Raw genomic sequence first — 57,671 nt, forward strand, 5'->3', positions numbered from 1 at the left:
CCAAATAAAGATGATCATCACCAACAACCAAGCATTTGAATGAAGCTCGTTGGTGACTGCCGTCCAGCCCAGTAGAGGTGGCATTGCGCCTGCAATCCCTGCGATCACAATGTTTTGTGGCGTCGCTCGTTTTAAGTACATGGTATAAATCACCGCGTAACCCAACAAGCTTGCAAAGGTTAACCAAGCCGTGAGTTGATTGACCCACACCATTAACGTGGCAAACCCAAGTAAGCCGATACCTGCTGCAAAGCTAAACACACGCACACTACTCAGCTCACCGGATGGTAAAGGGCGTCGATTTGTTCGAGTCATCTGGCCGTCGATCTTTTTATCGATCAAATGGTTAAACGCAGCCGCTGAACCTGCCATTAACCCTATCCCAATCATTCCGAACAGAGTTTGTTGCAAAGGCAATCCATTCGGCACGGCCAAACACATCCCAACCAATGCTGTCAGCAACATCAAAGCCACCACTTTAGGCTTAGTCAGCGTTAAATAAACTTTCCAAGTGGCTTTGTTTTTTTCAGCCTTTTCGTTACTTAAAGTTATGTCATTATTGGCTGTTATCTTATGAGTTAAGGCTGCGTCTTGAGCCACCACTTCATACTGTGTTGACGTTCTACTGACCATGATTACCTCCTTGTAATACACTGTTCTTCACCAAGCTCTCACTCGGTTTGCGTTGCCACACCACAAAATTGGTTACAACCATGCTGATGAGCAACATTGCTGCGACTAGGTTATGCAAAACCGCAACTGAGATTGGCAGGTGAAACCATACATTACTGATCCCAAGGCTGATTTGAGTAAACAACACTATTGCGACAATCATGCTCAGCTTTTGGTGAGGCACTTGGCCAAACTTCCATAACTGGTACACGACCATCAGCACCGTTAATGTCGCCACAATAGCCCCGAGCCTGTGCATGACATGTATGGTAAGCCTCGCGGGATACTCCAACACACCAAACTCATAGTTATCGTGTCCGTGTTGAGCAAAATCGAACGCATTTTTGAAATCGAGGTAGCTCATCCAGTTACCTTCACAAATAGGCAATTGGGTACACACCAAAGCGGCATAGTTTGACGATGTCCAACCACCAAGCAGTATCTGCCCAACCACAATGAGTAACCCAAACAACGCCCAAAATTTAAGTGTTGGAGAATAAGAAGCCTCGCCAAAACGGCTTTGGAATTGAGACAAACGGCAGTAGAGCAGACACAACAGTGACAGCAACGTGAACCCCCCCATCAAATGCGCCATAACCACAACGGGCATCAACTTAAGAGTCACCGTCCACATTCCAAGCAAAGCCTGAAAAATCACAGTGGCAGAGATAAGTAATGGAAGACCAACTGGTGTGATGTTCTTTTTAATACACCAAGCTACAACGACAAAGATAAGCAACCCTAATGTTCCTGCAAAGTAGCGATGGATCATCTCTATCCACGCTTTGTCTGCTTCAAGAGCTCGCTCTGGAAATTGCAGATTGGCTTGACTCACCGCTTGGGCATCAGACGGAACGGTGATCTTACCGTAACAACCCGGCCAGTCAGGACAGCCAAGGCCAGCATCAGACAGGCGTGTATAAGCTCCGAGAACAATCACGGTAAGGGTTAACAAGATAGTTAATCTCATCACAAGCATCAGTAAATCAGGGGCTTTATTCTGCATCACTTATCTCCCTATACTTATTCCCTTTCGCTGCTTAAGCTCAAGCATTTGCGCCATCAACTACCCAACTCGTGACAGCTTAAGTAGCTTTCTTAAATCATGAATCATACCTTTGGATTGCCCGACTAACTGCGACGGTTCCGACACGCTTTTGTACTCCATAACCAACTGTCCTAGCGGGTCAATAATGACAATGGAAGCCGGCGAAAACTCGGTGCTTAACTGATCACCACCAGCTAACAAAGATAAATCAGGCTTGTTGAGCGAACCCGACAACGAGTTACCTTCTGAGACGAAAACAACGGCGGTCACTCGCTCTTTGTTTTTCCCTAACGCTAAGTAGCTTTGATTCAAATAATGAAGCTGTTGTTCACACAAGCTTTCGCACTCCATCGGTGCGATATACCCCACAACCCAACCCTCTCCTGCCATGGGTACCGTTACGCCAAAATCCGCTAGTGTAATTCTTGGTTCTACCAATTCGCCTGAGTTAGTGACACCTGATGTATACCAATTCTGATCCAACACTGTTTTGGCGATAATCGCAGGCAAAGCGAAAATTAAAACGAGTCCGATTAATACCAAGCGTCCTTTAGTACGACGGCTTCTGAGCTCAGCCATGTTTGCCTCGGTAATTTCCCTGTTCACTTGTGCTTGAGATTTATCCATCCTTATTCCTCGTGATAGGTGTTGCTTTTAGGTACCGATAGCCAATCAACAACATCAAAAACAAAAGTACCGCAGCCATAACAAACCATTGAAATGAGTAACCAAAATGCTTCTCAGACCTCATCGCCGTTGGACGCCATAACATTTCATAGGGCCATGAATCTAAACTCTGAGGTTGGAAGACAAAGGGCAGCACTTCTTGTCCTGTATACTGTGATAACGCTGCTATGTTTAGGTTTTGGATTCTATTCGGTGTCGTATTTTCTAAACCCAACTCATGACTTAAAGGATTAATTGAGCGTGTATACAAGCGCCCTGACATTTTGGTTGGTACAGTGATACTTCCTAATTGCGGTAGTTCTCTTCTGTCATTACTTGCCGGAACAAACCCAAGATCGATCAATAACTGCTTTTCGTGTAAAAGCTGGTTGCCTTGCTCTTTAGATTGAACCTCACCCAACATGTAAATCACATACCCCACCGTTCCTTGGTTAATCTGATTGTCTAACAAGACCACCAAACCACTTGGTGTTTCCAATTCAACATCAACCTTCAAACCATTTAAAAACTGCTGTTCAGATGTACCTTGGGCTTGTGTACGCGAGCCCTTCCATTCAGAGATAACCGTGTCCAATGACCTAAACGATTGCTGCGCTCTTTCTGATAGTTGCTGTTCATAACGTAATTTCTCGTTACCACGATCGAGTTGCCATAAACCTAACTTGATTAAAGCGCCGACTGAAACCACAGTTAAAACAACCGCTATCCAAAAACCTTTACTGCGGAACTTGTGTTCATCATCAATCAATCGGTTTGGAGTTATCACTATGGCGTCATCTACCTTTGTTCTGTTATTTAAACTCGTATTGGTCGCTTTGCTGTTTTTTATCGCTTTCAATTTGATGAAAGGTCTAATCCAAATCGCCTCAGGTAAACACAATGGAAAAAGACTCAGTTACTTCTTGGGTCGTCGTGTCATGTGGTCAGCCGTTGTCGTGCTACTTTTATTACTTGCTTTGGGATCAGGAGTGATAACTCCTAACCCTCGCCCCTATTAATCCCCGATAGGCTCAGCAGTTAAAGCACATAGACAAATACAAACAGGCCTAACCAAACCACATCAACAAAGTGCCAATACCAACTGCCCGCTTGGAACGCAAAGTGGTCTTTCGGAGTGAAGTGGTCTTTCGCAACCCTTGCCAGCAACACAATCAAAAAGATCGTCCCTAAACAGACATGTAAGCCATGAAACCCAGTAAGCAAAAAGAAGGTATTACCGTAGATGCCAGACTGAAGTGTCAGCCCCATCTCTTGATAAGCGTGAAGATACTCTTCAACTTGGAAGAACAGGAAGAAGCCAGCCAGAACAATGGTTATCTCCAACCACACGATCAAAGCCATACGCTTATTTTGTTCAAGACTGATATGTGCCATGTGCAGCGTCACAGAGGAAAGCAGCAGAATAATGGTGTTCTTAAGCGGGATACCTTGCCAAGGCATGGCTTGTGTCGTTACGCCATCAGGGGTCGTCGTTAGTGGCCAAATTGATTGGAACATCGGCCACAATACTTCATGGGTCATTTCATTATTGCCCGCACCACCAATCCAAGGCACAGAAATCATTCGAGCATAGAAAAGCGCGCCAAAGAAAGCGCCAAAGAACATGATTTCGGAAAAGATGAACCAACTCATTCCTTGTCTAAAAGAACGAGAAATCTGCTCAGAATAGAGACCACTCAATGATTCTGTGATCACATTGCTAAACCAACCTGCGAGCATGTAAAGCAGCACAGCAAACCCGACTAACAACACCGCTTTGCCAAACACACCACCTGCGGCGTCGGTACCCATGTTTTGCACCGTCAAGCCAGCGCCAACCGCGACCAAAAACAGTGCTACAGCACCCACCAATGGCCAGTGACTTTGATGTGGAACGAAATACACTTCCTTTTTAGAACTCATCGCTCAACTCCTTATGTTGATACTGGTTCTGTAAATTCCTAGTTACTTGCGAGTACGTTAGGCTCAGATTTATTGGCCGCAGCACCCACCTCATTCGTGATATTGAATAATGTGTAAGAGAGCGTCAGCGTATGTATCGATTCTGGAATATCTGGCTCAATGTAAAATATCAAACCCATTTCTGCGCTCTTGTGCCCGTCCAATGGCTGCTGATTAAAGCAAAAGCATTCCATCTTATTGAAGTAGGTTGCCCCCATACCTGGAGAAACCGACGGTACGGCTTGGCCAACCAATGAGGCTCCAGAAAGGTTTTTGGCAATGTAGTTAGTTTGAACCACCTCACCAGGATGAACCTCTAACACTCGAACTTCAGGCGAAAACTGCCATGGCATATCTGGCTTGATGTGGGACATGAATTCGACTCGAACCGTACGAGAGTAGTCTGGCTGCATTCCCTGAGGTTGCACCGCTGAAACAGTATTAGTTTTGCCATTGATGCCTAAGGCCTCACACATGACATCGTAGAGCGGCACCAAAGCGAAACCGAAGCAAAACATCGCAACCACGCTCAACACCAAGTAGCCCGTCAGCTTTTTGGTCGATCGCTTATTAGACAGGCGCTTAGGCTGTTTTTTATCTTGATTGGGATCGCTTTGCTTATCACTCATGGTTCTGCCCTCTAATCCACTTTCGGCGGATGGGTAAAGGTGTGGTGAGGCGCAGGGCTTGGTACTGTCCATTCAAGACCTTCAGCTCTATCCCAAGGCTTACTTGGCGCAGGCTCTCCCCCTCTTACGCACTTAATCGCTAGCCATAAGAAAATTAGCTGAGACAACCCAAACGCAAAACCACCAATCGACACGACTTGGTTAACGTCAGCAAACTGAATCGCATAATCAGGAATACGACGCGGCATACCCGCTAACCCTAAAAAGTGCATCGGGAAAAACAGTACATTAACTGAAATCACCGACGTCCAGAAATGCCACAGGCTGAGCTTGTGGTCGTACATATGTCCGGTCCACTTAGGCAGCCAATAATAGGCAGCAGCCATAATCGAGAACACGGCACCGGTTACCAGAACATAATGGAAGTGAGCCACAACAAAATAAGTATCGTGGTATTGGAAATCAGCTGGCACGATAGCGAGCATCAATCCAGATAACCCGCCAATCGTAAACAAAACAATGAAGGCAATCGCAAACAGCATTGGTGTTTCAAAGGTCAAAGCACCCCGCCACATGGTCGCTACCCAGTTGAAGACTTTCACACCGGTCGGCACCGCTATCAACATGGTGCAATACATGAAGAACAGTTCGGCAAATACTGGCATACCCGTGGTGAACATGTGGTGTGCCCAAACCAAGAATGACAACAGTGCGATACTACAGGTCGCATAAACCATCGAGTGATAACCAAACAGGCGCTTACCACTGAATGCAGGGATGATGGCTGAGACAATACCAAAAGATGGCAAGATCATGATGTACACTTCGGGGTGCCCAAAGAACCAGAATATGTGCTGGAACATCACCGGGTCCCCACCACCAGCGGCATCAAAGAAGCTAGTCCCAAAATACTTGTCAGTCAGTACCATAGTCACAGCCCCCGCGAGAACGGGCATCACGGCTATCAGCAAGAAAGCGGTAATTAACCATGTCCATACGAACATCGGTAGCTTGAACCAAGTCATACCCGGAGCGCGCATGTTCACTATGGTTACGATGACGTTAATCGCCCCCATGATCGAACTGATCCCCATAATATGAACTGAGAACACAAACAATGCCGTACTGTCTGGGCCATAAGTTGTCGAGAGTGGCGCATAAAATGTCCAACCAAAACTCGGCCCACCTCCCTCAGTAAACAAAGATCCGATTAAGATTAGAAACGCAAAAGGCAAGATCCAGAAACTGAGGTTGTTCATTCTCGGCAGCGCCATATCTGGTGCACCGATCATCATCGGAATCATCCAGTTAGCCAAACCCGTAAATGCAGGCATTACGGCACCGAATACCATGATTAAACCATGGACTGTAGTCATCTGATTGAAGAAATCTGGCTCAACGAGTTGCAAACCCGGTTGGAACAGCTCCGCACGGATCACCATCGCCATTGCGCCGCCCGTTAAGAACATTGCAAAGCTGAACCACAAATAAAGTGTACCAATGTCTTTATGATTGGTTGAATACAGCCAACGAGCCCAGCCTTTAGGTGCCGCATGTGAATCGTGATCATCAACAGGCAAATCATTATTGCCCAAGGTGCCTTCCGCAGAATGGCTCAGTACTTGATCTTCTGCTGGAGCCGATTTCACCGGCTTATTGATTGGTGAACTCATAACTGATCCTTAGCATCATTTTGTGCATCATCCGTTGAGCTTTCAGAACTGCCTTCTTGCTTCGCCTTATAAGCGTTGATATCTGAGGCCTGAACAATATCGCCGGTATCATTACCCCAAGCGTTTCGTTGATAAGTTACTACCGCTGCGATCTCTTTCTCGGTTAACTGATTATCGAATGCTTGCATCGCCGTACCGCCACGACCATAAACAATTGTGTCGATATGAACATCCACATCACCAAGGGCAATAGGACTTCCTTTGATGGCAGGGAATGCTCCAGGAATGCCCTCACCGTTTGCTTGGTGACAAACCGCACATCGAGTTTTGTAAACCTCTTCACCGATGGTATTCAACTCCGCCAAGGAAAGTGACGCACCTAATGCATCTTTTGCGGCTTGTTGTTCGGCTATCGCTAACTCTTTCTGCTCCGCTAGCCATGCGTCAAACTCATCTTCTTCCATGGCATGCACCACGATCGGCATGAAACCATGGGCACGACCACACAACTCTGCACACTGCCCTCGGTAAACACCAGGCTCATCTATCTTAGTCCAAGCCTCATTAATAAAGCCCGGAATGGTATCTTTCTTAACGGCGAATGCTGGCACCCACCATGAGTGAATCACATCATCGGAAGTCATCAAGAAACGGACTTTACGGTCAACAGGCAGTACCAGCGGCTTATCAACTTCTAGCAGGTAATGCGCGCCTTTCACTTCGAGGCCTTCAATCTCTTTGTCACTGGTCGCTAGAAGGCTGAAAAATTCGACGTCTTCACCAAAATAGCTGTAATGCCATTTCCATTGTGACCCGGTGATTTTAACGGTCAGATCTGATTGGGAGGTATCTTCCATCGCTATTAAGGTTTTGGTGGCGGGTATCGCCATAGCGATGAGAATGATGATAGGGATGATGGTCCAAAGAATTTCGACTTTCGTGCTTTCGTGAAAATGGGCAGCAACTGCGCCCTTCGATTTCCTGTGCCTCAAAATCGAATAAAACATCACACCAAAAACAACAAAGGCAATCGCACAACAGATGTAGAAGATCAGCATATGAAGTTCATACACCTTACCACTGATCTCAGTGACGCCTTGAGTCATGTTGTAATCACTGCTAGCGTGCACTAAAGGCGATACTAAAAGCACAACAAAACTCTTCAAAAGCCACGCTAGCCTAACCAGTAATCTTTTCAAAAGATCTCTCCTTGTCCTTCCTAATTGGATACTTGCGACCTAAATGTCGTTGCGAACTGGACAACATTCATTGTTATTCCGGCTACACATGAAAAGGCTGAATCTCAATCTACAACTCACATGGAACTAGCCTGTGAGCAGGCTACTGACCTCATATAAACCCAAGAACTAATACGGTTCAAAAGCGTTGGAGGTTTCCATGAAAGATTCAAAAACGGCGAATTTGTTAAATTTTGTTATATTTATGTAAAAGGCTAGTTAGTGATATCCAATTATTCAAGGTAAGTTTACTTACTAAACAGTCAATTATTTGAAGTGGCTTAATCTACGTGCCCTCTTGCCGTTGGAATTTATTTTATATCGAGTTTTACGATTGCTTTCATGGAAATGAGAATTAATATCACTTAAATTAAATCAACGGTAAGTCATACAGACATTAATAGGTTTAGTGATTATGCAAGATGCAATGAATTGGTTAGCGAGAGACCCAGATCCAAGAACTCGTGAAGAACTTCAACACCTCATCGATGAGGGAATGCACGACGAACTTGAAGACCGCTTTACTCAACGATTAGAGTTCGGAACGGCAGGACTTAGAGGCAAAGTTGGATGCGGCCCAAATCGAATGAACCGTTTAGTCATACAGGAAACAGCAACCGGGCTCGGCCACTACTTAATCGAACATGTCGCTAATGCGACCATTCGCGGTGTGGTCGTCGGTTATGACGGCCGTTTAGATTCAAAGCAGTTCGCGATTGATACCGCTTCCGTACTCACGGCTTTAGGCATTAAGGTTTATCTAACCTCGAACGTCGCGGCGACCCCTATCGTTGCCTTTGGTATTGAGCACTTCAACGCCGCAGCTGCCGTTGTGGTGACGGCCAGCCACAACCCACCGGAATACAATGGTTTCAAAGTGTACTGGGAGAATGGCGCTCAAATCATTCCTCCTCACGATGCGGGTATTGCCGCTGAAATCGATATCGCATCGACCAAGCCGCTCCCTTTAATGAGCCTAAGTGACGCTGAGACGCAAGGTAAGTTGGTGTGGTTAACTGAAGGCTATTATCAAACGTACCGCGCTGCGATCAATCAGAGCCCATACGTGAGTGACGAGATCGAATCGGCGAACACCACCATCACCTATACCGCAATGCATGGTGTCGGCGCACAAATGGCCGAGGATCTACTTCACGATTCTGGTTTCCATAAGGTGTTCAGCGTCGCCGAGCAAAGAGAGCCCGATGGTAACTTCCCAACCGTCAACTTCCCGAATCCGGAAGAAAAAGGCGCGATGGATCTGGTGGTTAACTTAGCAAAAAGTGTCGATGCCGACATTGCTTGTGCCAACGATCCAGATGCAGACCGATTTGCGGTTGCAGTGAGAACAGATGATGGCTCATACAAAATGCTAACAGGTGACCAAGTCGGCGTGCTATTCGCTCATTATCTACTCTCAAAGCCACATACCAAAAACCAATTAGTTGGTAACAGTATCGTATCTTCAACATTGCTTGAAAAAGTAGCTCAATCCCACGGGGCGACTTATTTCCAAACGCTGACAGGTTTTAAATGGTTAGCGAATATTGGCATGCAATTGGAAAATGATCAGAACGACTTCTTGTTCGCCTATGAAGAAGCATTAGGCTACACAATTGGTACTCAAGTACGAGACAAAGATGGGCTGTCTGCTATTGTCGTGTTTGCTCAATTGGTTGAGGAGTTAAAATCTCAAGGTCGAACAGTTTGGGATCTTCTCGCTCAAATTTCATTTGAACATGGGGTTCATACCAACGCTCAGCGAAGTATTGCACTAGACCCAGATTCACCATCGATTGGTTCTAAGCTCCGCTCGGCACAGCCTAAAGCAATCAACGGTGTCGCTATCTCTGTAATTGAAGATTTGCAGTCTTCTTTACGCTTCGTCATTGGAGGCAATACTGAAGCCATTAACCTGCCTGCAAGTGACGTACTCATCTATCATCTCGAAGATGGTTCACGCATTATCGTAAGACCTTCCGGTACTGAGCCAAAAGTTAAGATCTACTATGAGACGGTGACAAAATTTGAAGGGACAGAAACCTACGAAGACACTCGCCTGCGCGGTGAGAAGTACATGGAGAAACTGATTGAACAACACCAACAAGAGTTGAATTCATAGCGATTTAGCGCGTTCAACATGTAACGGTTAAATATAAAAAATGGACGCTCGTAGCGTCCATTTTTGTCTCAGCGGCTAACCACGAGAAGATGTCTGATTTGATTCGTCTACGAAGTAAAGAAAGAAGACAACATCCAGATAGCTAACACGATGAAAACTCCGCCCATGACTTTCTGTTGATAGGTACGAAACTTCGCGTTTTCTACGAGAGATTTACCAATCGTACCCACTAACGCCACCAGCAAAAAGTTAAACGTTAAGCCGAGAACATTCAGTAATAAACCCAGAACAAGCATCTGCTGACCGGAAGTCGCTTCAATATTCGTCGACACAAACTGAGGCAGAAACATCACAAAGAAAACCAAGGCTTTAGGATTAAGCAGGTTACTGATTAGCGCTCTTTGATAGTAGGCTTTTGCTGCAAAGTTATCGCTTAACTCAGGCGCGTTACCCTGCTCTGTTCGCAGGCAGTCCCATCCCATCTTCAACAAGTACGCGCCGCCTAACAAATGTAGAGCTTTAAGCGCTATTGGGCTCATTGCGATCAACGCTGATACACCCATAGCCGCTAATACTGTCAGAATGATTCCAGAAGTCGCATTACCTAGGCTTGCAAACACGCCGACCTTACGGCCATAGCTCATGCTTGAACTCGCAATCAGTAACATATCAGGGCCAGGTAAAAGAAGAAGTGCAACAACGGCAGTCAGGTAGACAGGTAAAATGGTTAAGTCGATCATGAGGGTCAGCATTGATAAAAACGGAGGCGGATTTTATATCAATTACCAACACCCTTCCAGATGCAATCAGTTGTTCGACGTTTATTTAATCGAATTAAAAACCAACATTAAGCGACAAAGCCAATTTATTAACTAAATAGAAAAGACTAATTAACTTGCTACCCATTCGATCTCAATCAATGTCGTATCGCCACACTTTAGGCGACCAAGGAAGATATCGCCTCGATGTACGGCCCCAACACCTTTTGGCGTACCTGTCATCACAACATCGCCGTCTAGTAAGGTGGTATAAGAAGACAGCTCTTCTAGGATAGTTTTTGGAGAGTAAAGCATCTGCTCAACATGTCCTTTCTGAACACGAACACAGTTAATAAACAACTCTAGGTTTAAGTCTGCAAGGTCTAAGTTATCAATTGGAACAAAGCGACTAAATACGGCTGAGCCATCAAAAGCTTTGGCGCGTTCCCAAGGTAAGCCTTTCGCTTTTAAGCTACTTTGCAACTCACGCTTGGTGAGGTCTAACCCTAAGCCCACGGCTGAGTATTGGCCATTTTCAACGATAAAGCAGATTTCAGCTTCATAGTGCAGTGCTTCTTGATGAAACGAAGAAAGAGAGGAAGTCACGCTGGTGCTTGGTTTATTAAACACCACCATAGAGTCAGGAATCGCATTGTTAAGTTCTTCAATGTGATCGACATAGTTACGCCCAACACACAGTACTTTTGTTGGGGTTGCTGTTCGTTTCGACTTCATCAATTGTTTCTGATCTACAACGCTGCTCATAGTTTATCCCTGAACTATTTTTAGAGAGCAGAGTTTAGCGCATCATAAAATGAGAGTCTTCGACAAGATGATTACCGATCTCTAAATTCTGATCTTGAGCTCAATTCATTGATTTGAATACTTTTAGGTAAATATCGGTGTATATCTCGACCTACCCTCCAGAAATAGAGTCATCGGCTTACATCAATTAGAGAAAATGAAACTAAAGTAGGCAGTTAAATTTGAAGAGCATTAAAACGAAAGAAGCCCTCTCAAACCAAAAGGCTTGAGAGGGCTTAGCATGGTGTCTAGGACAGTATCCTAAAAGGTAAACTTAAGAAGTAAACACTATGCTAAATAAGTCTGCGACTTATAGGTAGTAACGAGCACCAAGAGTCCACTTGTCGTCAGACTTGTAACCAGTTTCGTCGTTTAGATCGAATTGGTAACCAGTGTAGCCAACAAAGTTGCTAGTGAAGTTGTATTCAGCTTGTAGAGCTAACTCTTCACGAGCTGTAGTAGTTGTTCCACCTTTAAGAACTTCGCCTTCAACAACTTCGTAGTTCACACTTAGGTTCAAGCTGTTCGCAAGTGCGTAAGCTGCTAGTAGTTCGTAAGCATTGCTCTCTTCAAGAGTTGTACCACTTACAAGACCAGCGTTCATATTCTCATTAAAGCCGTAGATACCAGCTAGGTATAAACCAGAACCGTATGAACCGTATGCTGCAGATACTAGGTGAGATTCAGCAGTCTTAGAGACACCGCCTTCAGTGAAGTCGCCAGTGTTAAATGCATAGCCTAGTTTAACACCTGCAATAGAGTAACCAAGCGTTGCTTGAACACGATCACCGTAAGATGCAGTTGAACGCGTTGTAATAACTAAACCGTTGTTACCAACCGTTTCTGTTTCAGTAGTAACATCGTTATCACCCTGCCAACCTAGACCAAAACTAAATTCACCAGCTTCACCAAAATCAAAAGCATTGCGGTAGCTTACCATTTTGTCTGCACGACCAGTACCAAGTGCACCGTGGTTGTCGTATAGGAAGTCATTCGCAAAAGCAATGGGCATATCTGTTGCTGCAGCTACATCGTAGTATGGAGACCACTGTGTACCAGCAACTACACGACCAAGCTCTTCATGAGTCAAACCAACGTAACCAAGACGTGTTGTAAATGTGTCATCACCACCATCTAGGTAGTTAAGTGCCCATTCGCCTTTAGCGTCAGCAGTAAAGCCGTTACCCAGATCTTGAGTAGCGTTAAAGTTGATACGTGGAGAGTTTGTACCTACTGATGCATCGTCTTTTTCAGAACCGTTCACGTTTACTGAAACGTGGCCGCCTACAGAAAACGCTGTGCCGTCTTCGTTGTAAAGTTCTACAGCAACTGCCTGTGTACCAAATACTGCACCAGAAATTGCTAGCGCTAAAAGTTTCTTATTCATTGTCATATCCATTATGTAACTGGGTGAGTTATTCACTAACAACCTCGTGCTTACGGAGAAGTTGTTACCTGCATTTAACAAGTAGGCAAACACTAATATACGAATGACAAAAAAGTTGCATTAAAATATATAAAATAAAAAAAATCGCACTATAAAAAACAAAAATACCTTTTAAAACAGTTGATTAACACGACAATTACTGGGATTTCCTTTCATTCTTTGAGATAAATACTTTGATTATTTTTGATTTTATAATCACTAAAAAAGCATTAAAAATCTAAACCCAAGGTAACTCATCAGACCATCGAGAGGCTCGCCTTTGCCTTTGAAACATTTTGTAACACGTAGAGCTCAGCTGAAATATTTAGCTTTGTGAAACAAATCCCAATATGAGCTAGGAAAAATCGTTCAATAGAAAGTTCATTAGAGAAAAACAAAAAAAGGGCAACCAATCAGCGACTGGTTGCCCTTCATAACTCATCATTGAACTCTTATTTGAAGCAAACCTCAGCCCAACGAGCTAAACCTGCAGTTACTGAACCGAAGTAATTACCACTCACAATCGGTACATTCGGCACAGCTTGTTGTACGGCTTCACGAAGTATCGGTGAACGAGCGGAACCACCCGTCATGTAGATTACGTCTGGCTTTTTCTGGCCTTGTTGAATCGCTTCTTTAACCAACTCAATCATCTTAGACTTTGGTGTTTCAATCGCTTCAACCATCTGTTCGACTGAGATATCTACCTCGACCAGTTCAGAGGCAACATTAATCGCAGCACGATATTGAGGGGATTCTGCCAGCGCAATCTTGGCCTCTTCCGCTCTACGCACAATACCGTAACCCAAAGTGTCGTGATAAACCTTCATCAAACGTTCTAGCTTTTGAGGCTCTGACGCTTCTTTACGAAGTAATTTTAATGCCGCTAGGTTTTCTCTTGAATAGAAGTTCTTTTGAGCTTCAACATTATTAATCGCAATTGGGTTCCAGAATTGAGTCAGTGGCATATCAATACCCGAAATGCCTTTGCTGCCCATACCAAAAGGTGACATCAGTTGTTTGAATGCAAGATAGATATCGAGGTCATTCCCCCCTACCCTTTGCCCACTGTGTGCCAACAAGCTCTGGGTACGATCCGCTTTACCAGACCACGTTGGTCCCATTTCTAATAATGAGCAATCGGTGGTACCACCGCCAATATCAACAACCAATACTGTTTGGTTTTCAGTTAATGTGCTTTCGTAATCAAGGCCTGCGGCTACGGGCTCAAATTGAAAAGCGATATCAAGGAAACCGGCACGCTTAGCTGCGCGAGACAGTATGTCTTCAGCTTGTCTGTTCGCCTCTTCACCACCTCGACCGTGGAAGTTAATTGGTCGGCCGATAACAGCTTGCTTGATCTGCTCTTTAGTCGTGAGTTCGGCTTGATTCTTGATATTTGCCATCATGGCGCACACTAAATCTTCGAAAAAGCTCACCTGCACATCATGCAGTCCACTCGCGCCAAGGAAAGATTTAGGGGACTTAACATAATAAACATCGCGAGGGTCTTCTAAATATAAGTCCAACGCAGCCTGACCAAATGCCATGTCTTCTGGCACTAAGTCGATACTCTCTTCTCTGTTCAGCGCAATCGCACGTCGTAGTACTTGCTCACCGATCGCATCACTCGGCTTGATATTCAAGTGGCGGAATAGATGTTCAGAAACACTCTCACGAGTAGGCGCAAACACGGTTGAGGGAATATAGTGGTTGTTACCTTCTAGCGGTAACAGGCTTGGCTCTCCATTAACCATCGCCGCGACAGAACAGTTCGCTGTTCCATAATCAAATCCAATAAACATAATATCCCCCCACTCAACAAAAGGGGCGAGATGCTACATGAAAAGCCTAAAAATTACGAGGTCATTTCTAAATTTAACTGAGTAATTTCTTAGCTTAACGGCTCTTCAAGAAGAAACAAATATGCTACATTTCAGCCCAAATGAATCACAGGTTAGAGAAATGAAAACACCTTGCCGAGCGGCTTGTAAAAATAATGGCGGAATTTGTAGTGGCTGCTTTCGAACAATGGATGAAATTATAGGTTGGAAAGGCTTATCTGAAGAAGAGCAAACGTCGGTTATGGATAATCTTAGTGGCGCGAGTTCGACTCACCAATGTCCACAGTGTAATGAGCCAGCTCAATGCGATATCAGTGCGGGCAAAGAGACGTGTTGGTGTTTTGAGTTAGAAAAACGAGATACTAGCGATATTCCAAAGGCTGGAGTTTGTATGTGTCGTAAGTGCTTGTCTGCCCTGCCCGTTCAGTAGTTTAGAGCCCATTTAGTAAGTTACTGGATAGCAAGTTACTAGCCAGTTCAACATAGACAAAAAAAGCGAGAGGTTGTTTTCTCGCTTCAAAATACTGAGATTAAATTTCGACCTAATCGTTACCTGGTTAGTGTCTACTTCACTTTTGCAACCAGCGCAGGCTGAGAAAACTGGATACCATTCCAGCCATGAACCATAAAGTTACGAATATTTTGATGGTCGCTGTTCTCAGGAAAACCTAGCACGTCGTTACGATAAAATTGACCAAAACAAGCAAGTGTTTGCTCTGCTGATAGGCCTTGCTCTAAACCAAAAGCAAAAATCTTACACGAACCATTATTCTGCCCTGCAGCGTTCACTACCTCACCATTGCGAAATTCGCGCTCAGAAAAATCATAGTGAGCTTCGATCACTTGCATTGTATCTTCAAATTGCACGGCCTCTGGGGTTTCAGCCAGAGTATTCAATAAGGTTTCCAGTTCCATTTACTATTTCTCCATCAAGTATATATCTGTCAGCAGTGTATCTTGTTTTACGACAAGAGTAAGCCGTTGTTTACTTGAGATAGCGATTCACTTTTTTGTTGTACGCTGCTAATTACTTCAATGAAACTAATGACATAGTTTTATCAGGGCGTTATATTATTTTATCAAACGATTAACATTGTTCAGTAACGAATATGCATAAAGATAAAAACTTAGAACTGTTCAGATACCTAAAGCCAGGTACAAAAACAGCAGGTGTATTGGAATTTGGCCCAGACGACTCAATCCAGATCAGTACACTTTATATCGGACACAAAGAAGATCAGTACCTCATCCTAGAGCTTACGCAAAAAGCGACAGAAGCACTGACGCTGAGAAAGCTCACAAACGTTGATATTATTGTTCGTGCGATTACCGACACCGAACTTGGGCACATTGTCGCGTTCAAAACCAATGTACTGGCTCATATCACCTCTCCAGCACATCTAATCTTCCTTCGCCCACCCTCAAACTTTGCAACCAAGCCTATTCGTGAACACGAAAGGTATAAAGTACGTCTCAGCTGTGAAGTCACTTTTGATACCTTGTCGCTGGATGCCACACTAGTCGACTTTTCAGCGTCAGGGTGCGGTATCTATCTTACCCAGCAATCAGATATTGATGTCGGCTGGAAGATAAAAGTCAATTCTGACTTAAATGAGTACTTAGATGACGATCTTGTCTACAAGGTGGTAAGTAAGAAAAGGCAAAGACAAGGCCGGTTGCTAGGTATCCAATTCCCTGAACACCTAGATATGAGTGATGAGTTGAAAACGCTGCTATTGGAACAAGCCTTTGTCACTGGCTCGATATAAAGGCAGAAAATTAGTTACTTCTCTTCAACAGACTCCATTAAAGAGCACTAAGTTAAAGCCTAGTGCTCTGTGTCATTCCAGTATGAGTTTTTGAAATGAACAAACGCTTGGTGGAGCGACTCTTCTTTAATCGGCTTTACAATCACGTAATTCGCCCCTGCGGCCATAAAGCTGTCTCTAGTTGACTCTTGAGCATCAGCGGTACACGCATAAATAGGGGCTGACACACCAATCTCACCTCTTAGCTGCTGAGTGGTTTCAACACCACCGAGATTAGGGAGTTGGTTATCCATCAAGATCAAGTCATAGGTAATCGTCTTAGCCATCTCAATCGCTTCTAAGCCATCTTTTGCCCAGGTGACGACCATGCCATATTTCTTACAGAAAGCCTGAGCAATAAAGGCGTTGGTGTGATTGTCTTCCACCAGCAACACATTCAAAGGTCGACTAAACAACGCCTCTGGCTCAACCTCAGCTTGTTGCTTAGCATCGACTAATAGCGGCTTGGCGTGTACGACTACAGGAATTTCTATCGTGAACTCTGAGCCTTGACCTATCACGCTGCGGACTTGAATGTCCCCTTCCAGCATATCGACCAGATTTTTTACAATTGTAAGTCCTAAACCAGTGCCACCATATTCACGAGTGGTGGTCTCTTCGGCTTGAACAAAGGGTTCAAAAACAGCATCTATTTTGCTTTCATCAATACCAATGCCAGAATCTTTCACTCGAACGATCAAGCTGGCGTGATCGGAGTTAAAGATACTCTCGAGCTCAAAGCTGACGGAGATACCGCCTTGATGAGTGAATTTAAAAGCATTACTCAACAGATTAAACATGATCTGATTGAGGCGTACTTGGTCGGTATTGATTTCAATGTCATCAACCAAGTGATTCACAATGGTAAATTCGACGGATTTATCTTCACACAGCGGTCGATAGATGCTGTCTAAGGTATTAACTAACTCCCCTAAACGGAAGTCTTTCTTTTGAATATTAAACTGCCCTTGCTCAATCTTTGAGAAGTCCAAGATATCGTTAAGTACCGCCAGTAAATGTTCCGCACTATTACACAGTACATCCACCTGCTCGCGATTATCTTCATTGTGCATAGAGCGCTTGAGCAGCTGAGACACACCGAGAATACCGTTGAGCGGCGTGCGAATCTCATGACTCATCTTAGCTAAGAAGTCTGCTCGCACATTCGCAAGATGCTCAGCTTCTTCTCTTGCTCGATCAGCCTGTCTTTCCGCCTCGATAAGCTTAGTAATATCTTGCCCTTGTACCACCACTCCTGTGATGCCGTGTTCCACGCGAATAGCAGACATGTTCCAACGAAACACCTTTTCACCAATGGGTACGTTAATACCCGTCAGTTTAGAACCCTGAACCACCATTTGAATATTAGGCAGCATTCGCTGCTCAAACTCTTGGGCAATTGGACCATAATTGTCATCAGCATCGAACAACGCCATGCGAGCGGCGGGGTTCATCTGAATCAAATCGCCTTTTTCAGACCAAACTAAGATAGGCGAATGAGCAAAGTTAAAGAGATCTTGGAATTTTTGATTCTGTTCAGATAAGCGCTCAAAGGTGTCTTCAAGAGTACAACCAATATGATGAAATTCGAAAATGTTAGAGCCATCGAACTTGTTGTACTCTTCGCTAGCACTTGCCGAACGAGTAAAGTCCATTAGCTTATCAAGCTCGGCTGAGACTCTCTTTTGAATCCAAGTTCGAGCAAAAAAAGACATCAATATGATCACCACAATCACCACGATGATCGCACGCTGATAATTCTCTTCTAACGCAACGAAATTATTATTTTTTTGAACAGCTCGAATGATTAAAGGAGTTTCAACAGCATTAATCTTAATGGTTGCGATGGTAACGAAATGACGCGGCAACTGTTCGTACATTTGGTAATTGAGGATGTCAGTAATGGTGTAGCTTTCATCACCACTGAATGTCGATGTCACCGGTGTACCGTGCGCTTCAATCACGATATTTTCGCTATTACTGCCCTGTTGGATTGACTCAGCCAAAGAGAAGTTGTTGTCAAGCACAATGGCGATATAGAGTTGACCAAGGACTTCCCCAGTAGCGTTATCAACAATAGGGGTACGGCGAGCCAACAAGTGACGCTTACCTATATCTGTCCTCAGTTTAATAAAATGCCAATTACTGCTGAACGAAACCTCATCAGAAATATGCTTTAAGTTGGACTCATCCAAACCATAAAATTGACTGTTGCCGTCTTCCCAAGCCAAACCATCGTGGGTTGAGACAAAGCGTAAATCTGGTGCATGATCCGGTTCACGTTGGTCAACACCAAAGAAAAAGTAGCTCAGAGTCTCGTCATTACCCGTATCAATGTACTCTCTGAGAGTTTCACTGTGTGAGCTACTGTCTTGATGGATTTGCAGCACCGACAAACGATAATCAAACATGTTTTGGATCAGGCTTGAGGTTTGCTGTACCGTTCGATTCGTCTCTTGCTGTACGATATTACTGCTGGTTTCATAATTATGAATAAGCACGCCAAGTGCCATCACGCCTATCACCAAAATAACGATACGCGTAATGAGTCTAGCTAAAGTGTTTCTAGGTGTACTGGCGTAACTTTTCTTCATTAGTGACCTGAGTACCTAAATGCTCGCTGTTTAAGTTCTGAAATACGTTCTGGGGAATCTTCCTTGGTGACAATTTCAAATTCACCAGAGTAAACGGTAGGCACTTCCAAACCAGCTAGATCCCACTTGATCGCCTCTGCCATTGCAATACCTGTATCGTCGTTCATACGCATGACAGTAACATCTAGGTCGCCCCTTGCAATGGCTTCAAGTTCAGCAGAGCCGCCTCCCCAACCATTCACTAAGATGTCTTGGCCCGATTCACGAATCGCTTCCATTGCACCGAGAGCGACATCCGTTGAACATGCATAGATAAAGTCTAGATCCTTATCGTTCTCTATGCTGATTTTAGCCGCTTGGTAGCCACTGTCTTTGTTTGATTTTGTGTAAAACGAAGACTTAAGGGTAAAGTTGGTAACCGTATTCACTTCATGGATAAAAGTATCTCCACGCGCATCACTGATATAGCCTTGTGAGTAATACAAAACAGAATACTTACTGTCTGGCGGACTTACTTGTTTAAAATAGTCCGCCAGTTTTAAGCTGCCTGTCGCATGGTCAAAACCCACATACATAAATGGCTGTCTATCTGCCCAAGCTCGCACTGGCGTCGTGATATTTTGAAGAATCAGTTTGGTGTCTGTAGAGGTCAACACGTACTCGATAAACTTGCGGTGGCGCGTGGTATCTAGCGTGAAAATCAAATAATCCGTCTTGTTTTCAATCGCTTCTTGCAACGAAATACTCTGCTGCGCGAGATCGGCATTAATACGGGTAAACACTTGATTTATTTGATAGCGGATCTTCAGCCTATCGAGACGCTTCTCAAAAGCTTGAATATTGCGAACCCAGTAATCCGAGATCTGTTGACCCGGATACACCACGGAAATCGTAATTGGTTCGTCTTGGATTCTTCTCAGTGGCACAGGGTGATTTTGTACAGCCTCGACCATTTTATCGGTCAATGCTCTTTGTTCTGGAAAAGTGGAAAGATAATCTTGGTATTCCCAGTACCTATTGAGGACATGAGTACCATGGGAAAGAGCGGACGCAGAAAATACGGCAAGTCCAAACAACATCAGTAAACGTTTCATATTTTTCTCGTTTTATATGAGCTACTTTGGCTCATTTTTTAACCTAGCATGACACCATCTCTTTGTATGGCTAATGGATATTATGTAGGACAACGATGATAAATGATAGCGTCTAACACTAATTAGAACGACATTCTAAATGAGCAATATGTTAATTTGGAATGGAGATTAAGAACATCGAGTTAAATTATGATTTCAGCCCATTCACGGTAAGAGTAATTACCATTTAAATTCATAAGCTTAGCTAGAGCCGATATAGCTCCTTACACTATTAAGATTTAATCAATAACAAACATTTTAGCTATGAATTATGAGACTTCGATATATTGAATTTTGTCTTTTTGCCACTCAATAATCAGTTTGAGTGATACCAGTTTTTCTTTGCGGGATTTGGGCAACTGCTTGATCGCGTATTCGGTTTTCAACGCCTCACTTTTTGAGCCAACACCAAAGCTCCAAACCAGCTTAAGTGGGCCTTTACCTTTTAAAGCTTTGGCGCCTTTACCGGTTTGATGTTGTTCAAATCGACGTTCTAGATTGTTCGTCACGCCACAATAAAGGGCATTGTGACGATTGCGGATCAAGTACACGACCCAATCCGCATTTTTATCAGCATCTGACATTTAAAGCAGTGATTCAACCAGAGCCTTAAGCTCTGCCACTTCTGCTCGTAGGCTTGCAACTTCAGACTCAAGCTCTTCAAACTTTTCACTCGTTGCAGAGGGGGCAGCCGCGCTTACTGATGCCATCGCAAACGCTTCAACGTCCACTTCACCGCTCAACAAATGCTGGTAGCGTGATTCACGTTTACCCGCTTCGCGTGGCAGCTTCACAACCAAGGCACCTGCTTCTCTTGCAGCGAGTTTGTCTAATGTTGCTTCTACTTCTTTCACATCACTAAAGTTTGCAAGGCGACCCGTTCGAGTACGAAGTTCACCGGGTGTTTGCGCACCGCGCAGTAACATACAGCAGATGATTGCACGCTCTTGCTCTGTAAATTGCAGATCGCCGAACTCAGTGTTGCAGAAACGATGCTGATACTTATTAACACGGCTATTGAAGCTGCTCTCATCACTCACCATGCGACGTCCGATTAAACCATCAACTGCATCTAAAACATCTGACTCAGAAAGAGAGAGAACAGGTTCACGGTTACTCTTTTGATTGCATGCCGTGGTTAAACTGTTCAGTGTCAGTGGGTAATGATCGGGAGTAGTGACTTCTTTCTCGATCAAACAACCGATAATTCTCGCTTCAATTGGGGAAAGTACTGTGTTCATCGTTTTTCCTTTTTATTATTTTGATAATTCCATCTCAACACCTAACAATGCAGTAACTAGTGTTCAGACAAAATTGGTACTCGTTTCTTTCTGCCCTGTTCATCAATCATTATGATCTTAGAACGGTTTAGCTCTATTTCCACGACTTCCAAATAAGTACGCTCTTGTACATACGCATCACGAAGCTTGTTTTGTTCTGCTGAAGATTCAGTGACATTCTCGTCCAATTCTTCGTTTTCCAATTGTTGTTGATTCATTTCACATTTCGTATCAATGCAGTATCTACATGGGATACTAACTTGAACGGTAAGATAAAAACAATCACACATCAGCGAGAGTGACGAATAATTAAACAACCTTACTTTTGCTTTGATCTAAAGACTGTTACATCATCAATTGATGTGCTTTAATCAGAAGCAGACAACGTATTTGACGAATAGGAAAAGGAATCTATGAGCAGCGTATTTGAAATTGTTAACCAAGCACGACGTAAGAACAAACTTAAGCGTGAACTTTTAGACAACGAAAAGAAAGTTCGTGACAACCGTAAGCGTGTCGACCTTCTTGATAACCTACTTGATTACATCAAGCCAGAGATGACCCACGACGAGATCCTAGGCATTATCAAAAATATGAAAGCTGACTACGAAGACCGTGTTGATGACCACATCATCAAGAGCGCTGAGATTTCTAAAGCTCGCCGTGACATCAGCCGTCGCATTCGTGAACTGACAGAAGAAGACAAGCAAATCCAAGGTAAGAAGTAATCTAACCTCGCTAATTTACTTGTAACAATGTTAGTAACCCACTCTTAGTAGTGGGTTTTTTTTACCTAAACTCCAGCGTCTATACTTAAGCATCTAAACCTAACCGTCTAGGCTTAAGCGTACCTAAGCAAAATGAATGAAACTCAACAGCAGTATCAAACTAAATAACGAGTGTACACTAGCGATGGAGAGACTTTATGTACGGAAGTATTCTGATTACCTTGGCGTTATCAACGACACAACCTTACCCTGAAAAATTTGAGAAACTTTATACCGAAGAAACCGAAATCACTTATGACGATCTCGTGGTCGATGTTCATGGCTACAAGGTTCCGACCCGATCAGCATTTCGAGGTTGGATGCTCCTCAATCACGCTCAAGACCAAGTGAGAGCAATCGGACAACAACTCAAGGACAATGGCGTTACTCAGAGCATGCCTCTGCATCTCGTTCTATTGCAAGGGACGGATTGGGCAATGAGTAATACAACCTTGTTTACCCTCCCAAATAAGAAACATGTGCCAAACATGATCAATACCCTGAAGTACATACAACAATATATTGAGCCTGAAATCGGTGTTGTTATACCAGTATCTGGAGAGCGAACCGATATCTACAATCAACAAGCTGGTGGTGCACTGCGAAGTAAGCACTTAGAGTTTTGTGCCTTAGACCTAGTGCCTGCAAATGACATTACTCGCGAAGATCTACACGTGAAACTTAAAAAGATTCATTCGGAATTCGGGCAAAAAAATAATGTCGGGCTTGGTTTATATTCAGGTGTTCGATTCCACATCGATACTTGTGGGTTTAGACAATGGTAAAGAAACACGATCAAGTCATAAAGACCTGCAATTCGCACGTGTCACTTAGACTCTAAAAACAAGCAAAATTACATAAGATTATGATTTTAAATGTAAATTAAAACTGGAACGCTAATTGATATTAATAACAAGTATCATAATTATTAATAGCAATTAGGAATTCAATATGAAGACGATGACTCAACGCTTTCAAACTCTGCTTTCTGTTTCAAACTTCAGTCTAGCTATCACAACCTTGCTTATGCTTCTCAGTATTATTGTTGCTTATCCGATGGCCGATTACTTCTCACTACCCATTCAAATTTTCGCACACATCAGCACCATATTAGTGGCCGGGTTACTAAAAATCAGCTACGTAGGCCGCTGTGTTGCACAATACAGCCTTGGGCGAGAAGTACGCTAAATCACACAGCGCTAGCCTTGATACTGGGACCATTAGACAATATCAAGGCTACTGAAAAGATCATACAGTTGGTGGGATTTATAAGGTTTTGGCAAGTAGGCGTTCATGCCTGCTTCAAAGCAATTTTTGATGTCCTCTTCTAAGACACTAGCGGTTAAAGCAATAATGGGTAGTGGTGGGGCTTGTTGATCTGTCTCCCACTCTCGAATCACACGAGTCGCCGTTATACCATCCATAACTGGCATCATGCAGTCCATTAGAATGGCATCAAACTGAGCGCCCTGGGTGATGACATCCACCGCTTCTTGGCCATTGCTTGCAATCAAATATTCATAGCCCGCTTGCTCAAGGAAGAAGCTCGCTATCTTCTGATTCATCAGGTTGTCTTCAACAATCAGAATACGTCGATTCAGAGAACGAACTTCTTCATCTTTTACTTCCACCGTCGGTGATTGTACTTCACCGGCATCAAGCGATCGTAGGCTGTTTAAGAAGCGTCTACCCAAAAATGGTAATGTGTGAGTCGAGTGAACCGTTTCTGTGATTAGATTGGTTTTAAATAGGTGATGCTGGCACACAATAACGCGAGTCAGCGGATACAACGCCTTTAACGCCTCAAGATCTTTCCTCATAGAGTGATGCAGCGTGTGACAATAAAGCACCAAGTCACTTTCTTTCAGGCTCTCACCAAGATCCGAAATGGATGATACAACATTAGGTCGAACATTTAAGCGCTCGCACTCTTTGACCAATTGATCGAGGTAATTGAAAGAATTAGAAATAATTGTCGCACGGCTTAGGTTATCGAAAGTTTGAACAGGCGCTTCTACAACATCGACATACAAACAAAAAGTGAATGTAGAGCCCTCTCCTTTCACTGAACGCGCGGTAATGTAACCACCCATCAAATCAACAAGCTGTCGACAAATCGCAAGCCCTAACCCCGTACCGCCAAATTGACGGGTAATGCTGCCATCTTCTTGAGTGAAAGGTTCAAATATGGACTCTAACTTCTCGGGCTCAATCCCAATCCCGGTATCAGACACGCTGCATTCAAGCTTGCCCCTGCCCATAGACATAGGTGTATAAGAAATGTCAGTTGTAATTGTGCCCTTAGACGTAAATTTGATGGCATTAGAAAGCAGATTGGTCAGCACCTGTCTCACGCGGTACTCATCGAAAAACAGTTGTGACGGCGTTTGATAATCGATATTGATGTCGAGCTCAATATCCTTACTTATCGCTTTCGACTGAATCACACTCACAGAGTCATAAACCGCTTCTCGCAAATCAGCATTGTGTGGTGACAACATCAAGTTACCCGACTCGATTTTAGACAGGTCGAGTATGTCATTCAGCAGCACCAGTAAAGAGTGAGAAGACGATTCGATATCCCCCAGTACTTCTTGTTGATTTGGGCTCAGTTGGCTTTGAGATAAGATCTCAGCCATGCCAATGATCCCGTTAAGTGGCGTGCGTATTTCATGTGACATATTTGCTAAGAATGCGCTTTTGGCTTTGTTAGCCGAAATCGCGTCTTCTTTTGCTGTTATCAACTCTTTGTTGTGCAGATAGTTGCGTTCCATCACTCGATTTAGGGTTTCAGTGAACTCGGCAAGCTCATCGTTCCCTTGGATACGAATCACCTTTGGCTGGCCGTAGCTATCAGCGCATTCCGACACACCTTTCAAGATAATCGACAGGTTTCTGTTTAAGCGCAGAGATGTCGCAACCCCAAGCCACATCAAAACACCAGAAGCGATGAGTATAAGCAACGTCATGACCAAGATTTGCCTTTTCTGCAACGCGATATTCTTGGTCAGTTCAAACTGTATTTGATTGGTGTAAGCGCCAATCGCGTTTGAAATAGCCCGTTTTTTAACCTCTAAGCTTTTCAAGTGTTGATATATTTCGGGTGATGAAAAGTCCCCTTTGAGGATTCGAGATGTAAATTTGTCTTGGAATTCATCTTTGGCGACAGCGTTTAGCAACTGTCTAATGTTTGGAGAACGCGTATCCGAACGGAAAAATGTATCTAATAGCTGTTGCTGCCTCTCTAGAGCAGCGACATAGCTAAGCAAGTATTGGTTTTTAAACTCTGGGGAGCGATTCAAACTGAAGCTTAACCACGCTTCTCTCTGAGTCCAAAACACATAATGCGTAAGATTGATAAACATCGCTTCAGCTTGACCGATATTTTCATCGACTAAGGCCATACGATATTCAGACAGCTCCATCAGCACGTCTTTTAACAAGTCGAAAGCGCGCTCTGTCAATTTTCTGCTGTCTGTCGTTTCAGGTGTACTAGCTAGGATCATCAACAACTTTTTCAATTCAGCTAACTGAGGGTCAATACTCCAATTGCTGTCGAACCGTTGAAGTCGCATTCCATACTGAGTCAGTCTATCCAGTTCTGATTGCAGTGTTAAAAGCAACTGACCTTTCTCAGGGGAATCATTAGACAGAACCAACCATCGATAAGCATCGCTGGAAACGGTATTAAAAGATTGAAGCGCTTCAACCTTAATACGAGTTGTTTCAAGGTGATTCATCTTCTTATCGTTCTTGAGCACTTCATTGACTGTAAAACCAAACATGATGAATACAGAAACCGTGGAAAGAAATATAAGACGCCATCTAATTGACATGTTTATCATTTTTATAACGACTCCCTTCCCGAAAGTAATTTTACCTAGCCCAAGTTAAGAATAGGACATTAACAGGACTTATTGATCAAATTGGATATGAACAAACGATACTCTGAGCCCAGAACGGTAAATTATGATCAACTTACCTCCATGTTTAGGCTTTAAAGGGGGGCTGTTACTTAAACAGATAGAGTTAAAACAGTTATGCTTTAAACAGTTATGCTTTAAACAAGTGTGCTCTAAACAAGTGTGCTTTAAACACGCGAGCTCTAGACACAAGATGTTTAAACAGGAGGAGTATAGATGAGAGAGCTGTATACAAACGAGGTATGAACAAGTGAAATTTAACGAAGCAAGCTTTATCCAGTTATTATCACTCGCATAATAAGCAAACGGCCACGCTTCTCGGCTCCACAAGGTTGGGAGTAATGACTCTATAAACCAACAAACACCGAAGTTAAGTGAAATTTGTGAGATCCAATCGTTTGCGTCATGCACTTTTCGCACTCGAATTCGGCACATTCAAAGGTCGAACAAGAAAACGCATTGATCACCTTATTTGTCGTTTACTGTTTGCGTGTAACTTGAGCTAACGATCACATCTTTAATGATCACTATGACTTTTATTACATATAATATTTTGATTTGAGTATTTTTTGGCGAAAAATAAGTACTACAGATTGTTAAAGTCAATAGTCTTTATCGACACTAAAAACTTGATTTATGGCTAATATAAAGCCAACTTACAGATAATTTGTCTGCATTTATTTTTCCTAGCAGAATAACCCGTCGTACCTTACAATCCTGCCACATAAAAATTACAAGTTGCACACAAGGCATATCAAGCACATTTAAGTGGCAATAAAGACCACAGCCTGATGCCTCAAATCCCCTATGCTGATTGGCTTCCCTACAACCGCCATGAATGCAGAAACTTAACGTGAAAGGTCCCGAGTAAAGATGAGTCCCGAAAAGCACCTCCTAGACTGGCAAACTAGTCAAACTATTGCTGAATCCATCGCTCCAACTTTAGGTCAGTTATACCGTCAAAAAGGCGTAGAAGTTATCCTCTTCGGTAAGACCCTGGTTAACGCGACAACTATCGACATCATCAAAGCTCACCGTATCGCAAAACGTTACACTGGTTCTCCTCTTACAGCAGAACAGACTCAACCAATCATTCAACACCTTCTCTCTATGGACTTGTCTCCATGTCGTATTGATGTTGGTCGCCTTGCCCATGCATTCTGGCAAGATCGCGAAGACACTCACGGGTTGGATGATTTTCTACAAACTGCACTTGTAGAATCGCTTCAAGGCGATGCAATGACAGAACCTCGTGACGTTGTATTGTACGGTTTTGGTCGTATTGGCCGACTGCTAACTCGTCTATTGATCGAGAAAAGTGGCCCAGGTTACCCACTTCGTTTACGTGCAATCGTTGTACGTGGTGGCAAAGACGGCGACCTAGAAAAGCGTGCTAGCCTACTTCGTCGTGACTCTGTTCACGGCCAGTTCAACGGCAGCATCGTAGTTGACCAAGAACGTAAAGCAATCATCGTAAACGGCAACTTCATTCAAGTTATCTACGCAAACAAACCAGAAGAAGTGGATTACACGACTTACGGTATTGAAAATGCACTTGTGGTTGATAACACAGGCGTATGGCGTGACGCGGAAGGCCTAAGCCAACACGTTGCATGTAACGGTGCAAAGAAAGTACTACTGACAGCGCCAGGCAAAGGCGACATCAAGAACGTAGTATTTGGTGTGAACGAGAATGTCATTCAACCAGAAGACACGATCATCTCTGCTGCAAGCTGTACGACAAACGCAATCACGCCAGTATTGAAAGCGGTTCACGACAAATTCGGCGTACTGTCTGGTCACATTGAAACGGTTCACTCATTTACCAATGACCAAAACCTAATCGATAACTTCCACTCAGGCGATCGTCGTGGTCGTGCTGCATCATTGAACATGGTTCTGACATCGACTGGTGCTGCTAAAGCGGTCTCAAAAGCGATGCCAGAAATGGAAGGTAAGCTAACAGGTAATGCGATTCGCGTACCTACGCCAAATGTTTCAATGGCAGTAGCAAACCTAAACCTTGAGAAAGGCACAAACAAAGAAGAATTGAACGAGTACCTGCGTGAAATGGCGCTGTCTTCTTCTCTGTCTGCACAAATTGATTACACAGACTCGACTGAGATTGTATCGACGGACTTGGTTGGTTCTCGCCACCCAGGTGTGGTTGACGGTGTTGCAACTATCGCGCAAGACAACCGCGCTGTTCTGTACATTTGGTACGACAACGAGTTTGGCTACAGCTGCCAAGTTGTTCACTGTATGGAACAGATGATGGGTGTTCGTTACAAGACATACCCTGAAGTTTAAACGACTTCGATCTTGTAACTAACTCAGCGCAAACGGCTCCACAACATAATAATTATATCTGCGAGGTCTGTAATGGGCTTTGCAACCCTTCTTGTTTTACTCCCCCGTATAAACAGGAAGGTTGCCACTTAGATCTGCTCTCTCTATCTGATCTAAGTGGCCTTTTTACATCTGGCAAGCTAACTTTTATCGCTATGATAAGAACTTTATCCTCGTCACTCTTGGAAAGCTTCACTTCACGTCTGTTACAGCTCAACCTCAACATCTGACTGAATCGCACTCGAACACGCGAGTACATAACCTTGCTCAATCTGTTCTGGCGTCAAAGTCTCTTGGCTGCTTGATTCCACCGAACCTTTGGTTACTTTACACTTACACGAACCACAAATCCCACTGCGACAAGCAATAATAATCGGAACACCAGCTTTCTCTAATGAATCAGCGAGTGGTGTGCCCGCCTCCGCTTCTACCTCTGCGCCAAATGCAGGAACAAACACCTTAACGGCACCATTTGAATCTGCAGATGCTTCTGCTTGTGATTCTTCTGAAGCTGTATTGCTATTGGCTAGTGAATTATTACTTTGAGTCGCTGGAGTAAAACTTTCTTGGTAGAAGTTATCCATGTTGAACTCAAGTTCTTTCAGGTAGTTCTCTATGTCTTGCATAAAGCTAACCGGCCCACACAAGTAAACGGTTCTGTCTAAGATATCTGGGCTGAGTGTTACCAACCAGTTCTTGTCTAGACGACCTTGGGGAGCAGTTGTTCCTTCACTGTCTTTCAGAAGCAACTTAAGGTTAAAGTTAGCGTGTGTCTCATCAAGTTGGTTAAGCTCTTCAAAGTAGATGGTCTCGCGTCGATTACGTGCCATGTGAACAAAATCGATTTCAATATCACTGCCTTGAGCCAACCAATACTTTGCCATCGCCATCACAGGAGTGATACCGCAACCCGCACTCACTAACGTTACTTTTTTTGTCGTCGTTGGCATGCAATCAATACAGTTAAACGCACCAGCAGGCTTCAATACAGAAACCTCATCACCTTCATCAAGTTCATCAACAATAAAGTTCGAAACCAAACCACCTTCCACACGCTTTACCGTCAGCTTCAGGCGGTTATCTTCAGGACAAGACGCTACAGAATAAGCACGGTAATCCGTTTTCGCCGGCATATCCAAACCCAGAGTAATAAATTGCCCCGGCTTAAAGTTGAAATGTAAGTCTTGTGGAACGCTGCCAAGCTCAAAGCTGACCGTATCTGGCGTCTCGTGCCATTTCTTTAAACACACTAAATTGATTGAATCGCTATCCGACCATGCATACATAGTTCGTGTACCTTGCTAATGACTAGATGATTAAATGACTAAAGATTTAAATCGAAAAAGCCCCGCCGTCGTCTGTTTTAGAAAAACGTCACAACAACGGGGCTTAGAGCTGGCTTAAATTAAGCCGCTAAGATTGTTTTAAGATCTTGCTCTGGCGTTGAGATAGAACGCATATCGAACTCGTCTTGCATAATCTTTAATAGGTTTTCTGTTAGGAAAGCTGGCGCTGTTGGGCCCGTGTAAATACCTTTCACACCAAGAGCGAACAGGGTAAGCAGGATAACGATCGCTTTTTGCTCGAACCAAGATAGAACCAGCGTTAACGGAAGTTCGTTGATACCACAATCAAACTCTTGAGACAGTGCGATAGCAAGCTGAATCGCAGAGTAAGCATCGTTACATTGGCCAACATCTAACAGACGTGGGATACCGTTAATGTCGCCGAATTGGTTTTTGTTGAAACGGAATTTACCACATGCAAGTGTCAGAATTACTGAATCTTCTGGCGCTTGAGCTGTGAAGTCTGTGTAGTAGCTACGTTCAGATTTGTCACCGTCACAACCACCGACTAGGAAGAAGTGTTTGATGTTGCCTTCTTTTACTTGCTCGATAACCGCCGGAGCCGCTTCCATCAGTGCGTTACGACCAAAACCGACAGTGATCATTTGCTCGATCTCGTCGTGTTTGAAGCCTTCTTGCGCAAGAGCACAGTCGATTACTGCGCTGAAATCGTCGCCTTCAAGGTGATCAACACCCGGCCAGCCTACGATGCTACGTGTAAATAGACGGTCTGCGTAAGAACCTACATCAGGGTTAAGCAGGCAGTTAGATGTCATTACGATGGCACCAGGGAAGTTAGCGAATTCTTTTTGCTGGTTCTGCCAAGCGCTGCCGTAGTTACCCGCAAGGTGTGGGTACTTGTTCAGTTCAGGGTAACCGTGTGCAGGTAGCATCTCACCGTTAGTGTAAACGTTGATGCCCTTGCCTTCAGTTTGTTGAAGGATCTTTTCTAGATCATGTAAGTCGTGACCAGAAACAAGAATACAGTGGCCTTTCTTAGTCTTCACGTTCACAGTTGTTGGTTGAGGGTGACCAAATGTATCTGTCTCACCTTTATCCAGCATTTCCATGACTTTGTAGTTCATCAAGCCAATCTGCATAGACGTATCTAGCAGTTGTTTTAGGTCAGATGGGTCTGTACCAAGGAATGCCATGATTTCATGGTATTCAGCAAAGATAGCATTGTCAGTTTGACCAAGAACACGAGCATGCTCCATGTAGGCTGCCGCACCTTTTAGACCGTATAGGCAAAGAAGGCGAAGACCAATCACGTCTTCATGTTGAGAGTCGTGACCACGGTTTACCGCAGCTTGAGGGGCAAGCGCCAATAGCTCTGAAGAATCTGTAGGAAGAGCGAATTGCGCAGCAGCCGAAAGTGCTGGGATTTCAAAACCGATCAACGTAGCAGCCGCACGTACCTGTTGCTCTAAACGCTGCTTAAACTCGTGAGATTGTTGTGCGAACTCGATAATACGAGCAGGGTCGAAGTTAACGTTAGTCAGTGTTGCGAAGAACGCTTTTGGTGCCCATTCGTCAATTTCAGTATCAATAACATCGCAAGCGCGGCCTAAATTGGCCCAGAAAGAAACACCTTGAAGAGAATGCACCAACACGTCTTGAAGGTCGGATACTTCCGATGTTTTACCACACATACCTTGTGCGAAAGAACAGCCTTTTACAGTTGGGGTTTGAATTGTTTGTTCACATTGAATACAGAACATAAGGGCTCCAGTAATATTTTAGTTAACTGTAAGTACTTTGCTTACAGTGACTTATTCCAAACCCTATAGAGCATCAACCGTGCCAACTTTTAACCCATTGATTTTATTGGATTTGGCTTTATTCCCTTATTTTAGTGCGTGATTATGACTACATATATACTCTCAATCCACACACACCTGTGTCATAGTGACTCTCTAGAATTATTTGGTGGTGTTCATGTTTCGTTCAGAATAGAAGCGATATAGTAACAACATAGAAAAAGAGGAATGAATATGAAAAATATATTAGTTACGATTGTTGCATTGTTTACTGGCCTTTTGGCGCTATTCACAAGCTTGATTCTTGCTATTCCTTTGGCTATCGCAGCTTTAATTACTGGCAAGCGCATTCAGAATCAAATGAAGAAACAAGGTTTCGCAGCTCATATGAACACTCGTCAGTCATCAACCAATGATGCCGGTGTTATTGAAGGTGAATACGAAGACCTTTCAAGCAAAAAGTAATCTAAACTTAAGTTTCAAACATAGTGAAAGCACAACAGAGACAACATTAAAAAATGCATAGAAATACCATTCTAACGCTGCTCGCCTTAACGACTTTAAGTCTCGTTGGTTGTTCCAACGAGACAACTATACCCGCTTACGAAACATCTCCAGACTTGCCTAGCTATCAGCAAGATAGCTTTGATGCCTACGTCAATGACACCCAAGATTGGCTGCTGAAAAACCGCGTGTTCATGACAAAAGACAAGCAGCTTGAGATTCAACTGAACTCCCCGACTGAATACAAACCTACCGAACCTAACGGCAAGGCAGTGTTATTGGTCCATGGATTAGGTGATTCACCCTATTCGTTTAAAGACATCGCTACCCATTTGGCTGAGCAGGGTTACTTAGTGAGAACTGTATTGCTTCCGGGTCACGGCAGTCGTGTGGGTGACCTAATGCAACCGAGCTTAGAAGATTGGCAAGGTGTGGTCGCTCACCATACCAAGTTACTTGAGCAAGAGTATGATTCTGTTTGGCTTGGTGGCTATTCAACAGGCGCAAATCTCGTCACTTCGCAAGCGATGAACGATCCAAAGATCTCCGGATTACTGCTGTTCTCTCCTGCATTTCAACCAAGCTCGTCTGCCGTTCAATACGCAGGGCTCGCAAGCTACTTTTTCACTTGGGCTGATCAAGATCCTGAAGACAATGTTTTGCGTTACAACTCATTGCCAATGAACGGTGCCTCGGTTTACTACGAGACATCAGAAGTCGTGCGAGATGACTTACAAGATAAGCACTTCGATAAACCGGTGTTTATTATGATGAGTGAAGGCGATAGCGTGATTGACACCAGTTTCGTTCAACAAGCGTTTACTGAATCGATGCCCAACCCAAACAATGTGTTGATCTGGCAAGGTGAGACGACACTCGATGATCCGCGAGCGGTTCAGTACAGCATGAAGCTCCCGGAGCAACGCATCTCGAACGGTTCTCACATGGGTTTACTATTTTCACCAAGCAACCCGTATTACGGCATTAATGGTAGTGAGAAGATCTGCTCCAATGGTCAAGAGGAAGGTTTTGAAGAACAGTGCAACGCGACAAGTGAAGTTTGGTACTCAGCATGGGGATATCGTGAAGATGGAAAAAACCATGCACGTTTGACCTATAACCCTTACTTTGCTGATTCAATGAAAGAATTAGACTCGGTTCTAAACTCAGCAGGCTAACTTCTTTTAGCGGTTAACTGTTAGCGTTTAGCGTTTAGCGTTTAGATAAGTACAAACAGAAACGGCTCACAAGATAATCTCTTGTGAGCCGTTTTAGATTTTAAGGTCTAGTGATAACTAAATCATCCACACCACGCGAACAGCAAGCAGGATCAGCACCACGCCAGATAGTCGATCAATCAACTGAGCTTTCGAGCGAATACGTTCAACAATCAACGGGCTAGACAGTACCAAGGTGATAAAGGTGTACCAAAGGCCGTCGACAATCAGCGGCGTTGAGACAATAATCACTTGATTGGTCAGTTCATTACCTAGCGCTACAAATTGGCTAAACAGAGCGATGAAGAACAATGCGATCTTTGGGCTCAAGATAGAGATCAAGAAAGCCTCACGAGCAGACTGCATGTAACTCATCTTTTCACCCGCTTCTAATTTCGCGGCAACACCACCTTTCGAACGTAACGCATTAACGCCAAGATAAAGCAGATAAGCAGCCCCCGCTAAGCTAATACCTTTAAATAACATTGGGGATTGCTCAAGCACAACGGCTAAACCAACAATGGTTGCGAACGCATAAATACCGATACCAGCAGCGTGTGACCAAGCTGCGATAAGCCCGTTCATACGGCCACCAGCCAAACTGTGTTTAGCGATCATCGCCAAGCTTGGGCCCGGAGACATTGCACCCAACAAGCAAATCGCTAATAAAGAAAACCAAATTGTTACTGTCATCATTCCATTCCTAATAAAATAAAGCGTTCCAGCTGAACGCTCTACGCTTAATACTCAATACTTGGCACTTACCATAATTCGCAGGAGGTATTATTTGAAATCAAAGATTATCATCACACCTATGATTTCAAGTCATACTGATATTGTAACTCGACTTTTGCATGGCTTGGAATGCTTTTTCTCGCGCCCATTTGTGGGCAGAGTCGTTGTCATATTTAGGATGCCACATTAACCAATAGGTATGCATTTCCGTATCAAATGGCAACGAAAAGTAGGTAGTATCGAGGTGTCGACCTAGGTTATAGGCGATATGTTCTGGCACGATCATCAGATAGTCGTCTTGCAATAACACAGTACCAGCAGATGAAAAGAACGGAACCTGTAAAGCCACTCTTCGCTTCAGCCCTTGCTTCTTCAATGCTATGTCCGCGTAACTGTCTTTATCTCCACCACCCGTCACTTTGATGTGAGAGTAGTGAACAATATCTTCTGCACTCAAAACCGCTTGTTGAGCCAGCGGGTGCGACTTTCGCATCAAACACACCGACTTATCTTCACCAAGTTTGATACTTGAGACATGTTCTGGCTTTGTGGGAAACATACTGGAAGCCAAATGAATCCCAGACTCGTTCAGTGCTTCAAGGTAGTTTGGCTGCCACAATCGATAAGCCAAATTAATGTTCGGCGCTTCAGCAGACACCTCTGCCACAATCACAGGAAGAATATACTGAGCGACATAATCACTCGAAGACAACACCAATTCACCCTGCCAGTCTTGCGGCTCGAAGGGTTTATCATCTAACAGGTGGTCAAACTCGCCAAGCAGGTCGTCGAGTTTACCTTTGAGTAGCAATGCACGGTTGGTCGGCACCAGTTTGTTGCCGTCACGGACCAGCAAAGGGTCGCCACACAAATCACGTAACTGGCTGAGCTGACGGCTCACCGCGGATTGTGTGATATGCAAACGTTGGGCGGCACGGCTCACATGACACTCTTCAAGAAGTACATGCAGTGAACGCAGTAGGTTTAAGTTGATATTGCCTAACATGAATGCACCGTCGCATTCTGTTTGTTGAAAAACTCGGTCAAAACCGTATGAGTCATTAAGTGGCGAAGATCCGGGTAACTTTGCAGATGATCGCGAACTCGGTTCAAGCTCTCCATGCTTTCCACTTCCACGTACAACATCATATCTGTCTCACCGCTAATAGAGTGGCACCATTGCACCTCATCAATACTCTGGATTTGTTTCGCGTAAGACTCACAACTATGGTCACTACTCGACATGTCGAACTTCAACAAGATATAAGCGCACACATTCTTCGTTTGGTTGGGTTCTGCCACTTGAGCGCAGTAGCCCGTAATCACTTTGTCGCTTTCCAGTTTCTTGATTCTGGCGTTCACCGCTGAGCGCGAGAGGCTGACATCTCGGGCGATATCGCTCACTGAGCATCGTGCATTGGTTTTGAGAATATCCAAAATCTGGCGATCAAATTTATCCATGCTTCTGATTCTTTTCATTTATTGTTCTATTTATAACGCCTAATTTGACACAACTTTCCTACTTATAACAGCCATTCTGACAGCCGACACTTTCACACTGAATCGGATTAATACCGTTAAAATGACGGTGTCTTACGACGTTTCGCTAGCTGTATTATTGATGTCAACAATGTATGCTCTCAATCATAACTTCTCACACACCAGAAGAAAGTTACTGGAAGACCGTGACCAGAATCAAATAGCTAGGAGAGCGAATGACACAACTCAAACAAGAAATCACGCTTATTTCAGGAATCGGACAACTCTCGACGACCTTGCTAGGCACTGGATTATTTATGATCCCTGCGATCGCAGCAGGCATTGCAGGACAGTTGTCTCTTCTCGCTTGGTTAATCCTGTTTATCGCTATTTGCCCGATTGCACTGACCTTCGCATCATTAGGAAAACGCTACCCGAATGCAGGTGGTACTGCCTATTTTGTGCGCCAGGCGTTTAGCGAGCGATTAGAAACAAGCGTGGCGTGGTTGTTTGTGAGTGTTATTCCTGTCGGTATTCCAGCGGCCATTGCACTGGCTGGTGGTTTTGCTCAACAATTGTTACCCGCACCTCTCGATACACCACTTGGTGCTCAATCCTTTACCGTCGCCCTGCTTATTGCCGTCAATTTGATGGGCAGTAAATCTTCTGGCCGACTGCAAACCGTGATCGCATTGTCGATTTTTGCCTTAGTCAGCGCTTTTGTTTGGAAAGCCGACATCACGGCAACCGATGTTGCTCTTCCTGCCATCTCATCCAATTCAATGTGGTCTATCGGCGCTGCTTTAGCTGTCATGTTTTGGTGCTTTGTCGGAATAGAAGCTTTTGCTCACATGGGAGAGGAATTCAAAAATCCACAACGTGACTTCCCAATCGCAATCATTGCAGGCTGTTTTGTTGCGGGGCTAGTGTACTGGGCTTGTTCAGTAGTGATTCTTAAGCTGGGTGCTTTCGGTTCATCTGAATTCGATGCCGCATCCATCCCTTGGGTAACAGAACAACTGTTTGGTAATGGCTTCAAAACCGTCATCAGCGTGCTGGGGTTCTTTGCTTGCTTTGCCAGCCTAAACCTTTACACACAAAGCCTGTCTCGGATGATCTGGGCTCAGGCCCGCCAACACAGCCCTGCAAGTCGAATGGCTCAACTGAACAGCCGCGGCGTACCGCTCTACCCAACGTTAGCAATTGGCTTTGTCGTGCTTATTTCGTGTGTGATTGGTGAGCTGTCTAATTTAGACCTTGAGTTCTTTCTCAAGCTCGCCAACGGTATTTTTGTTCTGGTTTATCTGCTCGCAATGTTAGCCGCTTGCCGATTACTAACAGGCGCATCTAGATACACTGCCATGCTTTCATTGGTCATCTGTACCTTGGTGTTTATCTGTTTAAGTTGGTCGATGCTCTATGCTGTGACTGTTTTTGTGACATTGTCACTCCCTTGGCGGAAGTGGCTAGGTAAAGGTAAACCCACCGTCTCTATCGACAAGTTGTAACTCGATAAATGATGAATCGACAAGCTGTAAACGATACCTACCAATATCACTGATAAAAAAGCCGAGCGATCTGTTTGATCTTCGGCTTTATCTCAGCCAGACGGATATTTCCAAACCCTAGCACCGCCCCACTCCAATCACGAGCATCACTCGAACCGTACTCATAAAAATCAAACGGACGAATGATGATATTTTGAAGATCAGCTCGTCGGCTCCACTCATGTTCAGATATACCTTGATACCACTTCACGGTCACATGTAGCCCTGCCGCCTGACTGATCACTTCAAGATCACCGTTAAACTCGCTTTCAATCGCTTCTATCATCGCTTCATACTTGAGTTTGTATGACCGACGCATCTTTCTAATATGACGCAGCAAGTCGCCTTCTCGAACAAAATCCGCCAAAGCTTCCTGTGTGTGGGACGCCGTGTCTCCAGTGAGCGCGTCTTTGATCTCAAGACACTTCGCCACCAGACTTTCTGGCACCACTAAGTAACCTAAGCGGAGTCCGTTGAACATGACTTTACTCAGCGAACCAACATAAATGATTCGTTCATCAAACCCGAGTTTACCCGCTAAGCCTTGCATACTGGTGTAAGGGCGATGAGCAAACTGGAACTCACTGTCATAGTCATCTTCAATGATCCATGACTGATGTTGATTGGCCCAGTCGATCAGTTTAAGGCGTTGCTCAGTATTTAAAGTCGTGCCCATTGGGTATTGGTTACTCGGTGTGACATACAGAGCCTTAGCATTACTGGCCAACACTTTCTCAATATCCAACCCCACCTTTTCACGCACACTTACACCTTCTAACTCTAGTCTCAACAGATCGATAATTTTATGTACTTGTCGATAACCGGGTTCCTCCACGAGGATTTTGTCGCCCATCGCTAACGTTGCCATTAATCCGATTGAGATGGCTTGCTGCGCACCTGCGGTGATGATGATTCTGTCGGCATTACAATGAACGGAACGACTGCTTGCAAGATACCCACTCAACGCTTCCCTCAAGGCTGAGCTTCCCTGAACCTCTTGATTGCCCGCAATGTTCTGACGTGTAGAGTGACGTTGCAGCAACCTCTGCCATTTCGCAAAAGGGAACGCATCTAAGTCAGGAACTCCTGGGGCAAAGCTGCGGTTAATGTCGTTAGGTGTCGCTATGTTTGTACTCGGTTTACTGACTGTTTGTTTGACCTTCGGATCCTGAACACTGTTTGGCTTAGACAAACTTAGAAAGTGTTCTGGTTGTTCAACCGAGACATAAAACCCTGAGCCTTGCTTACTCTCGATATAGCCTTCAGTAACCAGTTGTTCGTACGCATAAATCACCGTATTTCGACTCACCGATAACTCGACAGCCAACTTACGTGTTGAAGGTAACTTACTGCCCTTGCTCCATAAATCTTGAACGATCTTCTCTCTTATCGCGTGGAACAAGGCGGTTTGACGCGTGCCGTGTTGTTCGTCTAACTGTAGATCACCGACATCGATAGGCTGCATAACTGGATCCAAATAGTGTTTAAAAGTGGCTCTATTTAATAGACCAGTTAATCGCTACATTAATCAAAAGGCAATGATTAAGGAGCGATTATGTTATCTAACACGAAAAGAACCACGATTAAAAAAGGGGCTCACAAAGCCGTATTTGAACAAGAGAAACTGCACCAAATTATTGATGAGAGCTTAATCGCACACATTGCATTGCAGGGCGAACAAGGACCAATGGTCATCCCGATGCTCGCGTGGCGAGTGGGTGATATAGTCTACATTCATGGAGCTAAAAACAGTCGCCTACTAAAAGGACTAAAAAAGGGAGAACCAACCTGTTTAACGTTCACCTTGTTCGATGGTTGGGTGCTGGCTCGTTCGGCATTTCATCATAGTGCGCATTATCGTTCTGCTGTGGTATTGGGGTCATTTTCAGTCATCGATGACAATCAAGAAAAGGATCGCTTGTTGAATATCTTTATTGAGCAAATCGCACCGGGCAGAACCGATGAAGTGAGGCTCAGTAATGAAAAAGAACTCACTGCGACCGAGTTGTTGGCGATACCTTTAACAGAAGCTTCCGTGAAGATTGGTAAACATGGAGTGAATGATGATAAAGCCGATATGGACATTCCAGTTTGGGCTGGCGTATTACCCTATAGAACTGTTGTTGGGCCGTTAGAAACCGTTCCAGAACAAGAAGGCATCATTGAAACACCAGATTACCAACAAGCTTATGGTGAACGCTGGTATCAGAATTAACACTCGAAGATGGTGAACTTGATAAAATTGTATACAATCTGAATTACAAAAATTTAACATGACTCAATAATGTAATCAGACGATGAAAACGAACAAGGATATTCTGCCGTTTCAAGGCTTGCTCAATGGCATTGGGCAAGTCTATTTCACACCGTCTATCATGACGTCGACTTTGCTGTTGCTTGCCATTTCTATTGAGTCACTGGCGCTGGCTTTTCTTACCTTACTTGGCGCCAGTTGCAGCTATGCATTAGCTTTCTATGGCTATATGTACACCAACACCAACAAGTCAGTTGACGACATTGATAGTGGAATGTACGCGCTAAATGGCGCTTTGATTGGTTTATTTATCGGTAACTTTTTTGGTGTGACACCATTATTGGCTTTAGTGACTGCGTTAGGTGCGTTACTCACGGTGCCGATTGCCCACATCGTATTCAGTTTTGAGAAATATCGCGGTTACACTAGCGCCTTTATCCTCACCACTTGGCTGATTTATATTATCCAATCAACCTTTGAGCTGTCAGCGTTTTCTGCACCTGATTCCGCACTGATGCCACTCATCAGTATTGAGGCTAACTCGTGGTTCAACCTGCCGACAGTGGTGATCCCGTTGTTAAAAGGGATAAGCCAAGTCAGCTTCATCGAAAATGCGTTGTCGGGGCTCGTTATCTTAGTCGCCATCGCACTCAACAATATCAAGCATGCCATTTGGGTTATGCTCGCAGTAATAATTAGCACCGTATTTAGCGGGTCGATTGGCGCTTCTAACGAACTGGTAGCCCAAGGTCTTTACGGGTACAACGCCATTCTTGCCACTTTAGCACTTGTGCCCTATCCGCGAATCCGTTGGCCGTTAATCCTATTAGGCATGCTGTTAAGCTGTCTCATCACACTTGGTTTTCATGAACTGTCACTGTTACCACTCACCGCCCCTTTCATTTTGAGTACTTGGGGGATGGTTTACTTGTCCAGCCTGATCCATAAACGAACCATAAGTTAGCTCTGAATAGTTACAGGCCAGTTTTTAGGCGCTCAACATATTGCTTGGGTGTCAAACCTCGATGTTTCTTAAACATCCGATTAAAGCTCGCGACATTGGTATAGCCGAGCCTCGTCGCGACTTTATCTATTGGCACTGAATACATCAACAACTCCACCGCCACATTACTTAACGCATAGCCCATAATGGTAGAAAAGTTGATGCCTAAGTTATGCAATCGACGTTGAAATTGCTGTTCAGATAACCCAAGCAAACTCGACACTTTATGCAGTGTTGGCAGGCCGAAATGGCGACTGTAATTGATCATCTCATAGGTCACCTTATGCTCATCCGCGGCATCAGGCATGTTGAGGTAATTATCTAAGTCATGAAAGTTCATTGCCAAGCTCATCTTGCCGCTAGAAGGGGCTTGATTGCTCGATAACCTCGACTGGCTTGGTATCCAGATTTCAGTTCGTGGCTGGCCCCACTGAATATTGCACCCAAAATACTCTTGATAGAGTTGAGTGTTCTCGCGATAACCTGCGATAGAGACGGCTGCGGGAGTAAAGTCGTCTCCCAAGTAACGCCTTAATATCTTCATCATAAAGATGGCAACTCGAATTGAGTCATGAACTTTACCCACCTCAGTATAAGCAGGATTGTCGTAGCACCATTTGATGAAATTACCGACTTGAGCGCCATATAGAAAAGCCCCGGACTGCAAACAGTGCAACCCGATGTTAACTCGGCGTATAGACGACGCCAGATCGTGCCCCGAGAAAAACCAGTTAGAGAGAGGACCTAGCCTTTCAATATCCACTCTATCAGCCAGCTTCAAGATAATATCGGAATCACCGGTTTGTTGTTCAAGTAAGCCATACCATTTGTCCACTTCACTTACGGGGATAAGGTTCATCGGGTTATTAAACACCGATTTAGGAATACCTAATTGCTCAGTATTCACAGCCTTATTAGTCGTTGCGTATTGGTAAATACCCAAAATACCCAATGCTCTTAAGAAGTTACAATTGTTCATTAGCCACCATACTTAGAAGTCACTATTACAGATCAAATCATAATGACATCATTATTAAAGTAATTGGTAAATTATCAACTTCTAAATCTGATATCAATAACACTCGGTGCTCAATTTAACCTAGGGTATATCAATGAGTTTAGTTAGTGTCCCATTTGTCGGAACCGGCGCAGATACCGCACTACACGTAGTTGCAGGCGTAGTGTTAGTCGCAACCATCGCTGCTGCATGTTACGGCTTCTGGCGTGTGCATGAATTACCAATCAACAAGGCTCACAGTAAAGAGCATCAACAACTCGGTTTGATCACCGCATTAACATGGATTGGTTTTGTATGGCACTGGGTATGGGTACTAGCAGTAATTTTGGCCTTCGTTGATATGGAAAAAGCCATCATCAATCTAAGAGACACATGGAAGTCACCGACCACAACCAAGGAGCAAACAACTTCCGACAAGCAAGATGAGGAGAGCCAAACATGTTAGAAGGCTTGGCAATTTGGGCACTGTTCATTTACTTACTCAGACTTGTTGGTATGCCTTGGAACAAAGGCACCAAGGCGTTTGCGTACCTAGGGGGTACATCTTGGTTGCTGTTTGTATGGGTTGGCCTACTCAATTTTACTCCGATGGATCTATCGGGAGGCTCAGTGGTTCAGTCTCCACATATTCAGCTGCGTCCCGATTCAACTAATGTGTCGGGAAAAACTTCCAAAGTCCACATCGACCCAAACCAGGATGTGACTGAAGGACAGCTAATTTACGAAATTGATGACACTAAATATGTCATCGCAAGAGACAAAGCCAGCGTTCAACTTGAGTCTGCAGAGGTCGCTTTAGACACAGCTCGTCAAGAAGTGAGCATTGCAAAAGTCAGCTATCAATCGGCGCTTGAAGACATCAAAGCTTCAGTCGCACAAATAGATTCGGCTAAAACAGACTTAGTACTGCAGTCAAAGACGCTTGATCGTTACCAGAAGCAAAACAAAGTGGTAGAACATACGATCACTGAAACTGACATCGACCAACAAACAGCAAAGGTAGACTTAGCGACGTATAACGTTACGACATTGGAATCTCAGCTTAGCAAGAAAGAAGTCGATGCCGAGAATGCGAAGTTGAACATCCACAAAGCTGAAACCAATGTGAGCAAGAAGCAAACTGAGGTCGATTCAGCAAAGGCAACACTGGCACAAGCACAATGGGACTTGAACAGCACCAAAGTCACGGCACCGACTGACGGCTTTGTAACGAACTTTATTCTTCGTGAAGGTCAGCGTGTTTCAATGATGCCTCGTATCCAGATGTATACCGAAGAGAAGTACGTGCTGATGCGAGTTAACCACCAAGCGATTCGTAATATTAAGGTCGGTCAACCTGCGGAATTTGCGACAGCGGTATACCCAGGAAAAGTGTTCTCTGCAACCGTAGAAGGCATTGTAGAAGCCACTGGTGAAGCGCAAGCAAGTTTGCTGGGTATCGATGAGCAGGTTCGTGTTACCACAGGCAAAAACCTTCAGAACAAGCACCACTTTGTTCGTTTAAAAATCGATGAGGCAGAGGGTTACGATATTCCTGTTGGCTCTGTCGGATTAGCGTGGGTAAGCGGTGAGAAGCCTATCAGCTTTATGGCGTTCCTAGACGTAATACGCGGGATCATCATTAGAATGAAGTCTCAACTGTACTTCTTCTACTCCATCTAATACTTCCTATTGGTGAAACAATACCCAAGCCCGTGCGCTCTTAGATCGCACGGGCTTTTTGTTTATTTCACCATTCGTCGCCAGAAAGAACACAAACCCGAAAAACGAATAAACACTCTAAAGTTGCAAATCGCAATTGCATTTTGCAATTGGGTATTTCAAAAACGCAAATTAAACGCTCAAATACGCACCAGATTGCTATAAAACTGCCGTTTTACGTGGTTTTAAAAGTTGGCACACTAACTGCAATGTATATATTGACCCTTCTTAAGCCGAGGGTCACCTAGCCAACTGACGTTGTTAGTGAACCTATTCTTGTTCACAAAATATATAGGCCAATTGCGATTATTGCGATTGGCTATTTTTTTGCCTGCAGTTTGGCCAACCGCCCTCTTTTTCGATACAGATACCCATTCAGACGTATAATAATAAGCATTCATAGCCAACCAAGAACAGCAGATAACCAACGCATTATAGAAAACGTTTTCTATTTGTTTTTTTTAAATAAAGACAGAAAATAACCCTATGTTTTACAAGATAATTACTGCAATAACTGGTTTTTATGGGCAATTATTGACAAAATTAGCATTGACGATGTGATTTATATCACCATAATGCGCAAGTTTGCCTGCAATACGGCGACCGTTAATTTTAATTTTGATCATTTGCGGAGGTAAAAAATGGCTGCTGATAATAACTACAGTCTAGGGCCGGTTCCTACATCGGCTAGGAAAGGAGTCGCTTCACTCACCATGGTAATGCTTGGACTCACTTTCTTCTCTGCAAGTATGTGGACAGGTGGTTCACTCGGGACAGGTCTTTCATTCAACGATTTCTTCCTCGCCGTTCTCATCGGTAACCTAATCCTCGGTATTTACACTTCTTTTCTTGGCTACATCGGCTCATCTACTGGCCTCTCTACCCACCTCCTTGCTCGTTTCTCTTTCGGTACTAAAGGCTCATGGCTTCCTTCTGCTTTACTTGGTGGTACACAAGTCGGTTGGTTTGGTGTGGGTGTTGCGATGTTTGCTATTCCAGTACAAAAAGCAACGGGCATTGATACCAACACCTTGATTATCGTATCTGGCTTATTGATGACGGGGACAGTGTACTTCGGCATTAAAGCACTAATGGTACTTTCAGCGATTGCAGTACCTGCGATTGCGATTTTGGGTGGTTACTCAGTACTGACTGCCGTAGACAGTGTTGGTGGACTAGAGCAACTGCAACTAATTAAACCGGAGACGCCAATGGACTTCTCAATGGCGCTAGCAATGGTTGTAGGTTCGTTTGTAAGTGCGGGGACGTTAACTGCCGATTTCGTTCGCTTTGGTAAAAAGCCAGCAAGCGCAGTATTGATTACTATGGTTGCATTCTTCATCGGTAACTCGCTGATGTTTATCTTCGGCGCAGCAGGCGCAGCAGCAACAGGTCAGGCTGATATTTCAGATGTGATGATCGCGCAAGGCCTACTGCTTCCAGCCATCATCGTGCTTGGATTGAATATCTGGACAACCAATGAAAATGCACTTTATGCATCTGGTCTGGGTTTATCTAACATCACTGGTCGCTCAAGTACTACAATGTCTATCATTAACGGCATTATCGGTACGATTTTCGCGCTTTGGTTATACAACAACTTCGTTGGTTGGTTAACCTTCCTTTCGCTGGCGATTCCACCAATTGGTGGTGTAATCATCGCCGACTTCTTCGCGAACCGTAAACGTTACAAAGATTTTGCAAATGCAGAGTTCCAAACCGTTAACTGGGCTGGCATTATCGCGGTAGCAACAGGCGTAGCCGCTGGTCACTTCCTACCTGGCGTTGTTCCTTTGAACGCAGTGTTAGGTGGTGCAATCAGTTACCTCGTGCTTAATCCTCTATTGAACAAAAAAGCTCTGAAATCTCAGGCCGCTTAAGGACACACTATGACAACCTTATTAATCAAGAACGCGAAACTTCAAGACCAAGAGGGCTTGAAACAGATTCTGATTGAAAATGGTCAATTTTCTCGCATTCTCGATAATGACGCGCAAATCAATCATCAAGGCGACATCCTTGATGCTGAAGGTGGCATTGCAGTTACTCCTTTCTGTGAACCGCACATCCACCTAGATACTACTCAAACTGCTGGTGAGCCTAACTGGAACATCTCTGGCACTTTGTTTGAAGGTATTGAGCGTTGGGCTGAGCGTAAAGAACTGCTATCAATCGAAGACGTAAAGTCTCGTGCTAAGCAAACACTGAAATGGCAGATAGCTAACGGTGTTCAACACGTTCGTACGCACGTTGATGTGTCAGACCCAACACTCGTTGCGTTAAGAGCGATGGTTGAAGTTCGTGAAGAGATGAAAGAGTGGGTCGACATCCAGATCGTTGCATTCCCTCAAGAAGGTATTCTTTCATACCCTAACGGCAAAGAGTTGCTTGAAGAAGCAGTGAAGATCGGCGCTGACGTTATCGGTGCTATCCCTCACTTCGAATTCACTCGTGAATACGGGGTTGAATCTTTGCATTATGTGTTCGAGCTTGCACGCAAGTACGACTGTCTGATCGACGTTCACTGTGATGAAATCGACGACGAACAGTCTCGCTTTGTGGAAACATTAGCAGCCCTTGCTCATAAGTTTGAAATGGGCGAGAAAGTAACTGCTAGCCACACCACTGCAATGGGTTCGTACAACAGTGCTTACACATCTCGCCTGTTCCGTCTATTGAAGATGTCAGGTATCAACTTCGTGGCAAACCCGCTAGTGAACATTCACTTACAGGGCCGTTTCGACGATTACCCGAAACGCCGCGGTGTAACGCGCGTTAAAGAGATGCTAGCAGCAGACATCAACGTTTGTTTTGGCCACGATGATGTGTTTGACCCATGGTACCCACTGGGCACAGCGAACATGCTTCAAGTTCTGCACATGGGACTGCATGTAACACAGGTTATGGGCTACGACCAAATCAACAACTCACTTGATTTGATCAGCAAGAACTCTGCTCGCACATTGAACATTCAAGACAACTTCGGTATCGAAGAAGGTAAGCCAGGTAGCTTGCTGATTCTTCCTGCTGACAATGGCTTTGATGCAGTACGCCGCCAAGTACCAGTGCAGTACTCAATACGCCACGGTAAGGTGATTGCAGAGACTCAACCAGCGAAAACAAAAATAAATTTAGATCAAACTGAAGATATCAACTTTAAGCGTTAATATCGTCTATACTAATGATCAAAAGGAAGCTGAGATGCTTCCTTTTGTTGTGTTGGACGAAGCGACAAAACTATCACTAAATCAGTGTAAATCTTGTACATTCGCACGGTATGACAAAAAAAGCACAAATTTCTTAAGCAATGCGTGTACATCTCAAAAGACTGTGTTAACATGCTCTCGCTCTGTTAGCCGGAGTTATTTAAGTTAGATGAATAGTAAAAAATTGACATGTAAAATCGTTACCCGTTTTTGTAAGTAGTTTTTCCTTATTTCTTAGCAATATTAAATAATTCAATTATCAGCGCATTGCATTAAATGCAATCAACAACTTAGAAAATTTATGAATAAGGGACAAATTATGTCTAACACAAATACTGGCACTGTAAAATGGTTTAACGAAGAGAAAGGTTTCGGTTTCATTTCTCAAGACAACGGCGGCGCTGACGTATTCGTACACTTCCGTGCAATCGTTTCTGAAGGCTTCAAAACTCTGAAAGAAGGCCAAAAGGTTTCTTTCGAAGTTGAAAATGGTCAAAAAGGCCTACAAGCAGCAAACGTTGTTGCTCAATAATTAGCTCTTATAGCTAAAAAGAATTTTAAAGCGCTGATTTTTATCGGCGCTTTTTTATGCCTGCTTATAAACATTTCCCCTCTCGATACAGGCTTTCCCCCGTAAACTCTGAACAAATGCAAATCACCAGCCAAGCGTCCTCAACCTAGACTTTCTCAATTAAAGCTCAACGATCAATTTACGTCACTTTTTGTATGCACTTCCCTAGACAACACTTAATTCTCAGTAATCTTTTGATACTAACTCACGCTACGCCGAAAGTTTGATAAGCCCAAATATGGTTAAAGAACAATCCATTAGATTACGCTTATGAATACGCAATCGATATTCAAAATAAAAATGAGTTATTTATCCAACCCTCATCCACTAATCATATAATTTTTAAAGCAAAGACCTTCGAAATCCGCTAACCTTGTTCGCAAGTGGCTTAGTTGTTTTGGTATCTGCAGTAAAAATAATGAACAAAGACGAATTTCAGAAATCCACCGCAAATCTAAAAAAAGCGGTGCCTCTTATGATGAAGAACAGGGTGTCAACGACACCTGCAAATTACGCACTTTGGTACACCTATGTCGATAACGCTATTCCCCAGCTGACTCAAGACATGGATGGTGTTTTAGAACACTACGGTATTTGTCCTCCTGCCGTTGGTGAGCAGCTATACAACAATTATGTTGCCAGCAAATCCGAAACCAATATCAATGACCTTCGCGCTAATTTGGAACTGTTAGTTTCTGAAGTTTCCAATTCAATGAATGACACCCTGACCGACACCTCCGCTTTTTCTGACATGATCGATAAAAGCTTCGAGGACTTGGCTCGTGTTGATAATGAAAGCCTATCTATTGATGAAGTCATGTCCTTAGTTCGACAGCTGGTGTCTGAATCCCGTCATATTCGTCACTCTACTCAGTTTTTAAACTCTCAGCTAAACTCTGCAACCTCAGAGATCACCAAGCTAAAAACCCAGTTAGTAGAAGTTCAGAAAGATGCGCTTTTCGATAGTACAACCACACTCTATAACCGTCGCTCTTTCGACCGTGACATAGAAACCCTGTGTGAAGCACAACAATCTTTGTGTCTGATTCTTCTCGATATCGACCACTTTAAAAATTTCAACGACACCTATGGCCACTTGTTTGGCGATATGGTGCTTAAAGCGATCGCTCGCAAGCTGAAGTTAAGTTGCCGTGAAGGTATTTCTGCCTATCGATTTGGTGGTGAAGAGTTCGCGCTGATTGTGCCTAACAAGTCTTTGCGTATTGCTCGTCAACTCGCTGATACCAATCGTCGCTCTCTAGAAAAGCTGTCGATTAAAGATCGCCGCAGTGGTCAACAAGTCGGCAGTATCACTGCATCGTTTGGTGTCGCTGAACTTGAACCCGGCGAATCAGCTCAATCGCTGATTGAACGTGCTGATAAGCTACTTTATGAAGCGAAATCACTTGGCCGTAACCGAGTCATGCCTTTGTAAAACACACCAACAATGCTCTTATCGACATATTAGTCGGCTCGTATTGAGACTAGAAAGCCCCAAAGACATTATCTTCGGGGCTTTTTCTTTAGTTGTATAAATTACTTTAGCTAACTAGGATTCACCGTTAGATCTGGAAGCAATAATTCAAGCAGTAGTCTTCACCACTCTTTGCTCTGAACTCTTTATCTTCACTGCATGCCTTTGGTTTACCCTTTGCGTCACCTTGAATCAAACTGATCCAGTGGCGCATCGCTGCAATGGTCTCTTCACGCATTGTGGTTGTTGCTTCCATTGGTGATTGGCCAAACGTGGTGCATGATTCCAACTGAATATCATCAATTTCTACTAGCTCAATACAACCTGTCCCTTTGTGGCAACCAAACATCACCTCTAGGTGGCTGCCACTGCCATCTCGAAACAAGATAGAGTCTGGGTCGTTCTTCTCACCCATGTACGCTACAAACTGCTTAGGGTGCTTCAGACCGCTGTGCTGACCGTCTTTAAAGTAAGCCATAATATGGCGGTAATCGACTACGTAGCTGGTTACGTCTTGATGTGAGCCATTCTCTAGTGGGAATAGTCGATCAAGCAGCTGCTTTGCTTTCACTTGCTTTTCAGTTTGCTGATTAGCATTGATTGTCTCCACGGCAAAGACAGCTTCAGCGATAAATGGCTTTGATTGTTTTTGGATTTCTGTTTTATCGAATGTAAGCATATTCATAGTCTTTCCCTCTTGACCAGTCCGGTGATAACCACCGATTTCTACAGCAAAAATGTGTCCTAGAGCAATTATTCCAAACTAACGTTTAATTTATTTGTCATTTTGTGAATTGCTTAGTTTGTAGATTAGCGCTTTTTTACATACAATTTCACAACAAAAATTTTACAATGTGAATTTTACAAATATGGCCTTGTCAAAAAGTTTAGTTCGTCAGTCACATTTCCTAGGTACGAAGATACGTAACCTAAGAAAACGTAACCATTTAACGATGGAAGACCTGTCTGCGCGTTGTATTAGAATCGACCCAGAATGTGCCCCTTCCGTTTCTTACCTTTCAATGATTGAACGTGGAAAACGGGTTCCGAGCATCGATATGCTGGAAGTGATTGCACAGGTCTTTCAGAAGAATCCGACGTGGTTCCTCGACGACGAATCTGAACAACAAGCCATTGCTCCTGATAAGGGGAATCGTGGTGGGATAAGTGGCATGGCGCTCGAGCCGAGCTTCCTATTCTCAAACGACATCCTGCAAATTGCGATTCCTGAGATGCTGTCACAAACGGGCATTTCAGGCCGCCAGTTTGCGCACCTCTTGATTCGAGCACACCAAGAGAGCAACCAGAACCACTTCCCTGACCTTGAGCGCGCTGCGGAAGAGGTAGGCTTAAAACGTCTTAACCTCAGCGTAGAAGACCTGATAGACATCGCTAGAAGCCTAGGCATCAACATCCGCTGGGTGACGCGCACGCCGCAAGACGTCGTCGATGAGCTCGGAATTAACGCTAAGCAGTTAGTGACCTCCTTCTTTGAGCCTCCCGGTACTATCTTCTTAAACGAGATTCTTAAAGAATACCCTACTCGTCTGAAATACGACCTTTCGGTTTATATCGGCCATTGCATTCTGCACAGCAAAGAAGGCCTAAAGAGTGTGTTGTCGGTCGGTAACAACAACACATGGGATGACAACCAGATATCGGGATCTTCACAGCTCAACTCCCAAGATATTCTTCAAGCATGGCGAGACTTTGAATCTAGCTTCTTTGCTGGTGCACTTCTGTGTCCGAAAGTTCCGTTTAGACAGCTACTCGACCGCACTGGTTACGAAATCGACGTTCACAAAAGAGCAGGGGTTTCCCCCTCTGTTGCGATGCGTCGAATGACTGTAGTATCGCCCTACCCTCACTGGCACTACTTTGATGCTTATGGGCCGGGGAAACTCAAGGCGGTATATCGCGGAAACGGGATTCCACTGCCTTGGGGAAATATGAGAACGGTCGCTGACCCATGTCAACATTGGGCTGTGTTCCGTCGATTATCAGAACCTCGAGCGGGAAGCTCGGCTCAAATATCCATTTTGAACGTGGGTGATGAGCCAAGGATCTACTGCTGTGAATCCATCAATATGACGGATCCTGCGGGTAACAATCGTGTGCTGTGTGCTGGTATAGATCTCAACCCTGCGATTGATGCTCAAGGCGGTAATTCAAGAGACATAGCAGAGCAGCTTAAAGCGTCATGCGTTAACAATGGTGGCTCTGTGGTAATTCCGCGTAACATCAAGAAAGATCTCACGACAATAGCCAAGATTCTAAATATAAATTGGATTGAACGTGGGATTGAGACAGAGGCGAGGCTTATCTGCTCCAGAGGTGGAGAATGCCCACGCCAGCCAAGCTGTTACTCGAAGTGTGGTGAGTAAAAAAGTAATAACAAAAAATAGAACCTAAAATTCAGGCAAAAAAAAACCAATCACAATAAGGGTGATTGGTCATATATTTTGTGTGAACAAGAAAGGTTCACTAACAACGTCAGTTGGCTAGGTGACCCTCGGCTTAAAAAGGGTCACTATTACTAATGCAGCATGCGTGCCAACTTTTAAAACACGTATTTACTACGCATCTGGACACGTATTGGCCGTATATCCTTGTTTGTTTTGCAAACTGGAATTGCAAATTGCGAAAACCAACAAAAACGCTAGTGATTATGTTGTTATTAATGAATCATTAAAGATTCATTACCCTTCCCCAAAATGCCATATTTCCCTTAGATTCAATCACTTTAAACAGCAATAAACCTCCCCTAGCTTACTCAAGCTATACGGTTACTCAACATAAACAACACCCTAAACAACGCCCATAAAAAAACGCGAACATTGAGATTCAATATTCGCGCTTATTCGATTTCTATGACAGAAAGAACTTAACCCACGAGACGCCTTTTTATAAAGCGACTCATGTTCGTTGCTCTTTCAATATCTCAGAAAAGATTACTTCTGAGGAGCTGGCTTAGAACGGCTTCGAGACGGTTTGTTTGTCGAAGGTTTGTTGCTTGTCGGCTTATTTGACGACTTGCTTGGGCCGTAGCTACCGCCGTAACCAGACTTCTTAGGTTTGCCTGCAGGTTTACCCGCGTTGTTTGGCTTACCAGTACCGTTAGATTTACCCGCACCGCTTGGTTTGCTCAGAGTGTTCTGAGCACCTGCGTTATTTGCAGCAGGTTTATTGCCCGCACTACCGCGTTTAAAGTTGCTGCCGTTGTTTCTTACTGATTTATCTTCAGTTGTCGCAGCTGAGTTGTTTTCAGCAGGTTTCTTACCAGATATCGGCTTACGCTTTGGAGCCGAACCATTACCAGCTACATGACGCTTGTTCTTACCTGCTGGCTTGTGCCCGCGAGCGTTATCACCAGAGCGTTGACCATCAGCATGTTCACGTGGCTGTTTTGCTTTCTTCGGTTTCTTAGGCTTGATTGGACGTGAATCCAAGCGAGACTCAGGTAACTTATTTACTGGAGAGAAACCTTCCAATTCACGACGCTCTAGCACTTGTTGAATCAGGCGTTCAATACCGAACAGCTCACCCACTTCATCCGCACAAACCAATGAAATCGCTTTACCGACTTCACCAGCACGGCCAGTACGACCGATACGGTGTACATAGTCTTCTGATACATGAGGAAGATCGAAGTTAACTACTTGAGGCAGTTGCGGGATATCGATACCACGAGCGGCGATGTCAGTTGCAACAAGTACTCGTACCTTACCTGTTTTGAAGTTCTCTAAGGCTTTAGTACGTGCACCTTGGCTCTTGTTACCATGAATAGGTGCAGCAGTGATGTCTTGCTCTTCAAGGAAGCGAGCAAGCTTGTTCGCACCGTGTTTCGTCTTGCTGAACACCAACACTTGTCGCCAATCGTTATCTTTGATTAGCTTCGCTAGCATTGCGCTCTTTTTCTTTTTGTCTACTGGGTAGATGCTTTGCTCAACCGTTTTTGCCGTTGAGTTCGCAGGGCTTACTGAAATCTCAACAGGATTGTTCACCAAGCCTTTCGCTAAGCTTCGGATATCATCAGAGAACGTCGCAGAGAACAGTAGGTTCTGACGCTTCTTAGGCAAGAAAGCTAAGATCTTACGGATATCGCGGATGAAACCCATGTCTAGCATGCGGTCCGCTTCATCTAACACTAGGATTTCTAGTTGGTCAAAACGCACTGCATTTTGGTTGTATAGGTCAAGTAGACGACCAGGTGTTGCCACCAACACGTCACTACCTTTACGCAGTTTTTGCATCTGAGGGTTAATCTTCACACCACCAAACACTACCGTCGAAGTCAGCGGTAAGTTAATACCGTACTTCACTACGCTGCCATTCACTTGCGCAGCAAGCTCACGAGTTGGCGTTAGCACGAGCGCACGAACTTGGTTCTGACGTACGCGAGTACCTTTCGATAACATTTCAAGAATAGGTAGCGTGAAGCCTGCAGTTTTACCTGTACCTGTTTGAGCAGCGGCCATAACATCTTTGCCCGTTAGGACAGCTGGCACGGCTTTCTCTTGTATTGGTGATGGCTTATCGTAACCTTGTGCTTCAATAGCTTTAAGGATCGGTTCAGAAAGGCCAAGGGAGGTAAAACTCATAGATTATTTTCTCAGTTGAATAACATTTAGTATGAGCAACACGTTAAAAAGTGCGTTGCTTCAGCTTTTGCTCATCAAATACATTGATACGGAGCAAAGCGCGGTATTCTGAGGCTTTTCCCCCCATTCAGCAACTAAATTCTAATCGCAGCTAAAATTCAACCTAGATAACTTGTCGCTTCTGTTCGTACATTTTTTCATCAGCGGCTTTCAAGAGCGCATCGACATCATTGTAGTTACTATTGTGAATAACCCAACCCACACTGATTCTGAGATAAATAGAGTGCGCTTCGTACACAACTGGCGCCGAGCATATCGCCTTTCGTAGTTTAGTCACGATTGAAGATACGTGTTGATCATCGATGATGCGTGGCAACAAGACCAAGAACTCATCACCGCCTATCCTTGCGACGATATCTGAAACACGCAGCTCACTTCTTATGCGGTTAGCACACTCGATCAATACCTGATCGCCTGCCGCGTGACCATAAGTGTCGTTGATTGCTTTAAACCCATCGAGGTCGATATTTACAACAGCAAAGGTTCTCGCTCTCTGTTTTTGAGTGGTTTTGAAGGCCTGCTTGAGGCTATACATGAAGTATCGACGATTCGGTAACATCGTTAACTCATCATGCATAGAACGGCTATCTGCAATGCGGTAAAGGCGATAAATAGTAAAGAAAGCAAACGCCAGCACTAATATTATGGAGTAGCCCACCAGCCTTACCGCTTGGATGCGATACCAAGGCTCATCCATCAATACATGTTCGTTACCGGAGAGAGCAAGGTACCAACCCCCGTATGGAAAACTCACCTGTTCAGTGGCAAACGCATTATCAAACACATCCTGAGTACCATAAAAGACAGCGCCATCTTTCCCTGAACTGTTTGCACCACGAATTGCTAATTCATACTTTTTCTCGATCTTGCCGATTCCAACATCTTCAAACAGCTCATCTAAACCGATAACAGCACTGGAGACACCCCAATAATCTTGATTAAAAGGCGGATCTCGGAAGATCGGAGTACGCGTAATGAGGGCTTGCCCACCTTGAAACAACTCAAAGGGACCAGCAATAAAGGTGTTGCCAAGATTACGGGCTATCTCAACAGACTCCCATTGATTTGGGTGATCACGATAATTAATACCGAGAATCTGCTCATTACCTTCCAGCGGGTAAACAAAATTTAGAATGTCGTCTTTGGCGAGTCCGATAAGTCGAATATGGAAGCCATCTTGAATGATATTCTCAGCAATCTTATCCCAATTTTTCACCTCACCATTGGGGTTGATGGTCACTAAGGTCGAGAAATTATTGAGGATATACATATCTGACACGATCGCGGCTTCAATCCGAGAACGAATAATGGATAGTTGCTTTTTTGCCTGTGAATACGATTCGTTTTTAAGAAAAGTTAATTGCTTGGCATGAAAGAACTCAATTGCGCTTACTATCGCAAGGAAAAAAAGAAAAGCTACTACTCTGGCAGACCACTGCTTGCTAGAACCACTTGGCATTTACGAACCTCTAACACTATTGTTCTATATACTGCCTTATAACGGCTCATTTCTGGCTTATTGCTCCAGTATGCCGCTAAGTCATTAAAAATCCATACTAACGTCGACTATCTATCAAATATTGAGTGATCCATCACTTCAAAATTCTTTACCAAACGAATGGTTTAATCAAAAAGGGTTAGTGAACCTTATAAAGCTTACATTGTATTGACTCAAACCTTACATTAAAGGATTCATCGATGTTATTTTACATAGACTATTAATCAGCTTGGTACCTCACGACATGAAGCTAAAAACGATTACACTGTGCACATTACTATCGGCCTCAGTTACGGTCGCTGTTCACGCACAAGAGAACGCTCTGGCGACAAATGTACCGAGTATTCAAACCCAAGCAGATTCTCTCAACTCTCATGAACAATCTTTCAAACAATCTGCAGACCTCATTCGTACCACCTACGAAAGCCAGCTTTACACTCTGCCTGCATTCAAAGAAGGTCATTACGGGCTGCGCATGTATCGCCAAACATTAGACGATAAGTATTCTGCTGCGGTGTGGAGTGACATGGCACGAGTGGCAAGTAAGCTCAGCACCCTGTCGAATGACGTTCATACCATGGAACAAATCGTACTCTACTCAGAGAAGCGCGTTGCTTCTTATGTTGGCGATAATGATGAGCGCAGTGTTCGACGTTACAACATCACCAAGCACATGCCAGAATATCTCTACCTTGGTGTTGACCTCCTAGGCTCTATGGCTCGTGCTAATGAATACGGTTTAGAGCACAAGAACGATGCTAAGCTGCGTGAGATCATTCGTCGCTATGACTTTTCACGATACGTGACCAACGAAGATATGGTGAAAGCGTGGGCGGCTCAACTCGCCAATCAAGTCTACTGGCTGCGCCAACTGGGTGAACAAGATGTCGTTGATGAGTTTGTCGAAACCTTCAAAAAAGCGTACCCAGACGATGAAGATAAGAAGCTTTCAAGTCAGCAATTTGGCAACAAACTCTACGGCATGACACACGTCATCTTTGGCGATTCCGAGTACTATCAGCATCAAGTGAGCGAGCAAGATCATCAATGGATCTACGATTACTTCAGAGAAAACATCGATACGATTCTGTTGCGTGCGAAAGAAGATGTGATTGCTGAGGTTGGATTGACCTTCTTACTGGCAGGTTTAGAAGATGACCCAGTTCTAGAGAAAACTCGACTCGCGATTCAAGCTTCTATCGATGAGAAACAAGGCATGATCCCTTCAATTACTGGCGATTTTGACCTTGAGTACGGTGAACACCGCAACGTATTAGCAATCATGCTACTCGATTGGCAGCAAGTGAATGAAGCGCCGACTTATGAAGGCAACCCTAAGGTGTTTACTAACATCCCTTACGGACTCATTAAAAACCAACCACCGAAGAACTAGCAACATACCTAGCCTAGGTTCATCATAGAACCCAAAAAGCCTCATACCTTTCAAGGCTGCGGCTTTTTGCTGTTTACTACGTCAGTACTCGTATCAAAAGTTGTTAATATCAAAACCTGCGTAAAGATAAAAACAAAGACGACATCAAGCTCCTGACACGGCTTTGTTCATCACTATCGTAAAATCCCCTTCTGCGTAGCCCTCCGTTAAAGAGACATCATCGCAGAGCGTTTTACAGAAACGATAGACACCTTGAGGGTGATAACTCATCAAGGTATTACGCGAAGGATACTGGCTTGAGTTGAGAAGATTAAAAATCACCGTCTGATTCGCCAGTTCATACATGCGAGTAATCATGTTTGTCAGATAATCAGAATCACGAGAGATGTAGTTCAGTGAACCACTAGCGATGACAATGTCGTGCGCCTCAAGGTTCATTTTGCTCATATCACCCGCCAAAAACTGACAACGATCTTCTGTGTAGTTTTGCTTCGCCTTCTTAAGAAAGCCTGCGTGTTGGTCAACGCCGGTATAAGATTGAATACGATAGATGCTGTCGAGCAGTTCAAACAGCTCGCCATAGCCGCAACCCAAATCTAAAACACTCTTCTTTTCGAAGTCCGCCGCACGAGCGATTACTTCAAAGCGACACAATTGACTCTCTTCGCTAGTCCAACCTAAAGCTTTAGCCTTGTCGCCATTCGAGCGGTTAGTTTGTTTCCGATGATAGCGATACACCTTCCAACGATCGAGCCAGTGCATTCAAATCAGCCCTACTTCAATGAACATCAGCACACCTTGATAAGATTAAGCTTTAGAACTTGAAGAAAAGAGCCCACCGATTTTATAACCGATCGCATAGCAAACCACGGCGACAGTAACAAACACCAATGCCGAGAAGAAATACGCTACAGACGCTGCGACACCAGCCCCCCACACCACGCTGAACACCAAACCGAGATAAGCCTCTTTTGGCCACTGGTAGATAGGAAACTGAGCGCCGCCAGCAATTAGGTAAACCATCGCAAACAAGCCAATGAAGGTAACAATAAGACCGATGAGAACGCGAATGTTCATGGAGAGACCCTTGATTAATTTAGCTTGGTTGCCATTGTTCCTAATCGAAAGCGGATATGCTTAGTCGGAACCGAATGTTCTCAATCGAAATCGAATGTTCTTAATCGAAGCCGAATGTTATTAATCGCAACCTGATGATATTCAAGTATATCGGATAAAAGGAACTGGCTCTATTACTCTTCCGAGTGAGCTTTTACTCACGATAGACAAATCACAGTCGACGGCCAAAACCTGATTTCGCCTGATTAACAGGCACAAAAAAGCGGACACCCTCCTTACGTTAACTCCGTAAGTAAAGTGTCCGCTTTAACTGAATATAGCTTAAAGCAGGATGAAAATACCCGCTAAGCATGCACTCATTAGGTTTGCTAGCGTACCAGCAGCTACAGCTTTCAAACCTAAGTTTGCAACTTCAGCACGGCGCTCTGGTGCCATAACACCGATTGAACCTAACTGAATCGCGATAGAACCAATGTTAGCAAAGCCACATAGAGCAAAAGTCACGATCACTTGGCTGTGTTCAGATAACAG

General features: G+C 44.1%; 53 protein-coding genes (2 of these 53 running past the window's edge). 21 read left to right on the forward strand and 32 right to left on the reverse strand.

Annotated features, from left to right (window positions below):
* The 4 genes in view from cyoE to AB4249_RS11980 are tightly spaced (at most 60 nt apart) and all read right to left on the reverse strand, a layout consistent with a single transcriptional unit that may run on beyond the window.
* Positions 1-633, reverse strand: the 5' portion of a protein-coding gene (cyoE, locus tag AB4249_RS11965) for a heme o synthase (protein ID WP_372103304.1). 342 nt of this gene lie to the left of the window's left edge; only the first 633 of its 975 coding nucleotides appear in the window; it begins with the start codon at positions 631-633; its stop codon lies off the left edge, out of view.
* Entirely contained in the window at positions 623-1,678 is a 1,056-nt protein-coding gene (locus tag AB4249_RS11970) for a heme A synthase (protein WP_372103307.1), read from the reverse strand. Before AB4249_RS11970 ends, cyoE begins: the two co-directional genes overlap by 11 nt.
* A gap of 60 nt (positions 1,679-1,738) precedes the next feature.
* The gene (locus AB4249_RS11975) at positions 1,739-2,347 is read right to left on the reverse strand and encodes a hypothetical protein (protein ID WP_017061753.1); all 609 of its coding nucleotides are present in this window, start codon (positions 2,345-2,347) and stop codon (positions 1,739-1,741) included.
* Complete coding sequence (locus AB4249_RS11980; RefSeq protein ID WP_372103310.1) at positions 2,340-3,287, reverse strand: SURF1 family protein; 948 nt, start codon at positions 3,285-3,287, stop codon at positions 2,340-2,342. Before AB4249_RS11980 ends, AB4249_RS11975 begins: the two co-directional genes overlap by 8 nt.
* Between AB4249_RS11980 and AB4249_RS11985 the strand changes: the two genes are divergently transcribed.
* A complete protein-coding gene (locus tag AB4249_RS11985; RefSeq protein WP_372103313.1) occupies positions 3,175-3,405 on the forward strand; it encodes a DUF2909 family protein in 231 nt (76 codons plus the stop codon). The genes AB4249_RS11980 and AB4249_RS11985 overlap by 113 nt on opposite strands.
* Positions 3,406-3,424: 19 nt before the next feature.
* Here AB4249_RS11985 and AB4249_RS11990 read toward each other — a convergent pair whose 3' ends face one another.
* From AB4249_RS11990 to coxB, 4 genes are read right to left on the reverse strand one after another with little or no spacing between them, the layout of a single operon-like run.
* Positions 3,425-4,309, reverse strand: coding sequence for a cytochrome c oxidase subunit 3 (locus AB4249_RS11990; RefSeq protein ID WP_009845661.1), 885 nt, complete (start codon positions 4,307-4,309; stop codon positions 3,425-3,427).
* A 38-nt stretch (positions 4,310-4,347) separates the two neighbouring features.
* Entirely contained in the window at positions 4,348-4,977 is a 630-nt protein-coding gene (locus AB4249_RS11995) for a cytochrome c oxidase assembly protein (protein ID WP_017064839.1), read from the reverse strand.
* Between the two features lie 11 nt (positions 4,978-4,988).
* Positions 4,989-6,650 (reverse strand): cytochrome c oxidase subunit I, encoded by a 1,662-nt coding sequence (gene ctaD, locus AB4249_RS12000; protein ID WP_017061756.1) that lies wholly within the window; start codon positions 6,648-6,650, stop codon positions 4,989-4,991.
* Entirely contained in the window at positions 6,647-7,849 is a 1,203-nt protein-coding gene (gene coxB / locus AB4249_RS12005) for a cytochrome c oxidase subunit II (RefSeq protein ID WP_102332015.1), read from the reverse strand. The genes ctaD and coxB overlap by 4 nt, the downstream gene beginning before the upstream one ends.
* A 454-nt stretch (positions 7,850-8,303) precedes the next feature.
* Between coxB and AB4249_RS12010 the strand changes: the two genes are divergently transcribed.
* Positions 8,304-10,010, forward strand: a complete 1,707-nt coding sequence (locus tag AB4249_RS12010; protein WP_104216245.1) for a phospho-sugar mutase — start codon at positions 8,304-8,306, stop codon at positions 10,008-10,010.
* A 107-nt stretch (positions 10,011-10,117) separates the two neighbouring features.
* Here AB4249_RS12010 and AB4249_RS12015 read toward each other — a convergent pair whose 3' ends face one another.
* The 4 genes from AB4249_RS12015 to yegD form a co-directional block, all read right to left on the reverse strand.
* Positions 10,118-10,750 (reverse strand): LysE family translocator, encoded by a 633-nt coding sequence (locus AB4249_RS12015; protein WP_017068640.1) that lies wholly within the window; start codon positions 10,748-10,750, stop codon positions 10,118-10,120.
* Positions 10,751-10,900: 150 nt separating this feature from the next.
* The gene (locus tag AB4249_RS12020; protein WP_065585012.1) at positions 10,901-11,533 is read right to left on the reverse strand and encodes a fumarylacetoacetate hydrolase family protein; all 633 of its coding nucleotides are present in this window, start codon (positions 11,531-11,533) and stop codon (positions 10,901-10,903) included.
* A 349-nt stretch (positions 11,534-11,882) separates the two neighbouring features.
* Entirely contained in the window at positions 11,883-12,959 is a 1,077-nt protein-coding gene (locus tag AB4249_RS12025) for a porin (RefSeq protein ID WP_102332013.1), read from the reverse strand.
* A gap of 491 nt (positions 12,960-13,450) precedes the next feature.
* Positions 13,451-14,803, reverse strand: coding sequence for a molecular chaperone (gene yegD / locus AB4249_RS12030; protein ID WP_372103316.1), 1,353 nt, complete (start codon positions 14,801-14,803; stop codon positions 13,451-13,453).
* A gap of 160 nt (positions 14,804-14,963) precedes the next feature.
* On the opposite strand from yegD, the gene AB4249_RS12035 reads away from it, so the two are divergent.
* Positions 14,964-15,272 carry a DUF1289 domain-containing protein gene (locus tag AB4249_RS12035; protein ID WP_229648188.1) on the forward strand — a complete coding sequence of 103 codons (309 nt, stop codon included), beginning with the start codon at positions 14,964-14,966 and terminating at the stop codon, positions 15,270-15,272.
* A 134-nt stretch (positions 15,273-15,406) separates the two neighbouring features.
* Here AB4249_RS12035 and AB4249_RS12040 read toward each other — a convergent pair whose 3' ends face one another.
* Complete coding sequence (locus tag AB4249_RS12040) at positions 15,407-15,757, reverse strand: HopJ type III effector protein (RefSeq protein WP_017061764.1); 351 nt, start codon at positions 15,755-15,757, stop codon at positions 15,407-15,409.
* Between the two features lie 194 nt (positions 15,758-15,951).
* Between AB4249_RS12040 and AB4249_RS12045 the strand changes: the two genes are divergently transcribed.
* Complete coding sequence (locus AB4249_RS12045) at positions 15,952-16,611, forward strand: PilZ domain-containing protein (RefSeq protein ID WP_372103319.1); 660 nt, start codon at positions 15,952-15,954, stop codon at positions 16,609-16,611.
* 59 nt (positions 16,612-16,670) lie between these two features.
* On the opposite strand, the gene luxQ is transcribed toward AB4249_RS12045, so the two are convergent.
* The 5 genes from luxQ to AB4249_RS12070 form a co-directional block, all read right to left on the reverse strand.
* Entirely contained in the window at positions 16,671-19,244 is a 2,574-nt protein-coding gene (gene luxQ, locus AB4249_RS12050; RefSeq protein ID WP_372103321.1) for a quorum-sensing autoinducer 2 sensor kinase/phosphatase LuxQ, read from the reverse strand.
* On the reverse strand, positions 19,244-20,338 hold the full coding sequence (locus AB4249_RS12055; RefSeq protein ID WP_229648191.1) for an autoinducer 2-binding periplasmic protein LuxP: 1,095 nt from the start codon (positions 20,336-20,338) through the stop codon (positions 19,244-19,246). Before AB4249_RS12055 ends, luxQ begins: the two co-directional genes overlap by 1 nt.
* Before the next feature lie 308 nt (positions 20,339-20,646).
* The gene (locus AB4249_RS12060; protein ID WP_017061768.1) at positions 20,647-20,961 is read right to left on the reverse strand and encodes a GIY-YIG nuclease family protein; all 315 of its coding nucleotides are present in this window, start codon (positions 20,959-20,961) and stop codon (positions 20,647-20,649) included.
* Positions 20,962-21,618, reverse strand: coding sequence for a YceH family protein (locus AB4249_RS12065; RefSeq protein ID WP_017061769.1), 657 nt, complete (start codon positions 21,616-21,618; stop codon positions 20,962-20,964).
* 56 nt (positions 21,619-21,674) lie between these two features.
* Positions 21,675-21,875 carry a hypothetical protein gene (locus AB4249_RS12070; RefSeq protein ID WP_017061770.1) on the reverse strand — a complete coding sequence of 67 codons (201 nt, stop codon included), beginning with the start codon at positions 21,873-21,875 and terminating at the stop codon, positions 21,675-21,677.
* 195 nt (positions 21,876-22,070) lie between these two features.
* On the opposite strand from AB4249_RS12070, the gene AB4249_RS12075 reads away from it, so the two are divergent.
* From AB4249_RS12075 to AB4249_RS12085, 3 genes are all read left to right on the forward strand, one after another.
* Positions 22,071-22,385 (forward strand): DUF496 family protein, encoded by a 315-nt coding sequence (locus AB4249_RS12075; protein WP_004742367.1) that lies wholly within the window; start codon positions 22,071-22,073, stop codon positions 22,383-22,385.
* A gap of 197 nt (positions 22,386-22,582) precedes the next feature.
* Positions 22,583-23,209, forward strand: coding sequence for a D-Ala-D-Ala carboxypeptidase family metallohydrolase (locus AB4249_RS12080; protein ID WP_017066096.1), 627 nt, complete (start codon positions 22,583-22,585; stop codon positions 23,207-23,209).
* Positions 23,210-23,375: 166 nt separating this feature from the next.
* Positions 23,376-23,612, forward strand: a complete 237-nt coding sequence (locus AB4249_RS12085; RefSeq protein WP_372103323.1) for a hypothetical protein — start codon at positions 23,376-23,378, stop codon at positions 23,610-23,612.
* Between the two features lie 32 nt (positions 23,613-23,644).
* Here the strand turns inward: AB4249_RS12085 and AB4249_RS12090 are convergent, their stop codons facing one another.
* Complete coding sequence (locus AB4249_RS12090) at positions 23,645-26,209, reverse strand: ATP-binding protein (protein WP_372103393.1); 2,565 nt, start codon at positions 26,207-26,209, stop codon at positions 23,645-23,647.
* 1,011 nt (positions 26,210-27,220) lie between these two features.
* Between AB4249_RS12090 and AB4249_RS12095 the strand changes: the two genes are divergently transcribed.
* A complete protein-coding gene (locus AB4249_RS12095) occupies positions 27,221-28,657 on the forward strand; it encodes a glyceraldehyde-3-phosphate dehydrogenase (RefSeq protein ID WP_004730041.1) in 1,437 nt (478 codons plus the stop codon).
* 245 nt (positions 28,658-28,902) lie between these two features.
* Here the strand turns inward: AB4249_RS12095 and AB4249_RS12100 are convergent, their stop codons facing one another.
* Positions 28,903-29,982 (reverse strand): hybrid-cluster NAD(P)-dependent oxidoreductase, encoded by a 1,080-nt coding sequence (locus AB4249_RS12100; RefSeq protein WP_054543007.1) that lies wholly within the window; start codon positions 29,980-29,982, stop codon positions 28,903-28,905.
* A 119-nt stretch (positions 29,983-30,101) separates the two neighbouring features.
* Positions 30,102-31,763 (reverse strand): hydroxylamine reductase, encoded by a 1,662-nt coding sequence (gene hcp, locus AB4249_RS12105; protein ID WP_102555904.1) that lies wholly within the window; start codon positions 31,761-31,763, stop codon positions 30,102-30,104.
* Between the two features lie 273 nt (positions 31,764-32,036).
* Between hcp and AB4249_RS12110 the strand changes: the two genes are divergently transcribed.
* Together AB4249_RS12110 and AB4249_RS12115 are read left to right on the forward strand one after the other, a co-directional pair.
* Positions 32,037-32,267, forward strand: coding sequence for a hypothetical protein (locus AB4249_RS12110; RefSeq protein WP_017061777.1), 231 nt, complete (start codon positions 32,037-32,039; stop codon positions 32,265-32,267).
* 53 nt (positions 32,268-32,320) lie between these two features.
* Complete coding sequence (locus AB4249_RS12115) at positions 32,321-33,484, forward strand: alpha/beta hydrolase (RefSeq protein WP_372103327.1); 1,164 nt, start codon at positions 32,321-32,323, stop codon at positions 33,482-33,484.
* A 117-nt stretch (positions 33,485-33,601) separates the two neighbouring features.
* On the opposite strand, the gene AB4249_RS12120 is transcribed toward AB4249_RS12115, so the two are convergent.
* The 3 genes from AB4249_RS12120 to AB4249_RS12130 all read right to left on the reverse strand — a co-directional run bounded on the left by AB4249_RS12120 (position 33,602) and on the right by AB4249_RS12130 (position 35,719).
* Entirely contained in the window at positions 33,602-34,216 is a 615-nt protein-coding gene (locus AB4249_RS12120) for a LysE family translocator (protein ID WP_050052408.1), read from the reverse strand.
* 127 nt (positions 34,217-34,343) lie between these two features.
* Complete coding sequence (locus tag AB4249_RS12125) at positions 34,344-35,264, reverse strand: LysR family transcriptional regulator (RefSeq protein WP_017061780.1); 921 nt, start codon at positions 35,262-35,264, stop codon at positions 34,344-34,346.
* Positions 35,258-35,719 carry an Lrp/AsnC family transcriptional regulator gene (locus AB4249_RS12130; RefSeq protein WP_372103330.1) on the reverse strand — a complete coding sequence of 154 codons (462 nt, stop codon included), beginning with the start codon at positions 35,717-35,719 and terminating at the stop codon, positions 35,258-35,260. Before AB4249_RS12130 ends, AB4249_RS12125 begins: the two co-directional genes overlap by 7 nt.
* Before the next feature lie 254 nt (positions 35,720-35,973).
* Between AB4249_RS12130 and yjeH the strand changes: the two genes are divergently transcribed.
* Positions 35,974-37,245 carry an L-methionine/branched-chain amino acid transporter gene (gene yjeH, locus AB4249_RS12135; protein ID WP_017066490.1) on the forward strand — a complete coding sequence of 424 codons (1,272 nt, stop codon included), beginning with the start codon at positions 35,974-35,976 and terminating at the stop codon, positions 37,243-37,245.
* A 46-nt stretch (positions 37,246-37,291) separates the two neighbouring features.
* Here the strand turns inward: yjeH and AB4249_RS12140 are convergent, their stop codons facing one another.
* Positions 37,292-38,749 (reverse strand): PLP-dependent aminotransferase family protein, encoded by a 1,458-nt coding sequence (locus AB4249_RS12140; RefSeq protein WP_372103333.1) that lies wholly within the window; start codon positions 38,747-38,749, stop codon positions 37,292-37,294.
* 90 nt (positions 38,750-38,839) lie between these two features.
* On the opposite strand from AB4249_RS12140, the gene AB4249_RS12145 reads away from it, so the two are divergent.
* Together AB4249_RS12145 and AB4249_RS12150 are read left to right on the forward strand one after the other, a co-directional pair.
* Positions 38,840-39,499 (forward strand): pyridoxamine 5'-phosphate oxidase family protein, encoded by a 660-nt coding sequence (locus tag AB4249_RS12145; RefSeq protein ID WP_017061784.1) that lies wholly within the window; start codon positions 38,840-38,842, stop codon positions 39,497-39,499.
* An 82-nt stretch (positions 39,500-39,581) separates the two neighbouring features.
* Positions 39,582-40,502, forward strand: coding sequence for an urea transporter (locus AB4249_RS12150; protein WP_372103336.1), 921 nt, complete (start codon positions 39,582-39,584; stop codon positions 40,500-40,502).
* A 10-nt stretch (positions 40,503-40,512) separates the two neighbouring features.
* Here AB4249_RS12150 and AB4249_RS12155 read toward each other — a convergent pair whose 3' ends face one another.
* Complete coding sequence (locus tag AB4249_RS12155) at positions 40,513-41,520, reverse strand: AraC family transcriptional regulator (RefSeq protein WP_017061786.1); 1,008 nt, start codon at positions 41,518-41,520, stop codon at positions 40,513-40,515.
* A 133-nt stretch (positions 41,521-41,653) separates the two neighbouring features.
* Here AB4249_RS12155 and AB4249_RS12160 point away from each other — a divergent pair, with 133 nt between their 5' ends.
* The 6 genes from AB4249_RS12160 to AB4249_RS12185 all read left to right on the forward strand — a co-directional run bounded on the left by AB4249_RS12160 (position 41,654) and on the right by AB4249_RS12185 (position 48,472).
* Positions 41,654-42,004, forward strand: coding sequence for an MFS transporter (locus AB4249_RS12160; RefSeq protein WP_017066493.1), 351 nt, complete (start codon positions 41,654-41,656; stop codon positions 42,002-42,004).
* Complete coding sequence (locus tag AB4249_RS12165; RefSeq protein WP_017066494.1) at positions 41,998-43,221, forward strand: HlyD family secretion protein; 1,224 nt, start codon at positions 41,998-42,000, stop codon at positions 43,219-43,221. The genes AB4249_RS12160 and AB4249_RS12165 overlap by 7 nt, the downstream gene beginning before the upstream one ends.
* Before the next feature lie 680 nt (positions 43,222-43,901).
* Positions 43,902-45,140, forward strand: a complete 1,239-nt coding sequence (codB, locus tag AB4249_RS12170; RefSeq protein ID WP_032546874.1) for a cytosine permease — start codon at positions 43,902-43,904, stop codon at positions 45,138-45,140.
* A 9-nt stretch (positions 45,141-45,149) separates the two neighbouring features.
* The gene (locus tag AB4249_RS12175) at positions 45,150-46,427 is read left to right on the forward strand and encodes a cytosine deaminase (RefSeq protein ID WP_017061790.1); all 1,278 of its coding nucleotides are present in this window, start codon (positions 45,150-45,152) and stop codon (positions 46,425-46,427) included.
* 358 nt (positions 46,428-46,785) lie between these two features.
* Positions 46,786-46,998 (forward strand): cold-shock protein, encoded by a 213-nt coding sequence (locus AB4249_RS12180; protein WP_004740083.1) that lies wholly within the window; start codon positions 46,786-46,788, stop codon positions 46,996-46,998.
* A gap of 457 nt (positions 46,999-47,455) precedes the next feature.
* Complete coding sequence (locus tag AB4249_RS12185; protein ID WP_017060611.1) at positions 47,456-48,472, forward strand: GGDEF domain-containing protein; 1,017 nt, start codon at positions 47,456-47,458, stop codon at positions 48,470-48,472.
* 127 nt (positions 48,473-48,599) lie between these two features.
* On the opposite strand, the gene AB4249_RS12190 is transcribed toward AB4249_RS12185, so the two are convergent.
* Complete coding sequence (locus tag AB4249_RS12190; RefSeq protein ID WP_017060610.1) at positions 48,600-49,196, reverse strand: malate synthase; 597 nt, start codon at positions 49,194-49,196, stop codon at positions 48,600-48,602.
* Positions 49,197-49,365: 169 nt separating this feature from the next.
* On the opposite strand from AB4249_RS12190, the gene AB4249_RS12195 reads away from it, so the two are divergent.
* Positions 49,366-50,895: a DUF3612 domain-containing protein gene (locus AB4249_RS12195; RefSeq protein WP_083994278.1), complete on the forward strand. Its 1,530-nt coding sequence runs from the start codon at positions 49,366-49,368 to the stop codon at positions 50,893-50,895.
* 567 nt (positions 50,896-51,462) lie between these two features.
* Here the strand turns inward: AB4249_RS12195 and AB4249_RS12200 are convergent.
* Both AB4249_RS12200 and AB4249_RS12205 read right to left on the reverse strand, forming a co-directional pair.
* Positions 51,463-53,112, reverse strand: a complete 1,650-nt coding sequence (locus tag AB4249_RS12200) for a DEAD/DEAH box helicase (RefSeq protein WP_372103340.1) — start codon at positions 53,110-53,112, stop codon at positions 51,463-51,465.
* Between the two features lie 163 nt (positions 53,113-53,275).
* On the reverse strand, positions 53,276-54,631 hold the full coding sequence (locus AB4249_RS12205) for a diguanylate cyclase (RefSeq protein ID WP_372103343.1): 1,356 nt from the start codon (positions 54,629-54,631) through the stop codon (positions 53,276-53,278).
* 283 nt (positions 54,632-54,914) lie between these two features.
* Between AB4249_RS12205 and AB4249_RS12210 the strand changes: the two genes are divergently transcribed.
* Positions 54,915-56,063 (forward strand): DUF3541 domain-containing protein, encoded by a 1,149-nt coding sequence (locus tag AB4249_RS12210; RefSeq protein ID WP_372103346.1) that lies wholly within the window; start codon positions 54,915-54,917, stop codon positions 56,061-56,063.
* A 144-nt stretch (positions 56,064-56,207) separates the two neighbouring features.
* Here the strand turns inward: AB4249_RS12210 and AB4249_RS12215 are convergent, their stop codons facing one another.
* The 3 genes from AB4249_RS12215 to AB4249_RS12225 form a co-directional block, all read right to left on the reverse strand.
* On the reverse strand, positions 56,208-56,825 hold the full coding sequence (locus tag AB4249_RS12215) for a class I SAM-dependent methyltransferase (RefSeq protein ID WP_017064868.1): 618 nt from the start codon (positions 56,823-56,825) through the stop codon (positions 56,208-56,210).
* Between the two features lie 45 nt (positions 56,826-56,870).
* A complete protein-coding gene (locus tag AB4249_RS12220; RefSeq protein ID WP_017064869.1) occupies positions 56,871-57,140 on the reverse strand; it encodes a hypothetical protein in 270 nt (89 codons plus the stop codon).
* A gap of 321 nt (positions 57,141-57,461) precedes the next feature.
* Positions 57,462-57,671 carry the end of a NupC/NupG family nucleoside CNT transporter gene (locus AB4249_RS12225; protein WP_017060598.1) on the reverse strand. 999 nt of this gene lie beyond the right edge of the window, so the window shows 210 of its 1,209 coding nt (coding positions 1,000-1,209); its start codon lies beyond the right edge, outside the window; it ends in the stop codon at positions 57,462-57,464.

It is taken from the genome of Vibrio sp. 10N.261.55.F4 (genome assembly GCF_041470465.1).
GTDB classification, from domain to species: domain Bacteria; phylum Pseudomonadota; class Gammaproteobacteria; order Enterobacterales; family Vibrionaceae; genus Vibrio; species Vibrio crassostreae_C.

What these genes read in the sequence shown, in the direction of transcription:
- AB4249_RS11970 (WP_372103307.1), bottom strand. Translation starts at nt 1,678, where the DNA reads ATGCAGAATAAAGCCCCTGATTTACTGATGCTTGTGATGAGATTAACT.
- AB4249_RS11975 (WP_017061753.1), bottom strand. Translation starts at nt 2,347, where the DNA reads ATGGATAAATCTCAAGCACAAGTGAACAGGGAAATTACCGAGGCAAAC.
- AB4249_RS11985 (WP_372103313.1), top strand. Translation starts at nt 3,175, where the DNA reads ATGGCGTCATCTACCTTTGTTCTGTTATTTAAACTCGTATTGGTCGCT.
- AB4249_RS11990 (WP_009845661.1), bottom strand. Translation starts at nt 4,309, where the DNA reads ATGAGTTCTAAAAAGGAAGTGTATTTCGTTCCACATCAAAGTCACTGG.
- AB4249_RS11995 (WP_017064839.1), bottom strand. Translation starts at nt 4,977, where the DNA reads ATGAGTGATAAGCAAAGCGATCCCAATCAAGATAAAAAACAGCCTAAG.
- ctaD (WP_017061756.1), bottom strand. Translation starts at nt 6,650, where the DNA reads ATGAGTTCACCAATCAATAAGCCGGTGAAATCGGCTCCAGCAGAAGAT.
- AB4249_RS12010 (WP_104216245.1), top strand. Translation starts at nt 8,304, where the DNA reads ATGCAAGATGCAATGAATTGGTTAGCGAGAGACCCAGATCCAAGAACT.
- AB4249_RS12015 (WP_017068640.1), bottom strand. Translation starts at nt 10,750, where the DNA reads ATGATCGACTTAACCATTTTACCTGTCTACCTGACTGCCGTTGTTGCA.
- AB4249_RS12020 (WP_065585012.1), bottom strand. Translation starts at nt 11,533, where the DNA reads ATGAGCAGCGTTGTAGATCAGAAACAATTGATGAAGTCGAAACGAACA.
- AB4249_RS12025 (WP_102332013.1), bottom strand. Translation starts at nt 12,959, where the DNA reads ATGAATAAGAAACTTTTAGCGCTAGCAATTTCTGGTGCAGTATTTGGT.
- yegD (WP_372103316.1), bottom strand. Translation starts at nt 14,803, where the DNA reads ATGTTTATTGGATTTGATTATGGAACAGCGAACTGTTCTGTCGCGGCG.
- AB4249_RS12035 (WP_229648188.1), top strand. Translation starts at nt 14,964, where the DNA reads ATGAAAACACCTTGCCGAGCGGCTTGTAAAAATAATGGCGGAATTTGT.
- AB4249_RS12040 (WP_017061764.1), bottom strand. Translation starts at nt 15,757, where the DNA reads ATGGAACTGGAAACCTTATTGAATACTCTGGCTGAAACCCCAGAGGCC.
- AB4249_RS12045 (WP_372103319.1), top strand. Translation starts at nt 15,952, where the DNA reads ATGCATAAAGATAAAAACTTAGAACTGTTCAGATACCTAAAGCCAGGT.
- luxQ (WP_372103321.1), bottom strand. Translation starts at nt 19,244, where the DNA reads ATGAAGAAAAGTTACGCCAGTACACCTAGAAACACTTTAGCTAGACTC.
- AB4249_RS12055 (WP_229648191.1), bottom strand. Translation starts at nt 20,338, where the DNA reads ATGAAACGTTTACTGATGTTGTTTGGACTTGCCGTATTTTCTGCGTCC.
- AB4249_RS12060 (WP_017061768.1), bottom strand. Translation starts at nt 20,961, where the DNA reads ATGTCAGATGCTGATAAAAATGCGGATTGGGTCGTGTACTTGATCCGC.
- AB4249_RS12065 (WP_017061769.1), bottom strand. Translation starts at nt 21,618, where the DNA reads ATGAACACAGTACTTTCCCCAATTGAAGCGAGAATTATCGGTTGTTTG.
- AB4249_RS12070 (WP_017061770.1), bottom strand. Translation starts at nt 21,875, where the DNA reads ATGAATCAACAACAATTGGAAAACGAAGAATTGGACGAGAATGTCACT.
- AB4249_RS12075 (WP_004742367.1), top strand. Translation starts at nt 22,071, where the DNA reads ATGAGCAGCGTATTTGAAATTGTTAACCAAGCACGACGTAAGAACAAA.
- AB4249_RS12080 (WP_017066096.1), top strand. Translation starts at nt 22,583, where the DNA reads ATGTACGGAAGTATTCTGATTACCTTGGCGTTATCAACGACACAACCT.
- AB4249_RS12085 (WP_372103323.1), top strand. Translation starts at nt 23,376, where the DNA reads ATGAAGACGATGACTCAACGCTTTCAAACTCTGCTTTCTGTTTCAAAC.
- AB4249_RS12090 (WP_372103393.1), bottom strand. Translation starts at nt 26,209, where the DNA reads ATGTTTGGTTTTACAGTCAATGAAGTGCTCAAGAACGATAAGAAGATG.
- AB4249_RS12095 (WP_004730041.1), top strand. Translation starts at nt 27,221, where the DNA reads ATGAGTCCCGAAAAGCACCTCCTAGACTGGCAAACTAGTCAAACTATT.
- AB4249_RS12100 (WP_054543007.1), bottom strand. Translation starts at nt 29,982, where the DNA reads ATGTATGCATGGTCGGATAGCGATTCAATCAATTTAGTGTGTTTAAAG.
- hcp (WP_102555904.1), bottom strand. Translation starts at nt 31,763, where the DNA reads ATGTTCTGTATTCAATGTGAACAAACAATTCAAACCCCAACTGTAAAA.
- AB4249_RS12110 (WP_017061777.1), top strand. Translation starts at nt 32,037, where the DNA reads ATGAAAAATATATTAGTTACGATTGTTGCATTGTTTACTGGCCTTTTG.
- AB4249_RS12115 (WP_372103327.1), top strand. Translation starts at nt 32,321, where the DNA reads ATGCATAGAAATACCATTCTAACGCTGCTCGCCTTAACGACTTTAAGT.
- AB4249_RS12120 (WP_050052408.1), bottom strand. Translation starts at nt 34,216, where the DNA reads ATGACAGTAACAATTTGGTTTTCTTTATTAGCGATTTGCTTGTTGGGT.
- AB4249_RS12125 (WP_017061780.1), bottom strand. Translation starts at nt 35,264, where the DNA reads ATGTTAGGCAATATCAACTTAAACCTACTGCGTTCACTGCATGTACTT.
- AB4249_RS12130 (WP_372103330.1), bottom strand. Translation starts at nt 35,719, where the DNA reads ATGGATAAATTTGATCGCCAGATTTTGGATATTCTCAAAACCAATGCA.
- yjeH (WP_017066490.1), top strand. Translation starts at nt 35,974, where the DNA reads ATGACACAACTCAAACAAGAAATCACGCTTATTTCAGGAATCGGACAA.
- AB4249_RS12140 (WP_372103333.1), bottom strand. Translation starts at nt 38,749, where the DNA reads ATGCAGCCTATCGATGTCGGTGATCTACAGTTAGACGAACAACACGGC.
- AB4249_RS12145 (WP_017061784.1), top strand. Translation starts at nt 38,840, where the DNA reads ATGTTATCTAACACGAAAAGAACCACGATTAAAAAAGGGGCTCACAAA.
- AB4249_RS12150 (WP_372103336.1), top strand. Translation starts at nt 39,582, where the DNA reads ATGAAAACGAACAAGGATATTCTGCCGTTTCAAGGCTTGCTCAATGGC.
- AB4249_RS12155 (WP_017061786.1), bottom strand. Translation starts at nt 41,520, where the DNA reads ATGAACAATTGTAACTTCTTAAGAGCATTGGGTATTTTGGGTATTTAC.
- AB4249_RS12160 (WP_017066493.1), top strand. Translation starts at nt 41,654, where the DNA reads ATGAGTTTAGTTAGTGTCCCATTTGTCGGAACCGGCGCAGATACCGCA.
- AB4249_RS12165 (WP_017066494.1), top strand. Translation starts at nt 41,998, where the DNA reads ATGTTAGAAGGCTTGGCAATTTGGGCACTGTTCATTTACTTACTCAGA.
- codB (WP_032546874.1), top strand. Translation starts at nt 43,902, where the DNA reads ATGGCTGCTGATAATAACTACAGTCTAGGGCCGGTTCCTACATCGGCT.
- AB4249_RS12175 (WP_017061790.1), top strand. Translation starts at nt 45,150, where the DNA reads ATGACAACCTTATTAATCAAGAACGCGAAACTTCAAGACCAAGAGGGC.
- AB4249_RS12180 (WP_004740083.1), top strand. Translation starts at nt 46,786, where the DNA reads ATGTCTAACACAAATACTGGCACTGTAAAATGGTTTAACGAAGAGAAA.
- AB4249_RS12185 (WP_017060611.1), top strand. Translation starts at nt 47,456, where the DNA reads ATGAACAAAGACGAATTTCAGAAATCCACCGCAAATCTAAAAAAAGCG.
- AB4249_RS12190 (WP_017060610.1), bottom strand. Translation starts at nt 49,196, where the DNA reads ATGAATATGCTTACATTCGATAAAACAGAAATCCAAAAACAATCAAAG.
- AB4249_RS12200 (WP_372103340.1), bottom strand. Translation starts at nt 53,112, where the DNA reads ATGAGTTTTACCTCCCTTGGCCTTTCTGAACCGATCCTTAAAGCTATT.
- AB4249_RS12205 (WP_372103343.1), bottom strand. Translation starts at nt 54,631, where the DNA reads ATGCCAAGTGGTTCTAGCAAGCAGTGGTCTGCCAGAGTAGTAGCTTTT.
- AB4249_RS12210 (WP_372103346.1), top strand. Translation starts at nt 54,915, where the DNA reads ATGAAGCTAAAAACGATTACACTGTGCACATTACTATCGGCCTCAGTT.
- AB4249_RS12215 (WP_017064868.1), bottom strand. Translation starts at nt 56,825, where the DNA reads ATGCACTGGCTCGATCGTTGGAAGGTGTATCGCTATCATCGGAAACAA.
- AB4249_RS12220 (WP_017064869.1), bottom strand. Translation starts at nt 57,140, where the DNA reads ATGAACATTCGCGTTCTCATCGGTCTTATTGTTACCTTCATTGGCTTG.